Below are 55224 nucleotides of genomic sequence, written 5' to 3' on the forward strand. Positions count from 1 at the left end.
TACTGGCAGGCCCAGGACGTGTACCAGAAGATGGCGCCGTTCAACTACGCCGACAGGATCAAGGATCCGATCCTCTTCATCCATGGCGTGGACGACAACAATTCGGGCACGTTCCCGTTGCAGAGTGAACGCATGTTCGCTGCGGTGAAGGGCTTGGGCGGCACCGCCCGCCTGGTGATGCTGCCGAACGAATCGCATGCCTACCGCGCACGCGAATCGATCATGACCATGCTGGCCGAAAGCGAGCGCTGGCTGGAGCAGACCCTGGGTCCGGTGCAGCAGGGCAAGGCCAAGAAGACGCGCTGACCAGTGCTGGTAGTGCCGGCCGCTGGCCGGCAACCTCATGGACCTGCGCAACGTGAGGTTGCCGGCCAGCGGCCGGCACTACCAGATGAAACCATTTCTGCATCGCAGCATGGCACGCAATCTGGTTTAGGCTTGGGGTCTGGATCCGTTGACCGAGGCCTGTGCGTCGCCGATGAACGAGTACCGCAGCAGTATCGAGTTTGCTTCCCCCGATCTTCCCCTGCGTGACGATGTGCGCCGTCTCGGTGCACTGGTCGGCGACCTGCTGGTCGAGCAGGTGTCGGCCGCCTTCCTCGATGACGTCGAGGACGTGCGTACGCGTGCCATCGCCCGCCGCGAGAACCAGGCACCGCTGTCCGAACTGGCCGAAGGCCTGGCCGGGCGTGCGCCGCAGCAGGCCGAGACCATGGTGCGTGCGTTCAGCACCTACTTCCAGGTGGTCAACATCGCCGAGCGCGTGCATCGCATCCGCCGTCGTCGCGACTACCAGCGCGCCGTTTCCGCCGCACCGCAACCCGACGGTCTGCAGGACGCCCTGCAGCACCTGAAGGCACAGGGCGTCGGCCTGGACGAACTGGCGCAATGGCTGCCACACATCGATATCGAGCCGGTGTTCACCGCGCACCCGACCGAAGCGGTGCGCCGCGCGCTGCTGGAGAAAGAGCAGCTGATGGTGGCGAGCCTGGTCGACAACCTCGACGGTCAACGCACCCCCGGCGAAGCCGCCGCCGATGCCGCGCGCTTCCGCATGGCATTGACCGCCTCGTGGCAGACCACCGATTCCTCGCCGGTGCGCCCGACCGTGGACGACGAACGCGAACACGTTGGCTTCTATCTGGTGCAGGTGCTGTACCGGGTGATCCCGGTGCTGTACGAATCGCTGCAGCAGGCGCTGCGCGATACCTATGGCGAGGAACTGCCGCTGCCACGCCTGCTGCGTTTCGGCACGTGGGTAGGCGGCGACATGGACGGCAATCCCAATGTGGATGCGCACACCATCCGCAATACGCTGGATGCACAGCGCGTTGCCGTACTGGGCCGTTACCAGAAGGAACTGCTGCAGCTGGCCAGCCTGCTCAGCCAATCCACCGAACGGGTGGGAGTGAGCGATGCACTGCAGGCGCGTGTCGCGCATTACCAGCAGTTGCTGCCGCAGGTGCAGTCGCGGCCACGCCATGCCGACATGCCGTACCGGTTGCTCAACGACCGCATGCGCGCACGCCTGCAGGCCACGCTGGATGATGCCGATGGCGCCTATGCCGGTCCGGACGAGCTGATCGACGACCTGCAGCTGATCCTCGACAGCCTGCGCGCGAACCGGGGCGAACATGCCGGCGGCTTCGCGGTGCAGCGCCTGTTGTGGCGGGTGAAGACCTTCGGCTTCCATCTGGCGCGGCTGGATGTGCGCCAGGAATCGAGCGTGCATGCGCGCGCGCTGGCGGCAGTGCTGGGTGGCGATGCGGCATGGGACGCATTGGATGCAGCGGGTCGCGCACGCCTGCTGGCACCGCATGCCAGTGGCGAGACACCCTTGCCCGTTGGCAATGATGAAGGCAACCAGCGCTTGGATGCGGTGTTCGTTGCATTGGCCGATGCACGTGCGCGGCATGGTGGCGACGCGCTGGGCAGCTACATCATCTCGATGGCGCACGACCGTGGCGATGTGCTGGCGGTGCTGGCCCTGGCGCGTCGTGGCGGCCTGGTCGATGACGCCGGCTACGTGCCGCTGGATATCGCGCCGCTGTTCGAAACCGTGGACGACCTCAAGCGCGGCACCGCGACGCTGCGCGATCTGCTGGCCGATCCGGTGTACCGCGCGCACCTGCGTGCACGCGAGGACGTGCAGATGGTGATGCTCGGCTATTCGGACAGCAGCAAGGATGGTGGCATTGCCGCATCACGCTGGGGCCTGCAGCGCGCACAGGTGGAACTGCTGGAGGTGGCCGCCGAAGCGGGCCTGCGCCTGACCTTCTTCCATGGCCGCGGTGGCTCGATCAGCCGCGGTGGTGGCAAGACCACGCACGCGGTCGATGCCTCGCCACGCGGCAGCATCGATGGCCGCCTGCGGGTGACCGAACAGGGCGAGGTGATCCACCGCAAGTACGGCATCCGCGCGCTGGCGCTGCGTTCGCTGGAGCAGGCCACCGGTGCGGTGCTGCGCGCCAGCCTGCGCCCGCGAGCCGCCGAGCCGCGCGAGGACGATTGGCGGCCGGTGATGGACGTGGTCGCCGGTTCCAGCAGCGAGGTCTATCGGGCGTTCGTCGGCCAGCCACGCTTCATGGACTATTTCCGTACTGCCACGCCGATCGATGTGATCGAACGGATGACGCTGGGGTCGCGGCCGTCGCGCCGGCTCGGCCAGGATGCGGCCTTGACCAACCTGCGTGCGATTCCGTGGGTGTTTGCCTGGAGCCAGGCGCGCGCGGTGATTCCGGGCTGGTATGGGGTCGGCAGCGGCCTGCAGGCGGCGGTGGACGCCGGCCATGAAGCCACGCTGCGCGAAATGGCGCGGGACTGGCCGTTCTTCCGCACCTTCCTGGATGACATCGCGATGGTGCTGTCCAAGGGCGATATCACCATCGCCGAACAGTTCTCGCGCCTGTCCGGCGAGCTGCACGATGCGTTCTTCCCGCAGGTCGAGCGCGAACTGGAGCTGACCCGGCACTGGCTGCTGGCGCTGATGGAGCAGCAGACCCTGCTGGACCACGACGCGCGGCTGGCGCTGTCGATCCGCCTGCGCAATCCCTATGTGGACCCGATCAGCGTGCTGCAGGTGGACCTGCTGCAGCGCTGGCGCGAAAGCGGACGCGAGGACGACGACCTGCTGCGTGCGCTGGTGGCCTGCGTGAATGGTGTTTCGCAGGGCGTGCAGAACACGGGGTGATGCGAGAGGAGTAGTGCCGGCCGCTGGCCGGCAACTGCATGGGCTTGCCTGCTGCGAGGTTGCCGGCCAGCGGCCGGCACTCCCATGCATGCCCGATGCACGGCTGCCCCGGCACCTTCCGGTATCCTCCCGCCCCATGAAGCATTCTTGGCGTATCACCAAATACTGGCAGCGGACGCCCGAAGGCTACCTGGGGTCACCGACCGAAGAGTGGACTGACTTCAGCGATGTCGGCAAGCGCGTGAGCATCGAGGATTACCTCGTTGTCGAGGATGCCTATCTGGATGCGATCAGGCGTTTCTGCATCGGCATAGGTGTCGAGTCACTACGCATCCAGTCGCTTGAACGGCGTGATTCACGCGGCTACCACGAGGGCCAGTCGCTGGATTTGTACGGGATCGAGCGGGTGGTGCGTGACGTTCTGCGCAACGTCATCTGGTGCAAGTTGGTGAGCGATAGCGCCGAAGTGCACTTCGGATACGACTACTACATGTACGTGGTGTCGTCCGTGGATGCAGAGGCTGCACTGGCGGAGGCCGATCCATTGTTGAACATCGAGCCGTTCCTTTCGCCCTATCTACCTGAGATGGACGAGTAGCGGCGAGGAGGTTGCCGGCCAGCGGCCGGCACTACCGGTCTGCCAGGTGCCGAGCCCGGTCGGCCCGCGATCACTCTTCCGGCGACGGAGGATTGGACGCCAGCAGTTCCAGATGCCGTTGTTCCATTTCCTGCCGCAGCTGGCGGCGGATCAGCGCCGCGGCCTGGCGGCGCTTTTCGTCCGAACTGGCCGGCTGCAGCGATGGAACGGGCGTCGGCCGGCCTTCCTCGTCCACCGCCACCATGGTGAAAAAGCAGCTGTTGGCGTGGCGCACGCTGCGCTTGAGGATGTCCTCGGCCACGACCTTGACGCCGATTTCCATCGACGAGGTACCGGTGTAGTTCACCGAGGCCAGGAAGGTGACCAGTTCGCCGACCGCGATCGGCTGGCGGAACACCACCTGGTCCACCGACAGGGTGACCACGTAGCGGCCGGCATAGCGGCTGGCGCAGGCATAGGCGACCTGGTCGAGCAGGCGCAGGATCGCGCCACCGTGGACCTTGCCGGAGAAATTGGCCATTTCCGGCGACATCAGCACGGTCATGGACAGCTGGTGGGATTTGAGTTCGGTCGACATGGGGCGATTGTATCGGCAACCGCCGGCACTACCATCTGCCGGCCAGCGGCCGGCACCCTCATGATGTGCGCAAACCGATGCATGGTTGCCGGCCAGCGGCCGGCACTACCGAAAGCAGAAGGGCCGCTTGCGCGGCCCTTCGTGTTTCTTATTTCAGCTTCGCATCGGCGCGCAGGGCGGCGGCGCGATCGGTCTTCTCCCAGGAGAAGGCCGTGGCGTTGACGGTCTCGCCTTCGCCGTTGATGTAGCTGAACTCCTTCGGCTTGCGGCCGAAGTGACCATAGGCCGCGGTCTGCTGGTACATCGGGTGGATCAGGTCCAGCATCTTGATGATGCCGTACGGGCGCAGGTCGAAGTGCTTGCGGATCAGCTTCTCGATCTTGTCGTCGCTGATCTTGCCGGTGCCGAAGGTGGTGACCGAGATCGAGGTCGGCTCAGCCACGCCGATGGCGTAGGAGACCTGCACTTCGCAACGGTCGGCCAGGCCGGCGGCCACGACGTTCTTGGCGACGTAGCGGGCAGCGTAGGCGGCCGAACGGTCGACCTTGGACGGATCCTTGCCGGAGAACGCGCCACCACCGTGACGGGCCCAGCCGCCGTAGGTGTCGACGATGATCTTGCGGCCGGTCAGGCCGCAGTCGCCCACCGGGCCGCCGATCTCGAACTTGCCGGTCGGGTTGATGTGGAACTTGGTGCCCTTGTGCAGCCACTTGGCCGGCAGCACCGGCTTGATGATTTCTTCGCGGACGGCCTCGATGAGGTCCTTCTGCTTGATGCCCGGGGCGTGCTGGGTCGACAGGACCACGGCGTCGATGGCCGAAACCACGCCGTTTTCATAGCGCAGGGTGACCTGGCTCTTGGCGTCCGGACGCAGCCACGACAGCGGCGAGTTGCGCTTCTTGCGGATCTTGGCCTGCTGCTCGACCAGGCGGTGCGACAGGTGGATCGCCGCCGGCATGTAGCTGTCGGTTTCGTTGGTGGCATAGCCGAACATCAGGCCCTGGTCGCCAGCGCCCATTTCTTCCGGCTTCTTGCGGTCAACGCCCTGGGCGATGTGCGGGGACTGCTTGCCGATCAGGTTCAGCACGCCGCAGGTGGCGCCGTCGAAGCCGACTTCGGAGCTGTCATAGCCGATGTCCACGATGACCTTGCGGGTCAGCGCTTCCAGGTCGATCCAGGCGCTGGTGGTGATCTCGCCGGCAACGATGGCAACGCCGGTCTTGACCATGGTCTCGCAGGCCACACGGGCGCGCTGGTCCTGGGTCAGGATCGCGTCCAGCACCGCATCGGAGATCTGGTCGGCAACCTTGTCCGGATGGCCTTCAGAGACCGACTCGGAGGTGAAGAGGTAGCTGGACATCAGGCTTAATATCCTTTGATTCGGATGGAAAGATGGGCGCGAATGATACACGGGGTGCGCCGCCTGTGCATTGTGAACCCGTATGGGTTGCCGGTGGTTAAGGTGTTGTGCCCGGCAGGGCAAGGCCTGGCGGGCATTGCGGGGGCATCGTGCACAGGCAGTGTTCCACTGGCGTGACCATTGCCGCCCCCCCGGGACCGGATGTGGCAGCGCCTGCGCCGTCATCATTCTGCCGCCAAACCGCCATCTGGCTGCCGCCTGCCGGGCGCAGGCTCTCGGCCAACCCGGCCGCCGGGCAGAAGGGGACACGCCATGCAGGAACTCGAACAGCGTCTGCAACAACGCTATCCCGACTGGTTCCATGGCCGTCGCGGCCAACTGGCCCGGCCCCTGCTGCGCAGCGTCGGGCGCTGGTCACGGCTGGACCGGATCGAGGCGTTCCTGCGCCGCAACGCCGACGTACGCGGTTTCGACTTCGTCGCCGCCGGGCTGGAGTTCATCGAGGGCCGCTACCACGTGGACCCCGCCGCGCTGGCGCGGATCCCGGCCACCGGCCGCCTGCTGATCGTGGCCAACCACCCCTCCGGCGCGCTGGATGCGCTGGCACTGCTGGATGCGGTCGGCCGCATCCGCCGTGACGTGCGGATCGTGGCCAACGATCTGCTGGGCGCGATCGGTCCGCTGCAGGACCTGCTGCTGCCGGTACGCATCCTCGGTGGCAAGGTCCAGCGCACCAGCCTGCTGGCGGTGGAGCAGGCACTGGCGGCCGAACAGTGCGTGATCGTGTTCCCGGCCGGCGAGGTCTCGCGGTTGTCGCTGCTTGGCATCCGCGATGGTCGCTGGCAGCGGGGGTTTGTCCGCTTTGCCCGTGCCGCCGCCGCTCCGGTACTACCGGTGCGGGTGGAAGCGCGCAATTCGGCGCTGTTCTACGGCGCCTCGACTCTGTTCAAGCCGGCCGGTACGGCACTGCTGGCGCGCGAGATGTTCGCCCGCCGCGGCCGGCCGCTGCGGCTGCGCATCGGCGAACCGATGCAGCTGGGGCAGGGGGATCCCGGCGCGCAGCTGCTGGCGGTGCGCCGCGCGGTATATGCGCTGGGGCGCGGCACAGCGATTGCTGAAGGCTGCCCGGCAGGGCCCGAGCCGCTTGCCGCGCCGGTGCCGCCTGCACAGGTCGCCGCTGCAATTGCCGCCGCCACCGTGCTGGGGCAGACCGCCGATGGCAAACAGATCCTGCTGGCCAGCTGCACGGCCGATTCGCCGCTGCTGCACGAGCTGGGGCGGCTGCGCGAACTGACTTTCCGCCAGGTGGGCGAGGGCACGGGGCGCAGTCGCGACCTGGATGACTTCGACCTGCACTACCAGCACATCGTGATCTGGGACGGCACCGCGCAGCGCATTGCCGGTGCCTACCGGATCATGCGGGGCGCGCAGGCGCTGGCGCGCCGGGGCCTGGCCGGGCTCTACAGCGCTTCGCTGTTCCGCTATTCCGACGACGCCATTCCCCGCATTGCCGAAGGCCTGGAATTGGGACGCAGCTTCGTGGTGCCCGATTACTGGGGCAGCCGCAGCCTGGATTACCTGTGGCAGGGCATCGGCGCTTACCTGCAATGCCAGCCCGGCATCCGCTACCTGTTCGGTGCGGTGTCCATCAGCGCCGCGCTGCCACGCGATGCGCGCGAGCAGCTGGTGGCCTATTACCAGCGTTACTACGGCGCAGCCGATGGCCGGGTGCAGTCGAACCGGCCGTTCCAGTACTTCGCCGCGCCACCTTGCTTTGGTGAGATGGATGCGGCGGCTGCCTTCGACGTGCTCAAAGCCAATCTCGCCGCGCTCGGTACCGGTGTGCCCACCTTGTACCGGCAGTACACAGACCTGTGCGAACCCGGCGGTGCACGGTTCCTGGCGTTTGGCGTCGATCCGGATTTCAGCGACTCGATCGACGGCCTGATCGAAGTCGACCTGCATGCGATCCGGCCACACAAGCGCAAACGCTATCTGCGCGATGCGGGGATGCCGGCATGAGCACGCTGGCGAACCTGGCACCGCATCGTCGCGCCGTGTTCGTCTCGGATGTGCATCTCGGGTCGCGGCATTGCCACGCCACCGAGCTGGCGCGTTTCCTCGGCACCCTGCGTTGCGAGCGCCTGTATCTGGTCGGCGACATCATCGACCTGTGGTGGATGGCACACCGACGCGCCAACTGGCGGCAGTCGCACAGCGAGGTCATCTTGGCCCTGCACGCGCTGCGACGCGCCGGTACCGAGATCATCTACATCCCCGGCAACCACGATGCCTCGCTACGCCAGGTGTGCGGCCTGATGCTGCCGGCGATGCAGGTGCGCCGCCGTGCGATCCACACCACCGCCGATGGCCGCCGGCTGCTGGTGGCGCATGGCGACGACTATGACGGTGTCACCCACTTCGGTGGCCTGCAGGAGCGGTTTGGTGACTGGCTGTACTACCGCATCCTCACCGGCAACCATCTGTTGAATGCGGTGCGGCGCCGACTCGGGATGCGCTACTGGTCGCTGTCCGAATTCCTGAAACGGCAGAGTGGTGCCGCTGAACGCTACATCGAGCGCTTCGTGCAGGCCGGCCTGGACGACGTCCGCCGACGAGGCCTGGATGGCATCATCTGTGGGCACATCCACCGCGCCGCACTGATCGAACGCGACGGTCTGGTCTACGCCAATGACGGCGACTGGGTGGAGAGCCTGACCGCTTTGGCCGAGGACCACGACGGCGCCTTGCGGCTGCTGGACCACAACGGGCGGACGTTGGTGGAGCTGCCGGGAGCGCGGTTGTCGCAGGCGGCGTGATTCACAGCTGCAGGGACAGGCCCACGCGCGGCTGCGGCCGCACTGGCAGCTGACTGACGCGCCGCCGGGCAGGAAACCGCCGCTGCACGGAGATCGCCAAGCCGCTAGCATCGGCCGATGGACTCATTGACCCAGATCGTTCTTGGCGGCGCCGTCGCTGCCGCCATCGCCCCGCCTGGACACCGCCGTGCCGCCCTGCTGGCCGGTGCCGCGCTCGGTACCCTGCCGGACCTGGATGCCCTCTGGCTGGGCTTTGCCGCCGCTGACCCGGTGGCGAACATGACCGACCATCGCAGCTTCAGCCATTCGCTGCTGGTGCTGCCGTGGGTGGCCGCGCTGATCTGGTGGCTGTTCAAACGCTTCGGCAACGGCCGGGTGGCGCAATCACCGCTGCGCTGGTTCTGGGCGATCCAGCTGGCGCTGGTCACCCATCCGGTGCTGGATGCGTTCACCGTCTACGGCACGCAGCTGTGGTGGCCGTTGCAGCCACATCCCGCGATGGGCTCGAGTGTCTTCATCATCGATCCCGGCTACACGGTGTGGCTGCTGCTGGGCTGCGTGCTGGCCTGGTTCGGTCGCGCGCGACCGTGGGCGGGCAAGGTGCTCGGCGTTGCGCTGCTGCTCAGCAGTGCGTACCTGGGCTGGGGGTTGATCGCCAAGGCACAGGTCGACCGTGCCGCCCAGCAGAGCCTGGCCGCGATGGGCCTGGGTGACGCGCCGCGGTTCTCGGTGCCGATGCCGTTCAATACCCTGCTGTGGCGGGTCGTGGCGATGACCCCCAATGGCTACGTGGTGGGTGACCGCTCGCTGGTAGCCGACCACGCACCGATGCGTTTTGAGGGGCATCCGTCCAACGTGCAGGCACTGCGCGAAGCAGCGGGAATTCCGGCAGTACAGCGCCTGCAGTGGTTCAACCGTGGCTTCATGCGCGCACAGGTGGTGCAGGGCAGGCTGGTGCTGAGCGACCTGCGCATGGGCCTGGAGCCGGACTACACCTTCAATTTCGCGGTGGCCGAGCAGGTTGACGGCCAGTGGCGCGCGATCGTGCCCGAGCAGCTGCGGGTGGACTACAGCAGCCCGGCCGCGCGTGCCGATGCCGGCCGCCGGTTGTCGGCGATGTGGCAGCGCATCTGGCACGAACCGGCGGCGGCGGACGGCGCCGCCGCGCACCCGTAGATCCACGCCACTGCCCATCAGCACAGTAGATCCACGCCATGCGTGGATGGCGCAGCCCATCAGCGCAGTAGATCCACGCCATGCGTGGATGGCGTGTACCGCGGCCGCTCAATACACCGTTGCGCGGCCCTGCACGAACGAATAGAAGAACACCGCGTTCGGATCGTTCTGTACCAGCCGGAACTCGCGGCGCATGCCCTCCACGGTCTCTTCGTCCACCGTGCCTGCCTGCAGCAGCTGGTCGGCCGCCGACAGCAGCAGCTGTTCCCAGAACGCGATCATCGTCTTGCGGCGTGCCGGTTCGCGATTGTCCAGGTGGATGGTCTTGATCTCGGTGTGCACGTCGCGGAAGCCACCGGCCAGCAACAGGTTGCCCAGCTTGGCGCCGACGAACGGATCACCGCCATGGTCATACTGGAAATCGTTGAAGGCCATCCAGTAGCGCCAGATGTGCGGCGAATACGGATCAAGCAGGAACGAGGCATTCATCACTTCAGTGATGTACACCGGCGAGCCCGGGGCCAACACGCGGCGTACTTCACTCAGCACGCGCGCCGGCGACGGCACGTGTTCCAGCACCCAGCACAGGAACGCCGCATCGAAGCTGCGCGCCTCGAAAGGCAGTTCGCCGGCATCGGCCTGCTGCAGGGTGTAACGGTCGTTGCACCACGGTGTGCGCGCCAGGTTTTCACGCGCGGTTTCCAGCTGGGCCTCGCTCAGGTCCACGCCGGTCACGTGCAGCTCGGGGAAGCGACGCAGCAGGATCTCGGTCTGTGCACCCACGCCGCTGCCGACTTCCAGCAGGCGCTTTGCGCCGCTGTAATCGATCTGGCCGAAGATGCTCGATTCCAGCAGGCGCGCCTGGGTCATCAGGCGCTGCTGCTCGGTGCCGGAGAACCCGTGCAGGTAGGTCGGGGAAGAAATAGGCGGGGTCATGGGGGCGGGCTCAGGCAGCAGAAGACATCGCCGGTTCCCCGGCGATCAGGCGATCGAAATAGTCGGTGGTCAGCGCGATCTGGCTGGCCGGATCTTCGGCGCGGTTGACCACCGCGCGGAACGCGGCATTCTCCGGCCGGTCCTTGGCGTACCAGCCCAGGTGCTTGCGCGCGATGCGCACGCCCTGCGGTTCGCCATAGAAATCGTGCAGCGCGTGCAGATGGCCGAGCAGGATGTCGCGGACTTCGGCCAGTGACGGCGGCGGCAGTTCTTCGCCGGTGGCCAGGTAATGCGCCACTTCGCGGAAGATCCACGGCCGGCCCTGTGCGGAGCGGCCGATCATCACCGCATCCACGCCGGTCTGCTGCAGGACGAAGGCGGCCTTCTGCGGCGAATCGATGTCGCCGTTGGCGATCACCGGGATGCGCAACGCAGCCTTGATCTCGCCGATCGTGGCGTACTCGGCCTGGCCGGTGTAATGCTGGTCGCGGGTACGGCCGTGCACGGCCAGTGCGGCGATGCCACTATCTTCGGCAACGCGGGCGATGACTGGGCCATTGCGATGATCGCAGTCCCAGCCGGTGCGGATCTTCAGCGTCACCGGCACGTCCACGGCGTTGACCACCGCCTCGAGGATGCGCGCGACCAGCAGCTCGTCGCGCATCAGCGCCGAGCCCGCCCAGGCGTTGCACACCTTCTTGGCGGGGCAGCCCATGTTGATGTCGATGATCTGCGCGCCATGGTCGACGTTGTAGCGGGCGGCGTCGGCCAGCTGCTGCGGCTCGGTGCCGGCGATCTGCACGCTGATCGGCGCCGGCTCACCGGCATGGTCCATGCGGTGAATCGACTTGCGCGTATTCCAGAAACGCGGGTCGCTGATGGTCATTTCCGAGGCAGCCAGACCTGCGCCCAGCCGTTTGCACAGCAGGCGGAAGGGCTTGTCGGTGACGCCAGCCATGGGCGCGAGCACGACGTTGGGGGCAATGGAGTACGGGCCGATCTGCATGCGCCCATTGTAGGGCGCGGTTGGTGCCCCGGCTGGCTTGCCGGCCTGCCGTTTCAGACCCATCCGGACCGACCTCATGCCGGACGGGCATCAGCAGATGCTTGACGGTTGCTTCCGGCGCCCCCAAGGGCCGGTCATGGTGGGCGGCTCGGCGGGCCGGCAAGGCGCATCCACGCCACGCGTGGATGGGGCCATCGCACCCAGTACCCGGCAGATCCACGCCACGCGTGGATGGGGCCTTGCCCATGAACGTGAAAAGGCCCGGGCATCTGCATGCCCGGGCCCGATCATCATCCCCACGGGGATGTCGCGTTACTTCACTTCGGCATCGGCCGGGGTAAAGCGCGGCATTGCCGCGGCCGCGCCTTCCTTCTCGGTCGAGCGACCGGCGAACTGGTTGGCGAAGCGCACGTGGCGGGCGAACGGAGCGTCCGGCACCTGTGCCATCGAGGCCACCAGCGCACCGTTGAAGGCATCGCCGGCACCGGTGGTGTCGATCGCCTGCACCTGTTCGGCACCCACGCGGTAGTACGGCTGGGTGTCGCCACGCAGGTGCTCGTCGGCATGCGACACGAACACGCCCACCGAACCCAGGGTCACCACCACCGTGCCGTTGCCGACCAGCTTGCGGCACAGCGCGTGCAGGCTGGCACCGTCCAGCGCGGCGACGTCGTTGGCATCCACGCGCTCGCCGACATGACGGCCGAGCAGGGCGGCGAACTCGGTTTCGTTCGGGGTGATCACATCGGCCAGCTTCAGCAGGCCGATGCTCGACGGGGCGTCGGCCGGGGCGGCGTTGAGAACGGTGGTGACACCGGCCTCACGGGCCACGGCCAGGGCCGCTTCGATGGTCTGCACCGGCGATTCCAGCTGCACCAGCACCACTTTGGCGCCGGTCAGCAGGGCCTGCTGTTGCTGTACGAAGTCGGTGCTCAGCGCCGCGTTGGCACCCGGGCCGATGACGATGGTGTTGCGGCCACGGGCATCGACGTAGATGCCGGCGGTGCCGGTCGGCTCGCTGCTGGCTTCGGCGATCAGCGCGAAACCATCCTGCGCGGCCAGGTCACGGGCGGTGGCACCACCGGCGTCGTCGCCCAGCGCACACAGGAAGCTGGTGTCAGCGCCGGCACGGCAGGCGGCAACGGCCTGGTTGAAGCCCTTGCCGCCGGGACCGGTGCTGTAGCGGCCGGCAATGGTCGCACCCGGTGCCGGCAGCGACTCGCACCGCCACACGTGATCGACATTGAAGGAACCGACGACAACGACACTGCTGCTCATAGGGAATCTGTTCTCGAAACTAGGGTTCAGCTGAAATGCGTCAGCACGCCGGCGATGGTAGCCGTCATGAAGGTGGCGATGGTACCGCCCAGCACCGCGCGCAGGCCGAACTTGGCCAGATCGTGGCGACGTTCCGGTGCCAACCCGCCGATGCCGCCAATCTGGATCGCGATCGAACTGAAATTGGCGAAGCCACACAGCGCGTAGGTGGCGATCAGGCGACCTTCTTCCGACAGGCTCATGCCCGGCACCTGGCCGTTCACGATCTTCGACAGTTCGGTGTAGGCGACGAACTCGTTGATCACGACCTTCTGGCCGATCAGCGAACCGACAGTGGTGGCGTCGGCCCACGGGGTGCCGATCACCCAGGCGATCGGGGCCAGCACGTAGCCGAAGATGGTCGACAGGTCGGTCGGCTTGCCGATCGCAGCAGCCAGGCCGGTCACTTCACCGATCCAGGTCAGCGGCGCATTGAGCAGGGCGATCAGGGCGATGAAGGCCAGCAGCATCGCACCGATGTTCAGTGCCAGCTTCAGGCCGTCACCGGCGCCGGCAGCGGCCGCGTCAATGATGTTGCTGGAGGTCTTCTCCACTTCCATCTTGACCGTGCCGCGGGTCAGCGGGGTGCCGGTTTCCGGAATCAGCAGCTTGGCCACGACCAGGGTGGCCGGGGCCGCCATGATGCTGGCCGCCAGCAGGTGCTTGGCGTAGAACGCCTGCTGCACCGGATCGCCACCGCCCAGCATGCCCACGTACGCGGCCAGCACGCCGCCGGCGATATGGGCCATGCCGCCGATCATCATCGTCAGCAGCTCGGACTGGGTCATCTTGGCGATGTACGGACGCACCGTCAGCGGCGCCTCGGTCTGGCCGATGAACACGCTGGCGCAGACGCTGGTGGTTTCCGCACCGGACACGCGCATCACCTTGGTGATCGACCAGGCCATCACCCGCACGATCGCCTGCATGACATTGAGGTGGTACATGACCCCCATCAGCGCCGAGAAGAAGATGATCGTCGGCAGCACCTGGAAGGCGAAGATGAAACCGTAGTTCTTGACGTCCATCAACGAGCCGAAGATGAACTTCGAACCTTCGTTGACGAAGCTCAGCACCTTCACGAAGCCCTGGCCCAGCGCATCGAACACGTCGCGCCCGCCCGGTACCAGGATCACCAGGGCTGCAAAGGCGATCTGCAGGGTGATGCCGGTGGCGACCAGCTTCCAGTCCACCGCGCGCTTGTTGTTGGAAAACAGCCAGGTGATGCCGATCAGCACCGCCAAACCGAACAGGCCGAAGCCGATCCTGCCCAAACCTTCGACCATCTGAGTGACTCCCCTGGGGCGTCGCGAAAAACGGGAAGCCTAGTGCAGGGCAGGGGCCGGAGCAAGGAAAAGCCGTCTGCGCGCGGCCATCGGCTCCGATCAGGCCAGCAACAGCAAGGGGTTGCGCCTGCCGGGACAGGTAGAATGGTGGCTTGATCCCGGCCCGTATGCGGGCCCGCAGCAGGAGAATCGCATGCTCTACCGTCGCCTTGGCTCCACCGGCCTGCCGATTTCCGCCCTGTCCTTCGGCGCCTGGGTGACCTTCGGCGACCAGGTGCCACGCGATGAGGCGCGCAACCTGGTGGCGGCGGCCTGGGACCATGGCATCAACTTCTTCGACAACGCCGAGGGCTATGCCAACGGCCGCGCAGAGCAGGTGATGGGCGATGTGCTTGTCGACCTGCGCCTGCCGCGCGATGGTTTCTGCGTGTCCAGCAAGGTGTTCTTCGGCAGTGCCAAGGACCCCCGGCCCACCCAGCGCGGCCTGTCGCGCAAGCATGTGACCGACGCCTGCCACGCTGCGCTCAAGCGCCTGCGGGTGGACTACCTGGACCTTTATTACTGTCATCGTCCGGATCCGGACGCGCCGATCGCTGAGACGGTGCATGCCATGGACACCCTGGTCCGGCAGGGCAAGGTGCTGTACTGGGGTACGTCGGAATGGTCGGCCAACCAGATCCAGGAGGCGGTGGACATCGCCGCGCGCCACAACCTGCAGGCGCCGTCGATGGAGCAGCCGCAGTACAACCTGCTGCACCGTCAGCGCGTGGAAGTGGAGTACGCGCCGCTGTATGCCACTGCCGGACTGGGCACCACGATCTTCTCGCCGCTGGCCTCGGGCCTGCTGAGCGGCAAGTACGACGACGGCGTCCCGGCCGATGCGCGCCTGGGCCGCGAAGGCATGGGCTGGCTGCAGGACCTGGTGCTGGGCGACAACGCCGATGAGCGTTTGGCCCGGGTGCGCCGCTTCAGTGCGGTGGCCCGCGAGCTGGGTCACGCCCCGGCCAGCCTGGCCATCGCCTGGTGCCTGCGCAATCCCAACGTCTCCAGCGTGATCCTCGGCGCCAGCCGGGTCAGCCAGCTGTTGCAGAACCTGCAGGCGCTGGACGTGCTGGCGCAGGTGGACGACGCCGGCTGGGCGCAGGTGGAAGCCGTATTCGCCTGAGGAACGGGGACAGGGGGTAGGGCCGAACCCACGCTCGGTCGGCCCTCCCGCGCCCAGTTGCGCCGGTTTCAATAGATGGTGACTATCGAATATTAGATTTCGATCATTAATTCCATCAATGAAGTTGAGAATGGTTGTTGATTGTCAACTGAGAATCATTATCATTTAACTCGTCCCTCGCACGAGTCCAGATGCTCATGAATGCTCAACCTGTACTGCTGCGCCCCGAAACGCTGACCCTCCGCGACCGCCCCGTTCGTGTCGTGCCGCCGGAAGAGGTCATCGACAGCGAAGCCCTGCTCAAGGGCCGTCGTGAAATCCTGATCCAGCACGGTGACCGCTTCTACCGTCTGCGTCATACCAGCAACGACAAGCTGATCCTGACCAAGTAACGCGGTCTGGTCGCCCGCCTCCCTCCCTCCTGTCGGCAGCGCCGGCAGGGTGGGCGACCCGTCCGCCCCTGCTCTCTCCCCCTCGGTCTACCTTTCATGCCTGTTTGGCGTGGCGGTGGCCGGGGGTTCCCCTGCCTGACCGAACGATGCCGATGACCCGCCCGACTGCCCTTTCCATTGCCCTGTGGATGGCCCTGCCGCTGTCCGCCCACGCTGCTGCCGATGCCGCGCCCGACGCGCGCGAGTTCGATCGCGTGCAGGTCACCGCCACCCGTACCGAACGTGCGGTCAGCGATGTCGCCGCCACCGTCGATGTGATCGACCGCGAGCAGATGGACCGGCAGTTGGTGCAGGACATCAAGGATCTTGTCCGCTACGAGCCGGGCCTGTCGGTCAGCCGCAGTGCCACCCGTTTCGGCCTCGGCAGCATCCGTATCCGTGGCCTGGACGGCAACCGCGTGCGCATCCAGACCGATGGCATCGCCATGCCGACCAGCTTCAACATCGGCTCGTTCTCCAACGCCAACCGCAACTTCACCGACCTGGACACGCTCAAGCGCGTGGAGATCGTGCGCGGGCCGGCCAGTTCGCTGTACGGCTCGGACGCACTTGGCGGCGTGGTTGCCTTCGTCACCAAGGATCCGGCTGATTACCTCAAGGATGGCAAGGACAGCTACGTCGGCCTGAAATTCGGCTACGACGGCGAGTGGAAAGGCCTGCTCGGTGGCGTGACCAGCGCCTTCGGTGGCGAACACTGGAGTGGCATGGTCAACATCAACCACCGCCAGGGCCAGGAAACCGACAACAAGGGCGATGTGCGCAGCAACGACAACACGCGCACTGCGGCCAACCCGCAGGACCGCGATGGTCGCAGCGGCCTGGCCAAGCTGGTCTATGCGCCCAGCGAAGACCAGCGTTTCCGCCTGACCGTGGAAGGCAACGAAGACAACACCGATACCGACGTGCTGTCCTCGATCGACCGCACCACCACCACCGGCATGAAGGCGCGCGACAAGCAGAGCCGCACCCGCGTGTCCTTCGCCCACGAGATGGATGCGCTGGACAAGGGCTTTGCCGACAGCCTGCACTGGCAGGTCTACACGCAGGACAGCGAAACCACGCAGCGCACCGATGAGGCGCGCGCCAATGGCAGTCGCCGCCATCGCGAGTTCAGTTTCGATCAGCGCGTGTATGGCCTGCAGGCGGTGTTCAACAAGGCCTTCAGCACCGGCAGCGTCGAACACGCGCTGACCTATGGCTTCGATGGCGCCCGCACCGAGATTCGCCAGAAGCGCGATGGCTACCAGGTCAGCAACCGTGGCGTGGTCAGCACGACGATCCTGCCCGACGCGTTCCCCGTGCGCGATTTCCCCATCAGCAAGACCACCGAGCTGGGCCTGTACGCGCAGGATGAAATGCGCCTGGCCGATGGCAGGCTGTCGCTGGTGCCGGGCGTGCGCGTGGACCGTTACGAACTGAAGCCGGACGTGGACAGCATCTTCGCCGAGGACAACCCCGGCGTGGCCGTGTCGGAACTGAAGAAGACCAGCGTGTCGCCGAAGTTCGGCCTGGTCTATCGCTTCACCGATGAGTGGTCGCTGTTTGCCGGTTACTCGCGTGGTTTCCGCTCGCCGCCGTACAACGACGTCAACCTCGGCTTCACCAATTTCGCTTTCGGCTACACCGCCATTCCCAATCCGGACCTGAAGCCGGAAACCAGCGACGGCGTTGAGCTGGGCCTGCGCTTCCTGTCGCCGGCGGCGTACGTGAGCCTGAGCGGCTATTACAACGACTACAAGGACTTCATCGAGTCGCAGACGCTGGTGGGTACCAATCCGCAGGGCTTGATGGTGTTCCAGTCGCGCAACATCGCCGACGCACGCATCTACGGCGCCGAACTGAAGGCCGGCGTCGACTTCGGCCAGATCAGTCCCGCACTGCAGGGCTGGGCGCTGCGCAGTGCGGTGGCGTGGTCGCGCGGCGACAACAAGACCGAAGACACGCCGCTGGATTCGGTCGATCCGCTGCGCGGCACGGTCGGCCTGATGTACGACACCGATACCTGGGGTGTTGAACTGGCAGGCACCTTCGTCAAGCGCAAGGACCGGCTGGCCAGCACCACCGCCTATCGCCCGGCCGGTTATGGCGTGGCCGACCTGATGGCGCATTGGAACTTCGCCCCGGGCGCCACTTTCAACGTCGGTGTGTTCAACCTGGGTGACAAGCGTTACATCGACTGGTCCAACGTCGGCTCGACCCTGTCGGCCACCAGTACCGTTCTGGACCGCTATACCAGCCCCGGCCGCACCCTGTCGGCCAGCCTTGCCGTGTCCTGGTGATCCCATGAGCCGAGCCCTGTCCGCGCGTCGCCTGCCGTCCTCCCTGTCGCGTTCGTCGCTGCGGGCCTGGCCTGCGCCGGCACAGCTGGCAGCGCTCGGCACCGTGTTGTGCCTGTATCACGCCGATGGCAGCGAGCTGGGCGGTTGGCGTCAGGCGGTATCGGTGCATGCCTGCCAGGGCGTGGACAGCGAGGGCCTGCGCGAAAGCCTGTGCTTCCTCGATGCACGTGGCCGTTGCGTGTGGCGCCTGTACCTGTTGCCGGACAGCGATTTCCTGGCCTGGGACCGGCTGGTGGCGACGCTGCCGCCGGGCCCTTCGCACGATAGCGATGGCAGCGTCGGTGAACGCCTGTGGCGGCGCTTGGCCGGGCACCTGGGCGGACAACGCTGGCGTCTGTGCACGCTGCGCCTGCACGCCGCCGACGAGGGCCGGACCCTGGCCGCCAGCCTGTCCACGCTGTCTTCGCTCGGTGCCGCCACCGCGCGCCGCATCGCACGCATGGAAGGCGCCGAAGGCGAACTGGCGATCGACGACTGCTGCTGCGCCGACGCCGCACGCCGCCCTGCCGCGCGCGCTCCCGGCGACCTGCCGCTGGTCCGCCTGTGACCTGATTGCGATGGATTGCTTGTCGGCCAGGATGGCCTTTCCACGAAACCTGCAACCCCGAAGGAAAACCCGATGAAGTTCCAGACAGCCAGCGTGATGGTGCTGCTCGCCGCTAGTGGCGCCGCCAGCGCGCAGCCCTCCGACATCGCCCGCGACCATGACAGCATCCTCGCCATGCAGGGTGAGTACACGGTGGATTTCGCCTTCGATGAGACCGTGCTGCTGAAGCCGGGCTACGAGCGCGCGCCGGCCATGCGCAGCGGTGGCAACGAAGTGGTGATCGTGGTCGAGGACACGCCGAAGCGCATCGTGCTGCAGCACCTGCTGCTGGACGAGAAGAGCGGCCACGTGACCAAGCACTGGCGGCAGGACTGGGTGTATGAAGCGCCGAACCGCTTCGAGTTCAGCGCCGACCAGACCTGGCAGGTGCGCACGATCGCGGCCGCAACCAACCAGGGCGCCTGGACCCAGTGCGTGTACGAAGTCAGCGATGCACCGCGCTACTGCGGCACTGGCACGTGGACCTACCTCAACAACGTACCGACCTGGACCAGCGACATCAGCTGGCGGCCGCTGCCACGCCGCGAGTACACCAAGCGCAGCGATTACAACGCGCTGGCCGTGGTCAACCGCCACACGCTGACCCCGAACGGCTGGACCCACGAGCAGTTCAACACCAAGGTGCAGCGCAACGCGGATGGCAGCCAGGTGGAAATCGCCCGCGAATTCGGCTTCAACGACTACATCAGGACCACCGAGGTCGACTTCACCCCGGCGCGCGATTACTGGAAGGCCACCGCCGGTTACTGGAGCAAGGTGCGCCAGCGCTGGGACGGTTTCCTGACCCAGGCCCCGGGCGTGCACCTGAAGACCAAGCTCGACGGCATGGCGATGATCATCCCGTTGTTCACCCAGGCCGAGGACGTGCAGGCCGGCAAGAAGGTGAAGGACAAGCAGATCGACGAAGTCTTCGCCAAGTACGTGGAAAAGGCGCCGAAGGAAGGTTGATCGGCGCGCTGCGGTGCCGGCCTTGCCCGGCACCGTATCCGCGCTTTGCACTGCTCTGGTGGGCGCCGAGCTTGCTCGGCACGCTCTCCGGCGGTGACCGCATGTGGCATCCATGCATCGTGCCGCGTTGTTTGGCGCCGGATACGTCTGGCTATGACGCATTTCACTGCGATTTTCCGCGTATTTTTGCGAGAGCCGGGCACGCGATAGGATGGGCAGCCCGTGCTGTCCACGATCTTCCCCGTCGATGAAACTCTCCACTCTCTGCAGCCAGGTGCTGCCCGGCGAAGCCTGCGATGACATCGACGGCTTCTTTCTCGAAATCGATGACTTCGAAGAGGTGCCGATTGTTTCGCGTTTGCGACGGATCGACGAATTGCTAACGCGCCTGGGGCCTCGATGGACATCGGCCTATCTGCTGAGTCTCTGCAACCACTTGCTTTCAACCGTCCGCATTGCTGGCAAGGTGCGCGGTGGGACGGTCCCGGAGATGTTTCTGGCATTGAGCTTTACCGACTTCGAGCTGCATGCGGAGGAGGGCGCTTTGCTTCCCAGCGTCTTCTACTACCCAGGCCCCGAAGGCGTTGCCTTGGGGGATCGCCTTCTGCGCGATTGCGGCACGATCATCTCGGCGGAAATCGCGCTGGTGCGCTCCGTGTTCGAAGATGCAGGCATGCTCGCGGGCTTTCGCTTCTGCGAAAGCCGCACTGATGGTCCCCCGGGCCACGACATCGTCCGTGTCTTTGCGATTCCAGTGCCCGAAGGCAGAGAGTGCCGAGGGTGAGCGCGCCAGATCCCCCGATGTTCGATGACTACCTGACCAACCCGATAACCTACGACCGTCTCGAACAGCGTTTCCTAGACCACTTCGACGCCGGCATCTCCGCCGCTCGGCTGCGCCCCGAGGACTTCCGGAGCCCGCACTACAACGTGTTCTTCGTCGATGGTACGAAAGACCGTGAAGCCAATCCTGTTTTTTCCGCTAAGCACCTGCCCAGCGGCAACATCGTCCGTATCGTCATTTTCGAAAGCCACCCGGAATACACCGAAGTTCACAATCGGGTAGGAGATAACGACGACAAGGACGAGCTCTGCCTGTTCATGGCGCTTCCGGACATGCAGCGCGCGATGGACATGACCGTGGCCTGGGCGAAGCAGCAGGCGTCGTGAACTGTATCCACGCATGGCGTGGATCTACCGGGACCATCGGCGCTGCATCCACGCATGGCGTGGATCTACTGGGACTATCGGCGCTGCATCCACGCATGGCGTGGATCTACTGGGGCTCGTTAGTAGATCCACGCCATGCGTGGATGCCTTTGCTTTCACAACGGCGTCAGGCCTCGCGCAGCGCCAATGCCGGTGGCGTGTGCAGGATCCGCCGGGTGCCCAACCAGCCGGCCAGCAGGCTCAGCGCGATGCCGAGCAGGCCACCCAGCAGCAGGCCCGGCCACGGCGGCAGCAGTGGCAGTTCGAACACCTTCTGCGACACCGCCACGCCGATCACTGCTGCCGCACCAACCGCCAGCAGCGCAGCCAACGCGCCCAGCGCACCGAACTCGACCAGTACCGCGCCACGCAGCTGGCGCCGCGTTGCACCCAGCGTGCGCAGCACCGCGCTGTCATAGCGCCGCTCGCCAGCCGTCGCCTGCAGTGCCGCCAGCAGCACCAGCACGCCGGCCAGCAGGCTGAACACCATCACCAGCTGCACCGCCTGCGCCACCCGTTCCATCACATCGCGCACCTGCGAGATCACTGCATCCACGTCCAGCAGCGACAGGTTCGGCTGCGCGCGCACCAGGGCCCCGAGACCCGCTGCCTGTCCCGCCGGCAGGTGGAACGCCGACAGCAGGTTGTGCGGCGTATCGCCCACCGCGTTCGGGTTCAGCAGCACGAAGAAGTTCGGCCGGAAGGTGTTCCAGTCCGCCTTGCGCACGCTGGTGACGCTGAACTCGCGCTGCTGCTCGCCCACCGCAATGGTGATGCGGTCACCGGGGTACACGCCGTAGCGCTTGGCCCAGCCGATCTCCACGGATGCCTCGGCAGCGGTGCTGTCCGGCTTCCAGAACGTGCCGTTGACCAGCGTATTTGCCGGCGGGAACGTGCTGCGCCAACTGAAGTTCAGCGGCCGGTTCTCGTCATCGTCGTCGCGCTGTCCTTCACCCTGCGGCTGATTGTCGTCGGCCGGCGTGCGGTCGACCCGCAGCGGCGGTTTGCCGTTGATTGCAATCAGGCGGCCGGTGGCCATCGGTTCGATGCTGGCATCATCCGCACCCAGGCCCTGCAGGGTGGCCAGCACGCTGTCGCGCTGCTCGGGCTGGATGTTGATCAGGAAATAATTGGGCGTGTCCGCAGGCAGGCGCTCGCGCCACTGCTGCAGCAGGCCGGGGCCGATCACCGCCAGCAACAGCAGGGCGCACAGCGACAGTGACAGCCCCACCAGCTGCATCACCGCCAGCATCCGCCGCCGCGTCAGCGCCGCCAGGCCCAACCGCCAGTTGCCGTGCAGGCGGTGCTGCAGGCCGCGCAGCAGCTGCAGCAGCAGGAACCCGACCACGCCGGCGGCCACCGCCAGCCCGGCCAGGCCACCGAGCACCCACAGTGCCAGTTTCAGATCGCCGGTGACCTGCACCGCCAGTACCAGGCTGGCCGCCAGCGCAGCCACATAGGCCAGCAGCGAGGCCGGCGGCAAGGCAGCGAACGAACGGTTGAGCACGCGCATCGGCGGCACGCCACGCAGGCGCAGCAGCGGCGGCAGTCCGAAGCCGAACAGCAGCAACAGGCCGATCCCCGCGCCGGTCAGCGCGGGCATGGCTTCGGGCAGCGGCAGGCGTTGCGGCACCAGGCTGCCCAGTACCTGCACCAGTCCTTCCTGTGCCGCCATGCCCAGGCCGATGCCGATCGCACACGCCGGCACCGCCAGCATCAGCAACTGCAGCGCCAGACCGGCCAGGATGTCGCGCTGGCGTGCGCCCAGGCAGCGCAGGATCGCCACCTGGTCGATGCGACGCAGCGCGAACCGGTTGGCCGCCAGTGCGGTCGCAACACCGGCCAACAGCACCGCCAGCAGCGCGCTCAGGCCGAGGAAACGACCGGCCAGGTCGAAGGCCTGGCGCACCCCGCGCTGGGTATCGTTCACGCTGAGCAGGCGCATGCCTTTTACCTGCGGCAGCAGCCATTGCCGGAATGATGCGATGTTGGCGGCAGGGCCGGCGAACATCACCCGGTAATTGATGCGGCTGCCGGGGCCGAGCAGGCCGGTGCCTTCCACGTCGGCGCGGTTGACCAGCAGGGTCGGCGACAGCGTCAGGAGGTCGCCACCGGCATCCGGTTCCGATTCGATGATGCCGGCGATGCGCAGCGTGCCCGCACCGAATTCCAGATCGTCGCCGGCCTTCAGGCCCAGTGCCTGCAGCAGGCGTGGGTCGGCATAGGCCTGGCCCTTGGCCGGCATTCCGGCATCGGCGATCAGCGCGCCGCCGGGCGTGGCACGCACGCGCAGCGCGCCGCGCAGGGGGTAGCCCGCTTCCACGGCCTTGATGCTGGCCATCTGGCTGGCATCGCCCTGGAACAGCACGCTGCCGAAGCTGGCCAGCCGCGTATGCGCCAGGCCGCGTCGCTGCGCCTCCTCAGCGAACGCGGCGGGCGGGTCATCGCGGCCGGCAACACCGAGGTCGCCGCCGAGCATTTCCGCCGCGCTGCCGGTCAATGCCAGGTTGACCCGGTTCACCAGCGTGCCCACCGCCGTCATCACCGCCACGCCCAGTACCAGGGCGGCGAACACGGTCAGCAGGTCACCTGCCAGGGCCTCGCGGCGCAGCGCGCGCCACGCATGCCGCAGCAGGTTCATGCGTCCACTCCATGTTCCACCGGCTGCAGGCGGCCGTTGTCGATGCGATGGATGTACTGGCAGCGCTGCGCCAAGCGCAGGTCGTGGGTGACCAGCACCAGCGTGGTACCGCTGCCGGCATTGAGTTCGAACAGCAGGTCGCTGATGTGCTGGCCGGTGGCCTGGTCCAGTGAACCGGTGGGTTCGTCGGCGAACAGGATGCGCGGGCGGCTGACAAAGGCGCGGGCAAGGGCGACACGCTGCTGCTCGCCGCCGGACAACTGCCGCGGATAGTGGCGGGCCCGATGCGAGAGCCCGACCGCCGCCAGCACCTCGTCCACCCGCGTGCGGTCCTCGCGCCCGGCCAGTTCCAGCGGCAGCGCGATGTTCTCGGCCGCCGTCAGCGCCGGCAGCAGATGGAAGCTCTGGAAGACGAAGCCGACGTCGCGCGCGCGCAGCTGTGCACGCGCTTCTTCGTCCAGTGCCGTCAGATCCTGGCCCGCCAGCGCGATGCGGCCACGGCTGGGCAGGTCCAGCCCGGCCAGCAGGCCGAGCAGGGTGGTCTTGCCGGAACCGGAGGCGCCGACGATGGCCACGCTGGTGCCTTCATGGACGGTCAGGGTGATGTTGTCCAGTATGTGGACTTCACCCTCCGGGCCATGCACGGATTTGCCGACCTGGTCGACGGCGATGGCGACGGGCGCGCTGCGGGGGGACAGGCTGTCGATGAGGAGACTCCAATGCACAAGACGGAATGGAGCCGGCAAGCCGGCGCAATGATGATGCTGTTGCTAGGGTTGCTGCTGTTGCCGGCACTGGCGTGTGCCAAAGGTCCGGGCGGCGGTACCGTGCTGGTGCTCGGTGACAGCCTCAGTGCCGCCCACAATATCCCGGCCGATGCCGGCTGGGTCAGCCTGCTGCAGCAGCGGGTCAGGCAGCAGTCGAAAACCCCGCCCCGCATCGTCAATGCCAGCATGAGCGGGGAAACCACCGCTGGCGCGCTGACCCGCCTGCCGGGCCTGCTTGGCCGCGAGAAGCCCACGGTGGTGGTGATCGCCCTCGGTGGCAACGATGCGCTGCGCGGGTTGACCCCGGCACAGGTGCAGGGCAACCTGGAAAAGATGGTGCAGGCCAGCCAGAAGGCCGGTGCCAAGGTGCTGCTGCTGGGCATAGACGTGCCGCCCAACTATGGACCGGGCTACCGCCAGCGCCTGGCTGCGGCGTACCGGGCACTGGCCACGCAGTACAAGGTGCCGTTGCTGCCGTTCCTGCTGGAGGGCGTGGCTCTGCAGCCCGGTTTGATGCAGGCCGACGGCCTGCATCCCACCGCGCAGGCGCAGCCGAAGGTGCTGGACAACGTCTGGCCGCTGCTGAAACCGCTGCTGTGAGCACGCCATCTTCTTTTCATTGACGCAACTTCACATCGCGTGCACCGTCGATCGGGCATGTTTCACAAAGCTGAAGAAAGAGGGATTCTCATGCGTCAGACGAAGGAGACTTCCGGCTTGGTGCTGGTGGTCGAAGACAACCGCAATATCTCCGAGATGATCGGTGAATACCTGGAAGGCCGTGGCTTCGAGGTCGACTATGCGCAGGATGGCCTGGACGGCTACCGTCTGGCTGCCGAGAACAGCTACGACGTCGTCGTGCTGGACCTCATGCTGCCGCGGCTGGATGGCATCGAAGTGTGCCGCCGGCTGCGCAACGATGCGCGCAAGTCGACCCCGGTGCTGATGCTGACCGCGCGCGACACGCTGGATGACAAGCTCACCGGCCTTGGCTTTGGTGCCGACGATTACCTGACCAAGCCGTTCGCGATCCAGGAACTGGAAGCCCGCCTGCGCGCGCTGATCCGCCGCGAACGTCGCCAGGTGGGTTCGGAAGTGCTCAAGGTCGCCGACCTGGTGCTCGATCCGGTCAGCATGCGTGCCACCCGTGCCGGCACCGAGCTGCAGCTGTCGCCGATCGGCCTGCGCCTGCTGACCATCCTGATGCGTGAATCGCCGCGTGTGGTCACCCGCCAGGAAATCGAGCGCGAGATCTGGGGCAACGGCCTGCCTGATTCGGACACGTTGCGCAGCCATCTGTACAACCTGCGCAAGATCATCGACAAGCCGTTCGATCGGCCGCTGCTGCACACCGTGCAGAGCGCGGGCTATCGCATCGCCGATATCGCCCAGCCGATGGCCTGATCGACGTCGTGCCGGTGTTGCAGCAGAACCGGCACGGCCGTGGTCGGCAGGGAAGGGGTGAACGTTCCGGATACCGGGTCGTCATCGTCCATGCACGATCACGGCACAGCGCGCTGCCTATAATCGCAGCGCTCTGACCGGGACACCGCAATGCCGCACGGCCTGCCGCGCAAGATCCGTATCGCTTTCATCCTGCAAGCCGTGCTGGCCAGCCTGGGTATCCTGCTGGGTGCCTGGCTGGTTTCGCTGGTGATCAAGCACAGCCTGGTGGGCGCTGCCCTGCGCGAAGAAGCGGCGTACTACTGGACACTGCACGAGGCCTCGCCCGTGCAGCCGCCGCCCAATACCCAGAACATCCGTGGCTACCTGCTGGAACGTGGGCAGTCCAGCCTGTCACTACCCGCCAACCTGCGCACGTTGGAACCGGGTTTCCACGAACTGCCCGACGACGATCAGCTGGTGCTGGTCGACGCCCGCGAAGAGGGGCGCCTGTACCTGGTGTTCCTGCGCTCGCGCGCGGAGATGCTGGCGTTCTGGTTCGGCATCGTGCCGGTGCTGCTGACCCTGCTGGCGGTATATGGCGCCTCCTGGATCACCTACCGCGCCTCCAAACGCCTGGTATCGCCGGTGAACTGGCTGGCGCGCCGTGTCTCGCGCTGGGATCCAGGCCATCCGGAAGCGGCCGATCTGGAGCCGAACAAGCTGCCGGCGGACATGCAGGGCGAGACCCGGCAACTGGCGGCGGCGCTGCATTCGCTGGCCAACCGGGTCACCGCGCACGTGGCGCGCGAGCGCAACTTCACCCGTGATGCCAGCCATGAACTGCGCACGCCGCTGACGGTGATCCGCGTGGCCAGCGACATGGCGCTGGGCGATGAAAGCCTGGAGCCGCGCCTGCGCCGCAGCCTGCAGCGCATCCAGCGTGCCGGACGGGACATGGAAGCGGTGATCGATGCCTTCCTGATCCTGGCTCGTGAGGCCGACGTCGAGCCGCAGGTGGAGCTGTTCGACGTCAACGACATCGTTCGTTACGAAGTGGACAACGCCAACGAGCTGCTGGTGGGACGGCCGCTGGCGGTGCACCTGCACAGCGACGCGGCCGTGCAGCTGCACGCACCGCCGCGGGTGCTGCAGGTGGTGGTCAGCAACCTGGTGCGCAACGCCTGCAGCTACACCGATGAAGGCCGCATCGACGTGCACGTGCACAACGACCGGGTGGTGGTGAGCGATACCGGCATCGGCATGTCCGCCGATGCGCTGTCGCGTGCGTTCGAGCCGTTCTATCGTGCCGATCCCAGCCGACCGCAGGGTACTGGCCTGGGGCTGTCGATCGTGCGTCGCCTGTGTGACCGCTTCGGCTGGAAGGTCAGCCTGGCCAGCGAGCTGGGCAAGGGCACCGAGGCGACGGTGATTTTCCGGTAACGCGCAGCCGGTGGTGGCACGCGCTTGGTAGATGCCGACCTTGGTCGGCGCTTTCAGCGGGTCACGCGCGGGCGCGCGGATGCCAACCAAGGTTGGCACCTACCGCAGCAGGTGCGCTGACTCAATCGCACTTCACCTTCGGCGCCAGCGCCTTGGTCCAGATCGCATAGCCGGCCGGGGTCATGTGCAGCATGTCCTCGCGGAACAACGACGCATCGGGCTGGCCGTCGGCCCCGAGCATCGGGGTGTAGATGTCGGTGTAGCCGGTGTTGGGCAGCTTCGCCAACGCGGCCTTGATCTTCGCGTTGGCGTCGTTGATCGCCGGCAGCAGGTGCGCCCGCGATGGGCTGGGCTTGATCGAGACGTATTCCACCTTCGTCTTCGGCAGGTCGCGATGCACGCGCTGCACGAAGGCCACCACGTCATCGCGTACCTGGGTCGCGCTGCGGCCGCTGTTGAGGTCGTTGTCGCCGGCGTAGAAGAACACCTTGCACGGCGCGTACGGCACGATGGCCTGGCCGGCGTACCAGGTGCTGTCGCGTACTTCCGAACCCCCGAAGCCACGGTTGAACACCGGTTGCCCCGGGAAATCCCGGGCCAGGCTGTCCCACATGCGGAAGGACGAGCTGCCGATGAACTCGATGCCACCGCGCGGCGGCGGAGTGGTCCGGTCGGCGCTGACGAAGGCAGCGATGTCGGCCTCCCAGGCCACGTTGGAGACCTGCGCAGGGATCTGCGGCGGCGCCGGCGGGCTCAGGGCCTGGGCCAGCGGCGCGGCCAGCAGGCCGAGCAGGATCAGGCAGGTGCGGGGACGGGTCATCAGGCACTCCGGCAGGGCAGGGGTATCCATCATAGAAGCTGGCCTGGCCCCGCGCTTGGCCGTGCTGGGCCGTTCGCGCGGCCACGCGGTAGGGCGTGCGGGGTGCCGCTGCCGCCCTTGTGGCAAAATGGGGGCTGTCTGCCTATCCCTGTGCCCCCATGATTTCCTGCCGTGCGTCTGAGCGGTCGCTGCGCCGCGCCCCTGTTGCTGGATGCTTCACCCGTGGCTGATCAGTTCGGCCACATGCCCCGCGGCCCGCGCCGCATCTTCCAGGCCGCCCGCTGGTCCTGGCAGGGCCTGCGTGCTGCCTGGCTGCACGAGTCCTCGTTCCGGCTGGAGGTCTACCTGCTGGTGCTGCTGACGCCGCTGGCGATCTGGCTGGGCCAGACACCGGTGGAGCGCGCGCTGATGATCGGCTCGATGCTGCTGGTGCTGGCGATGGAGCTGGCCAACTCGGCCATCGAGGCGGTGATCGAACGCTATGGCGCGGAAATCCATGAACTGGCCGGCCGCGCCAAGGACATGGGCTCGGCGGCGGTGTTCGTGCTGATGATGAACGTGCTGCTGTGCTGGGCCCTGGTGCTGGTGCCGCGGTTGTTCCCGGCCAGCGTCGGCTGATCCTTCTTCCTCCCCCCTTGTTGAAGACTTCCCATGTCCCTTGAGCTTCTCGCCGATCCGAATGTCTGGTTGACCCTGTTCACCTTGAGCGCGCTGGAAATCGTGCTCGGCATCGACAACCTGGTGTTCATCTCCATCGCCGTCAGCAAGCTGCCCGAAGAGCGCCGCCCGTTCGCGCGCCGCCTCGGCATCGCCGTGGCGTGCATCACCCGTATCGGCCTGCTGGTGTCGCTGGCGTACCTGGCGCACATGCAGGCGAACCTGTTCACCGTGGCCGGCATGGGCATCTCCATCCGCGACCTGGTGCTGATCGTCGGTGGCCTGTTCCTGATCATCAAGGGCTGGATGGAGATCAAGGAGATGATCACCGGCGGTGAGGACGAAGACCCGACCACCACCAAGACCTCGGCCGTGTTCGGCTACGTGATCGCGCAGATCGCGATCATCGACATCGTGTTCTCGCTGGACTCGGTGATCACCGCTGTCGGCATCGCCGACCACGTGCCGGTGATGGTGGCTGCGATCCTGTTGTCGGTGGCGGTGATGCTGCTGGCGGCCAACCCGCTGGGCCGCTTCATCGATGCCAACCCGACCGTGAAGATGCTGGCCCTGGCCTTCATCCTGCTGATCGGCGCGGTGTTGATCCTGGACGGCCTGGACGTGCACGTTCCCAAGCCCTACATCTACGCCGCGATGGGCTTCTCGGTGCTCGTGGAGTGGCTGAACCTGCTGATGCGCCGCCGCGCACGCGAACACCACGTGCCGGGCGCCGGCGACTGGTAAGCAAGCGAGACAGAACCCCCGGCCAGCGCCGGGGGTTCTGCTTTCCAGGCGCCGCCGCGCTCGCCGGGCATGGCCCGGCGCTACCCAAGCGTGGGACCGTCCCGGTAGCGCCGGGCGATGCCCGGCGTGGCTTCTTCCCGCAATGCCGGCTTGCACCCTCCACTTGTGAATCGGGATCAACACTGTTTTCCCGCGTAGTGGCTTACTCCCGGCCGGCAAAGCGCGCAGGCTACGCGCTCATTTTCCACAGGGCCTGCCCCCACGCAGGCAATCCCCATGAATTCCAGAGCCGCATTGCTGGCCCTCGCCGTCGGCGCCTTCGCCATTGGCACCACCGAGTTCACGCCGATGGGCCTGCTGCCGGTCATCGCCAACGGAGTGGAGGTCAGCATCCCCACCGCCGGCATGCTGATCACCGCCTATGCGGTGGGCGTGATGCTGGGCGCACCGGTGATGACCCTGCTGATGGGACGCTTCGGCAAGCGCACCGCGCTGATGTTGCTGATGTCGATCTTCGTCATCGGCAACCTGCTGTCGGCGCTGGCCCCGAACTACGGCCTGCTGCTGCTGTCACGGCTGGTGACCAGCCTCAATCACGGTGCGTTCTTCGGCATCGGCGCGGTGGTCGCCGCCAGCCTGGTGCCGAAGGAGAAGCAGGCCGCGGCGGTGGCGACGATGTTCATGGGCCTGACCATCGCCAACATCGGTGGCGTGCCGCTGGCGACCTGGGTCGGCCAGCAGCTGGGGTGGCGCCTGGCCTTTGCCGGCACCGCCGTACTCGGTGTGGTTGCGATCACCGCGTTGGCCATGGCACTGCCGCCGTCGGCCGCGGGCGCGCGCCCGGATGTCCGGCGTGAACTGAAATCGATCATGCAGCCGCAGGTACTGCTGGCGATGGCCACCACGGTGCTGGGTGCAGGTGCGATGTTCACCCTCTACACCTACGTGGCGCCGGTGCTGACTGAACTGACCGGTGCGTCGAATGCCTTCATCGCGTTGTCGCTGGCATTGATCGGCATCGGCTTTACCTTCGGTAACGGTATTGGCGGCCGCATGGCCGACTGGTCGCTGGACGGCGCCACCCGGATCCTGCTGGCGGTACTTGCGGTGCTGATGTTCGTGCTGCCGCTGGCTTTCATGAGCCACGCGACTGCGGCGCTGGGTGTACTGCTGTTCGGTGCGGCGACCTTCGCGATCGTGCCGCCGTTGCAGATCCGGGTGATGCAGGCGGCCAGCGAGGCGCCAGGCCTGGCGTCGTCGATCAACGTCGGTGCGTTCAACCTCGGCAATGCACTGGGCGCGGCGCTGGGTGGTGCGGTGATCAGCCTGGGGCTTGGGTACGCGGCGATTCCGGTGGCCGGTGGGCTGCTGGCAGCGTCGGCGCTGCTGCTGGCGTGGCTGGGGCGGGCACGCGCGCCGGTGGCTGAGGCTTGCTGAGAGATGTGTTCCGGCAGGGCTGCGCCCTGCACCCGCAGAGGCGGTAGTGCCGGCCGCTGGCCGGCAACCTCAACAGCAACGGCGGGCATTCCGTGGGATGGCGGGGTGGGTCCGGTGGCAGGGGACGGCGCAAGTACGTCCCTGTAGCCTCGGTCGCGCCATCCATGGCGCTCACGCCCCTGCCACCGGACCCACCCCGCCTTCGACAGTCTCCCGCGACCTGTCGGGACGGCATTCTGTGCTGCTGTTGGTAGGTGTCGACCTTGGTCGACAGATCCACGCCATGCGTGGATGGCAGGCATCAGGAATGTCTGAAGAATCGGTTTTCGCTTTTGATTTTTCTTTTTCTTTTGATCTTCCCGCGGTGCGCAGTAAACCGTCCGTGGCCGGGAGGGTGGGTTGGCTGGGGGCGTGAGCCGCATGGATGCGGCGACCGAGCTTACATGGACGTACTTGCAGCGTCCCCCAGCCAACCCACCCTCCCGGCCCACCCGAGCTGGCTGGACCACACCGCGGAGGGGGCGGCGCCCGATGGCCGGCACTCTCCACACGTCCGTTAACACCGACCATGGCATGCTCGGCGCTCAGTCCACCCGGAGCCTTGGCCATGCGCCTGTTGACCCGCCTCATTCCCTTGCTGCTGCTGGCCTCCCTGCTGTCCGGCTGCGGCTACAACGCCATCCAGCAGAAGGACGAAGCGGTCAAGGCCAGCTGGTCCGAAGTGCTCAACCAGTACAAGCGTCGCGCCGACCTGGTGCCCAACCTGGTGCAGACCGTGAAGGGTTTCGCCAGCCAGGAAGAACGCGTGCTGACCGAAGTCACCAACGCCCGCTCGCGCGTTGGCCAGATCAACGTCAATGCCGACGATGAGGCCTCGCTCAAGCAGTTCCAGCAGGCCCAGGGTGAGCTCGGCAGCGCGTTGTCGCGCCTGCTGGTGGTTACCGAGAACTACCCGGTGCTGAAGTCCGACCAGAACTTCCGCGACCTGCAGGCGCAGCTGGAAGGCACCGAGAACCGCATCACCGTCGCCCGTGGCCGTTACATCCAGCAGGTGCAGGACTACAACACCTACATCCGCTCGTTCCCGCAGCTGATCACCGCCAAGATCTTCGGCTACCAGCCCAAGCCGAACTTCACCGTGGAAAACGAAGCGCAGATCTCCAACGCGCCGGCGGTTGATTTCGGCAACGCGCCGCAGCAGCAGCCGGCCCCGGCTCCGGGCCACTGACCGATGCGCTTGGCCGCCACACTGCTGGCCCTGCTGCTGTGGCTGCCGTTGGCCGTGCAGGCGCAGACGCTGGCGCCGATTCCGGCGCTGGATTCGCCGGTGGTCGACACCACCGGCACCCTGGATGCCGCGCAGAAGCAGGCGCTGGTGCAGCAGGCGCTGGACCTGCAGCAGCGCAAGGGCAGCCAGATGCAGGTGCTGGTGGTGCCGACCACGCAGCCGGAAGACATCGCCCAGTACACCACCCGGGTGTTCGACCAGTGGCAGATCGGTCGCAAGGGGGTGGATGACGGCGTGCTGCTGGTGGTGGCCAAGGACGATCGGCGGGTGCGCATCGAACCGGGCTATGGCCTGGAAGGCGCGATTCCCGACGCGATCGCCAACCGGGTGATCCAGGAATACCTGGTGCCACGCTTCCGCGCCAATGACTATGCCGGCGGCATCACCGAGGCCACGGCGGTGCTGGTGAGGATCATCGACGGCGAAGCCCTGCCGGCGCCGGTCAGCAGCCAGCAGGGACGCGCCCCGGACGGGGGCGGTGATACCTGGATCCTGGCATTGTTCATCGGCGTGTTCGCCGGCAGCATCCTGCGGGGCGTGTTCTCGCGGGTACCGCGTCCGCTGCGCGGCCTGCTGGGTGGTGCTGGAGCGGCGGTAGCCGCCTTCCTGTTCACTTCCACCTTGCTGGCCAGTGGCCTGGCCGGCGTGGTTGGCCTGGTGGTGGCGATGTTGTCCGGCCATCCGGGCCGCTTCGCCGGCGGTGGCGGTTGGGGCGGCGGTAGCTGGGGTGGCGGCGGCTTCGGCGGCGGGGGTGGGTTTGGCGGTGGCGGCGGCTGGGGCGGCGGTGGCGGCCGTTCCGGCGGCGGCGGCGCGTCGGGAGGCTGGTGATGATCCGACGTCTGTGCAGGCATCTGTTTTCGCCATCGGTACGGCGGGCGTTCCCGCCGGCCACGCTGCAGGCGATCACCGAGGCGATCGCCGCGGGCGAGCAGCGCCATGGCGGCCAGGTGATGTTTGCCGTGGAGGCCGATCTGCCACTGCATGCGCTGTGGCACAAGGTCACCCCGCGGCAGGCGGCCGAGCATGCCTTCGCGCGCCTGCGCACCTGGGATACGGCGCACAACAACGGCGTGCTGATCTACCTGCTGCTGGCCGACCACGCCATCGAGATCGTCGCCGACCGTGGCCTGCAGGGGCGGGTCGCGCCCGAGCAGTGGCAGCGGGTCTGCACGCATCTGCGCGAAGGCCTGCGCGGCTCGCAGCCGGTGGCGGCGCTGCGCGATGCCATCGACGAGGTTTCCTCCCTGGTGGAAGGGCACTTTCCTGCCTCGGCGCGGTCCGATCAGGACGGCCTGCCGGACACGCCGCAGATCCTGGGCTGAAGCCCGGCAATCGGGCGACGGCGGCCACGACGAGGCCGCTCCCGGGCGGCGCTAGAATATCGGCATCCCTGCAAGGCGCCCTTCATGATCTATTTCCACGACATCGACCCCATCGCCCTCTCGTTGGGACCGATCAAGGTGCACTGGTACGGCATCATGTACCTGCTCGGCTTCACCGCCGCCTGGCTGCTGGGGCGCAAGCGGATCGCCGACGGGCGCCTGCCGGGCGTCGACGCCAACGGCTTCTCCGACCTGCTGTTCTACGCCATGCTCGGCGTGGTGCTGGGCGGGCGCATCGGCTACATGCTGTTCTACGCGCTGGGCGATTTCCTGCACAACCCGCTGCTGCTGTTCAAGGTGTGGGATGGCGGCATGAGCTTCCACGGCGGCCTGCTCGGTGTGATCGCGGCCTGCTGGTGGTGGTCGCGCAAGCATGCGCTGCACTTCTTCGACACCATGGATTTCATGGCGCCGCTGGTGCCGCTGGGCCTGGGCTTTGGCCGCATCGGCAACTTCATCGGCGCCGAGCTGTGGGGCAAGTACACCGACGGCAGCTGGGGCGTGGTGTTCCCGTCCGGCCTGCCGGCACCGTTGAACCAGCTCGACCACGCCACCCTGCAGTCGCAGTTCGCCAGCGGTGCGCTCAACCAGTTCGCCCGCCATCCCTCGCAGCTGTATGAAGCGCTGCTGGAAGGGCTGGTGATGTTCGTGGTGTTGTGGACAGTGTCGGCCAAGCCGCGCCATCGCTATCTCATCGGCGGCCTGTTCGCGCTGCTGTACGGCATCTTCCGCTTCGCCGTCGAGTTCGTGCGCATGCCCGACAACGGCGTCTATGTGGCCTTCGGCTGGCTGACCAAGGGCCAGATCCTGTGCGTGCCGCTGATCGCCTTCGGCCTGGTGCTGCTGGTGATGTCGCGCCGCGCGCCGGTGCTGCAGCCGCAGCCGCTGGTGACGGCGGAGGGCAAGGCATGAAGGCCTACCTGGACCTGCTCTCGCACGTGCTCGAACACGGCGCGGAGAAGAGCGACCGCACCGGTACGGGCACCCGCAGCGTGTTCGGCTGGCAGATGCGCTTCAACCTCAACGACGGCTTCCCGCTGGTCACCACCAAGAAGCTGCACCTGCGCTCGATCATCCACGAGCTGCTGTGGTTCCTGAAGGGCGATACCAACATTGGTTACCTGAAGGACAACCAGGTACGCATCTGGGACGAATGGGCCGACGAGAACGGTGACCTCGGCCCGGTGTACGGCAAGCAGTGGCGCAGCTGGGCCACGGCCGACGGCGGCGAGATCGACCAGATGCAGTGGCTGGTGGACGAGATCAAGCGTAATCCGGATTCGCGGCGGCTGGTGGTCAGTGCCTGGAACGTGGGCGAGCTCTCGCAGATGGCGTTGATGCCGTGCCACAACCTGTTCCAGTTCTACGTGGTGGACGGCAAGCTCAGCTGCCAGCTGTACCAGCGCAGTGGCGACATCTTCCTCGGTGTACCGTTCAACATCGCCAGCTACGCATTGCTGACCCACATGGTGGCGCAGGCCACCGGCCTGGGCGTCGGCGATTTCGTGCACACGCTGGGCGACGCGCACCTGTATTCGAACCACTTCGAACAGGCCCGCGAGCAGCTGTCGCGAGAGACGCGCGCGTTGCCGACGCTGTGGTTGAACCCGGAGGTGACCGATCTGTTCGGCTTCCAGTTCGATGACATCCGCATTGATGGCTACGATCCGCATCCGGCGATCAAGGCGCCGGTGGCGGTGTGAGCGCGCGCCCGCGCGTTGCGGCGCTGCTGGCGTTGGCAGGATGCGTATCAGTAGGTGAGACTTGAGTGGTGCAGATTGTTTCTCGGGTTCAGGAAGCGGAAGAACGATGAGTAAACATTCACGGAAAGCAAGGGAAAAGCTGGCGGAGGGGTTGATGTCGATGTCCGGCTCCTTGGCCGTTGCATTGACAGTCGGCGTGTTGATTACTCCTCTCCTTGCAGTCGCCAATGCGGCGGTTGCGGGAAAGGATGTCGACCTTTGGGTAATGATTACTGGCCTTAAGCCCAGTACTGCGGGAATTCTGTTCCTGCTCTATTGTTCGGCGGTTGCAACAGTCCTTGGTGGACGTAGCGCGGCAATGAAGATCTTCAACGAGTTGTATCCGGAAAAATGAAACTCTCGATGATCGTTGCACTGGATCGCAATCGTGGCATCGGCCAGGGCAATGCCATGCCTTGGCACCTGCCGGACGACTTCAAGCACTTCAAGGCATTGACCTTGGGCAAGCCGATCCTGATGGGGCGCAAGACCGCCGAATCGATTGGCCGGGTGCTGCCGGGCCGAACCAACCTGGTGCTGACCCGCAGCGGCCAGGTGCCGTTCGAAGGGATGCGCGCGGTGGCCTCGCTGGACGAGGCGAAAGCGATTGCAGAGGGCGAGGGCGCCAGCGAGCTGTGCATCATTGGTGGCGGCGAGATCTTCCGCCAGCTGCTGGACCAGGCCAGCGATCTGTACCTGACCTGGGTGGATGCCGAAGTACCAGCCGACACCCACTTCCCCGAGCTGGACCCGGGTGACTGGCAGGAGGTGAGCAGCGAGCCGCATCCCGCTGACGAACGCCATGCCTACGCCTTCCGCTTCGTGCACTACGTCCGCCGCTGAGCGCGACGTCCTGTAGAGCCCGGCCTTGCTCGGCTCTACAGGATCGTTTTACGGCATCCGGTAGTGGCCGATGATGGTGTGCTGGAACAGCAGGTTCTCTTCCCGCGTACCGCGCGCGATGTTGTGCAGCACCAGCGGCGTGCCGTCGGCCAGGCGCCGGTCGGAAACGATGCCCACGTGCAGCAGGCCGTTGCCGTTGAGCTTCCAGGCCACGATGTCGCCGGCAGCGAAGTCGCTGGCGCGCGAACCGATCGGCTGCTGCCAACCCTGGCGGTCAAACCAGCGCATCAGGTTGGGCACGCGCCGATGGTCGATGTTCCGATCCGGTCGGGACAGGCCCCAAAGGGCCGGATAGGCGCTGAAATCAGCACGCATGTCTTCGTTCACGCGGACCTGCAGGTCCAGCCCCTGTGTACGCAGGGCGCGGACCACCACGTCGGTGCATACGCCGCGATCAGCGGGCACGTCGCCACCGGGGTAGGCCAGTACCTGATAGGCAGGGTCGTAGCGGGTGGTGACGCCGATCTGTGCGCGTGCGGCAGCGACCAGCGGCGGCGAAGGTGCAGGAGCTGATGCAGGGGCGGCGGTAGCGTCGGCGCCGGCAGTCGCTGGCGACGATGAGGGCTGGCAGCCGCTGGCCAGGGCCAGCGTCAGCAGCAGCACCGTCCATGGTGCGCGGTTGCCGGGCGTCATGCCGAAGGAGGCGTTCCGTTGTTGTTGCCACCACCGCCACCGCCACCGCCACTACGGCGGCGGCGCCGGCGCGGACCACGGTTGCCGGGGGCGCCAGCCGTTGCAGCGTTGCCGTTGCCCTGGCTGTTGTCCTTGCCTGCCGTGCGCTCGTGTGCCGGTCGCGCGGGCGGCCGCGCGTTGGCGACCGGTGCCGGTACGTCGCGTCCCGGTACCTGCACCACGCGCAGCTCATCGGTGTCGAGCTGGATCGCGGTGAGCTTGCCACCCCACACAGCACCGGTGTCGATCGCGTGGATGCCTTGGGTGATGGTCAGGCCGAGCGCGGACCAATGGCCGCAGACCACCTTCAGGTCGCGTTCGACCCGGCCCGGCACTTCGAACCAGGGATACAGCCCCTGTTCCTGGGTGCCCGGCGTGCCCTTGTCCTCGATGCCGATGCGGCCGCGCGAGGTGCAGTAGCGCATGCGCGTGAGCACGTTGATGATCGCCCGTGAGCGCTCGTAGCCGGTCAGGTTCGGCGCCCAGCTGGGCTTGTCGCCGTACATGTTGCGGAACAGCTTGCGATAGCCGGCGCCGTGCAGCTGCACTTCCACTTCGGCCGCATGCTTCTCGGCCATCTGCGTGGTCCACTTCGGCGCAAGGCCGGCATGCACCATCATCCAGCCAAGCTCACGGTCCACGTGCACCAGCTTCTGCAGGCGCAGCCAGTCCAGCAGCACGTCGCGGTCTTCGGCCTGGACGATGCGCAGCAGGTCCGGGTTGACCTTGCGCTGTTCTTCTTCGGTGCGCGCACCGACGGCCAGCAGTGAAAGGTCGTGGTTGCCGAGCACCACCACGCTGTGGTCGCGCAGCGAATGCACCAGCCGCAGGGTTTCCAGTGACTGTCCACCGCGGTTGACCAGGTCGCCGCAGAACCACAGGGTGTCCTGCGCGGGATCGAACCGGATCTTCTCCAGCAGGCGCTGGGTTACGTCATAGCAGCCTTGCAGGTCGCCGATCGCCCATACACTCATCGTTCGGCCTCCGTGTCAGTGCAGGGTGCGCGGGATGGCCAGCACGAAGGGTGCGACCGGCGCGGCGAATTCGGTGCCGTCGTCGGCCACCATGTCGTAATGGCCCTGCATCGTGCCGTGCTCGGTGCCGAGCATGACACCCGAGGTGTAATGGAAGTCTTCACCCGGACGCAGTCGCGGCTGTTCGCCGATCACGCCATCGCCATCGACATGCTCGACGCGGCCATTGGCATCGGTGATGCGCCAGTGGCGTGCGACCAGGCGCGCGGCAACGCGGCCCTGGTTGTGGATGCGGATCGTATAGGCGAACGCATAACGACCGTCTTCCGGCGCGGATTGGTCGTCGAGGAAGCGCGGGGCGACTTCGACGGAGATGGCATAAACGTCAGCGTCTTCCATACCGGCAGTGTAATCAGGTGGCATTGGCCAAAGCGATGAATTCAGCCACGTCCAGCTGTTCGGCGCGGGCATCGGGGCGCACGCCGGCGGCCACGAACTGCTCGGCGCTGACCACGTTGTTCAGGGCATTGCGCAGGGTCTTGCGGCGTTGGCCGAAGGCGGCCTTGACCACCTCGGCGAAGCGCTTGTGGTCCTTGATGTCGATGCTGGCCGGGTCGCGCGGTACCAGGCGCACCACGGCCGAATCGACCTTCGGCGGCGGCCTGAACGCACCCGGCGGCACCACGAACAGCGAGGTCACCTCGCAGTAGGCCTGCAGCATCACGCTGAGGCGGCCGAACACCTTGCTGCCGGGACCGGCAGCCATGCGGTCGACCACTTCCTTCTGCAGCATGAAGTGCATGTCCGAGACCACCGCAGCATGCTCCAGTGCATGGAACAGGATGGGCGAGGAGATGTTGTAGGGCAGGTTGCCGACCAGGCGGATCGGCTGTCCGTCGGCCAGCTCGGTGAAATCGACCCGCAGCACGTCGCGGTTGACGATGGTCAGTTCACCCAGGGGCTCGGCGGCGGCGGTCAACGGCGCGATCAGGTCGCGGTCGAACTCGATCACCGTCATCTTCGGGTGCACGCGCAGCAGCGGCAGGGTGATCGCACCCTGGCCCGGGCCGATCTCGACCAGGCGGTCGCCGTCCTTGGGATTGACCGCCATCACGATCTTGTCGATGTAGTAGCGGTCGGCAAGGAAGTGCTGGCCGAGCTGCTTCTTGGCCGGGGCGGAAAACACCGGGCCGGAGGGGGAATGCGGGGAAGTCATGTGCTCAGTGTACGTTGCCGCGCCAGTCGCGCACACAGCGTTGTGGCGGCCTGCAGGCTGGAAGGATCGGCAATGCCGCGGCCGGCAAGATCCAGCGCGGTGCCGTGGTCCACCGCCACGCGCGGATAGGGCAGGCCCAGGGTCAGGTTCACCGCCTGCTCGAAGCCGGAGTACTTCAGCACCGGCAGGCCCTGGTCGTGGTACATGGCCAGCACGGTGTCGAAGCCGGCCAGCTTGGCCGGCAGGAACGCGGTATCGGCCGGCAGCGGACCGATCAGGTCCATGCCCTCGCCGCGCAGGCGCTGCAGCAGCGGGATGACCAGATCCAGTTCCTCGCGACCGAGGTGACCGTCTTCGCCGGCATGCGGGTTCAGGCCAAGCACGGCGATGCGCGGCGCGGCCAGGCCGAACTCGCGGCGCAGCGCGGCATGCACGGTGCGCAGGGTGTGTTCCAGGCCGGGCGCGGTGATCGCATCGGCAACCTCACGCAGCGGCAGGTGGGTCGTAGCCAGGGCAACGCGGACGATGTCGTTGGCCAGCATCATCACCACCTTCACCCCGGCCTGGTCGGCCAGCAGTTCGGTGGTGCCGCTGTAGGCGATGCCGCCCTGGTTGATCACCGCCTTGTGCACCGGGCCGGTCACTACGCCGTGCAGTTCACCGGACAGGCAGGCCTGGCCCGCACCGAGCAGGGCACCGATCACCGCACCTGCGTTGGCAGGGTCGGTATGGCCGAAACGGCTGGGGGCGCTGTTGGCGACGGCGCGCAGGCGCAGATCGCCGGGGACGCGTGCGTGTGCGTCCTCGGGCAGCAGTTGCAGGGGCAGATCCAGCGCGGCTGCGGCCGCGCGCAGGGTGTCCGGATCGGCGAATGCCAGCAGCCGGCAATCATCGCGCGGCTGCTGGACCAGCCGGACACACAGTTCCGGGCCGATCCCGGCGGGCTCGCCCGGTACCAGAGCGAGCTCGGGGAGCATGGCTCAGGACTGCGGAGGCGTGGCAGTATTTTCCGCCCGGTCACCGCTGCGGAAGCTGACGTAGGCTTCGCCACGCAGCTCCTGCAGGAAGCGGTTGTACTCGTCTTCCAGCTTGCGGCGACCGATGGTCTCGCGGACCTGGGCGCGCTGGTTGTCACTGCCGACGTCGGTCTGGCGGGTGCCCACGCGCTGCACGATGTGCCAGCCCGCATCGGTGCGGAACGGCTGGCTTACGCCGCCGTCCTGGATGCCTGCCACCTGCTGGCCAAAGGCCGGGCCGAACGCGTCGGCCGGGAACCAGCCCAGATCGCCGCCCTGGCCCTTGCTGTTGGTGTCCTCGGACGATTCCTTGGCCACCTGCTGGAAGTCGGCACCGCCGGCAATACGCGCACGCAGGGTGTCGATCTTGGCCTTGGCCGCCGTGTCGGACTGGGCATCGTCCACGCGCACCAGGATATGGCGGCCGTGGTACTCGGTGACCGTGTGGGTGCCTGCCGCCGCGCTGGCGTCACGCACTTCCACCAGCTTCAGCAGCTGGAAGCCGCTCGGGCCACGGATCGGGCCGACCACTTCGCCGGGCTTCATCTGCTGCATCGTCTGTGCGAACGCGGCCGGGATTTCATCCAGGGTGCGCCAGCCGAGGTCGCCGCCTTCCAGCGCATTGGGGCTGTCGGAATAGCGCACGGCCGCCGCATTGAAGTCCAGTTCGCCCTTGTCCAGCAGGGCTTTCACGCCATCAGCCTTCTTCTGGCCGGTGGCGATCTGCTCGGCGCTGGCACCGTCGGGCAGGGCGACCAGGATGTGTGCGAGGTGGAACTGGTTGCCGGCATCGGCCTGCTGCTTCAGGGCAGCATCGACCTCGCCTTCGCTGACGCTGATGCGGCTCTGCGCGAAGCTCTGGCGCAGGCGCTGCACGGTGATCTCGTCACGCACCGAGGCGCGGAAATCGTTGAAATCGATACCGTCACTGGCCAGGCGCTGGCGCAGGGCATCCAGGGTCGAGCCGTTCTGCTGGGCGATGGCATTCATCGCCTGGGTCAGTTCCTGGTCGCTCACACGGATGCCGCTGCCCTGGGCACGGGCCACCTGCAGCTTGACCAGCACCAAGCGCTCGAGCACCTGGCGGCTGAGCACGTCATCGGGCGGCAGCTGGGCCTCGCGGCCGGCGTACTGCGCCTTGATGTTGGCGATCGCACGCTGGAGCTCGCTCTGCAGGATCACGTCCTCATCGACGACAGCAGCGATGCGATCCAACGGCTGGGCCTCCTGCGCAAGAACCTGCAGGGGGGCGGACACGCTGGACACCGCCAGAAGCGATGCGAGGAGAACGGGGAAGCTCTTGGTCATGGGATCTGATTCGGATCGTAGTCATCGCGGGTCGCTCCGGTGTTGCTGGGCGGCACGAGATAGAGGTCGTCGCGGTTGTAGCCGAGGATAGCACGGCGCAAAGTGCGGTCCGTGTCCTGGCCGAGGGAGCTCAAGCCCTTGAGCACGAACTCGAGCTGGATGGAGTTGTTCATTTCGCCTTCGCGGTTGCGTACGTAGCGGCGGGCCACGGCGCGCACGGCCAGGCAGCAGCTGTCCCACTGTACGCCACCGATGATCTCCAGCGGTTCCTTGTCCTGCAGCGAGTAGTAATAGCGACCGACCAGGCTCCAGCGCTCATTCAGCGGGTACAGGAACGACAGGTCGGCCTGTTCCAGCAGGGTGCGGTCATGCTTGTTGGCCGTGGCCGGGGCGCCGGAATTGATGCGGTAGCGGTAGGTCAGGTTGACCACGCCGTCGTTGGACATCAGGTAGCGGGCACGCACGCTGGCCAGATCCTCGCGCTTGTACTTGGGATCCCACTGATAGGTGGCGCCCAGCGTCCAGCGGTCGTTGATCATGTAGTTGCCGTCGGCGATCCAGGCCGACTTGCCCTTTTCCACCGGTGCGCCACCGGGGACCACGCTCACCCGCGACTCGTCGAAGTACTGGATCTGGCCGATGGAGGCCGAGAAGCGTTCCTTGCCGGTGGTCTGGTCGATGAAGCGGGTGCTCAGGGCCACGGTCAGCTGGTTGGCGTCGTTCTGGCGATCGGCGCCGGTATAGCGCGAATCGCGGAACAGCTGGCCCCAGCTGAAGGTGAAGTCGCGGGTGTCGAAGATCGGCAGCTCGTCCTGGTCGCGGTAGGGCGTGCGCAGGTAGAACAGACGCGGTTCCAGGGTCTGCAGGAACGACTTGCCACCGATCTTCGTCTCACGGTCGAAGAACAGGCCGGCATCGAGGCTGGCGATCGGCAGGCTGCGGCTGGGCGAGGTGTTGCCGCGCAGCTGTTCGGGGGTAGCGGTGTTCGGGTCGATGCCCTGCGAGCGCAGGATCTGGCCGCGGATGCCGTTCACGCCATCAACCAGTCCACGGTCCAGCTGGTAACCGGTATAGCGGTAGGCCAGCGTGGGCGTGACATACCAGGCCGCGCCGCTGATCGGGAACGACACGTACGGTTTCAGGTCCAGTCGCGAGCCGCCGCTGACACCGATGCCCTCGGTCTGCCGGCTGCCGTTTCGGGTGTACTGCAGGTCCGGTCCCGCATCGGCGCCGTACTTGAAGTTGATGTCGTCGTGGGTGAAGCGCACGGCCTCGGCGTAGACACCGGTCTCCAGCCACGGCAGCAGCGGCTTGTCCCAGTTGAAGTACAGGCGCGGCTGGCGGTTGTAGGCCAGCGCACTCTCGTTGAGGGTGTAGTCGGTCAGCTGCCAGCGGTCGGCCATGATGCCGGCCGTCCAGTTCTTGCCGGTGCCGTACAGGCCGACGGTGCTCTGCAGGTTTGACGCAGTGACCCCCACCAGGCGGTTGGCGAAGTCTTCCACGTAGCGCTCGTCGCTGACCCAGGCCAGGTTGGCGCGGGCCTGCCAGTGGTCGTCGAGGTTGTGGTAGCCGCCGAACATCACCCGGCCGCGGTCGCGGTCGCGTAGTTTGTCGTTGGGCATGAACGCGGTCAGCAGTTCGCCGCGGCCGCCGTTGTAGAGGTAGCGGAACTCGTTGTCGAGCATCAGACCGCGCCGGCTCATGTAGCGCGGGGTCAACGTGTCGTCGTAGTTCGGCGCCAGATTGAAGTAGATCGGCTGCGCGTAATCGAAACCGTTGCGGCCGGACATGCCCAGCTGCGGGAACAGCAGGCCGGTCTTGCGCCGGTCATCGATCGGGAACTTGAAGTAGGGCGCCCACAGGATCGGCACCTTGCCGATCCGCAGCACCGCGTTGCGGGCAGTACCGAAGCCTTCGTCGTTGTCGACTTCGATTTCCGGCGCCGTCAGCCGCCATACCGGCTGCGACGGGTCGCAGGTGGTGTAGGTGGAGCGGTGCATCTGCCCGACCGCGCCCTGCAGGTCGACCGATTCGGCTTCACCGTTGCCGCGGCGGGACACCAGCTGGTACTGGATGTCGGTGATCTTGTGGGTGTCGCTTTCCTGGTTGCCCTCGGCGCGCTTGGCGACCATCCGGATCGAGGCATCCTGGTAGCGGACGTTGCCGTCGGCGACATAGTTGCCGCTTTCGGTATCGAAGCTGAGCTTGTCGGTGCCCACGAACTGGTCGCCCCGGCGCAGCGCCACGTTGCCCTGGTACTGCGGCACGGTGGTGGTGCCCAGCAGCTGGTCGCCCTCGATGTCGGTGGGCTGCTGTTCGCGCGCAGCACTGGCGGCAGCCTTGTCCTGGCCGGGCACCGGCGTCGGCGCGTCGGTGAACGCAGGGATCACGTCCGTGGCCGGGCAAAGGCCCCAGTTGAGCGGCTTGTCATCAGCCCATGCCGGAAGGCAGACGGCGATGCTCAGGGGCAGGGGAAGCAGGCGGAGGGCTCGGCGCACGCGGTTCGGATTCGGGCGAAAACGGACGGTAGCTTGCCCCATCCCTTGCATAGGGGCAATGAAGGCCTCCCCTGATTGCCGGTTCGGGTTCATCCAGCCCCGTTGCCAGAGGGGGCTGCGATCAGCGCCTGCAGGTGGGCCACGCTGCACTCGGCCAAGGCCTGCAGGTCGTATCCACCCTCCAGCATCGACACCACCCGGCCGGCGGCATGACGGCGTGCCAGCGCGTGCAGTTCGGTGGTGATCCAGGCGAAATCGTCGGTCTCCAGCATCAGATCGGCCTGCGGATCGCGCAGGTGCGCGTCGAAGCCTGCCGAGATCAGCAGCAGCTGAGGGCGGAAGTCGTCGATCGCCGGCAGCATTTCGTCGGCCCAGACATTGCGGAAGCGGAAGCCACCACTGCCCGGCGGCAGCAGGATGTTCATCAGGTTGCCGGCACCGCGGTCACGGCGCAGGCCGGACTCGGGGAACAGGCCGGCCTGGTGGGTGCTGTAGTAGGACACCCGGGCGTCGTGTTGGAAGATGTCCTGGGTGCCGTTGCCATGGTGGACATCGAAGTCGACCACCGCGATCCGCTCCAGACCGTGGCGGTCGCGGGCGTAGGCGGCGGCGATGGCAATGTTGTTGAGCAGGCAGAAGCCCATCGCGGTGCTGCTGGTGGCATGGTGGCCGGGTGGGCGCACCGCGCAGAAGGCCAGCGGATCCTCACCCAGCATCACTGCATCGACGGCTGCGACACCGGCGCCGGCGGCATGCACCGCGGCACTGGCCGAGCCCGGCGAGGTCCAGGTGTCCATGTCCAGCTGGCGCAGCGGTGCGGTCTGCGGTTGCAGCACCAGATCCAGCAGCGCGCTGTCGTGGACCCGGGTCAGTTCACCGAACTTGGCCGGCGGCGCTTCGCGCCACTCCAGTTGGCCGGGGAAGGCCTCGTGCAGCGCGTCGAGCACCACCTGCAGGCGTTGCGGGCATTCAGGATGGCCAGGGCCGGGATCGTGCAGCAGGCAGGCGGGATGGGTGAAGACCAGCATGGCGGCTCAGCGCTGGCGATGCTGTGGTTGCCACAGCGCTTCGCCGTGGCCATCGGCCCGTGCCAGCACCCGGGCCAGCACGAACAGGAGGTCTGACAGCCGGTTGAGGTACTGCAGCGCTTCGCTGCGTACCGGTTCCACCCGGGCCAGGGCCACCGTGTCGCGCTCGGCGCGGCGGACGACGGTGCGCGCGAGGTGGCAGCGCGCAGCGGCCTCGCCACCGGCCGGCAGGATGAACTCCTTCAGCATCGGCAGGTCGGCGTTGTAGTGGTCCAGCTGCTGTTCCAGGGCCGATACGTCGGCGGCGTGGATCGCGGCATGGCCGGGAACGCACAGTTCGGCGCCCAGATCGAACAGCTGGTGCTGCAGGTGCACGACCAGCGCGCGGACGTCCTCCGGCAGCGGCACAGCCAGCAACAGGCCGAGCGTGGCATTGGCTTCGTCGACGGTGCCATAGGACGCAACACGCAGATCATCCTTGCCGACCCGGCTGCCGTCACCCAGACCGGTGCTGCCGTCGTCGCCGGTGCGGGTGTAGATGCGCGAGAGGCGATGACCCATGACGCGGCTCAGTGATGGATGTCGCGGCGGGCCTGCAGGAGCTTCAGCACCTGCTCCACGGCCAGCTGCAGTGCGGCGGCCAGGGCCACGTAGATCGCGGTGGTGCGCAGGTACGGACCGAACCACTGCGCGTAGTTCTGGGCCCAGCCGGCCACGGTCGGCTCGGCGACGTTCTGGCTGGTCCAGTAGAAACCACCCTGCGCCAGCAGATGGCACAGCGCCACCGACGCCACCAGCAGCAACGCACCCTTGCCGAGCACCGCCCACTGCGCGCTGCGGTAGTTGCGGCCCAGCAGCATGCCACCGGACCACATGGCGAAGTACGCCGGCAACAGCAGCCAGTAGCCTGGCGACACGCAGTAGTGCTGCCAGAAATCGAGACCGCTGCTGCGGATCACGATCCAGTCGACCAGCACCGCGAACACCATCAGCAGCGGGAACGCCCAGCGGGTCCAGCGGGCGAGGTAGAAGCCGCCGATGAAGAATACCGCCCAGGAGGCATCCGGGATTGCCGCGAAGTGATTGACGCGGGTCGCCGCCAGCAACAGCACGAGCACTGACAGGACGAAGGCGCGGGGGGCGGAGTCGGACATGGCGGCGGGCCGGAGCGGATTCAGGTTTCATTCTAGCCCGGCGCGGCGCTTGGCGCAGGCCGGGCGGCGTGGGGCATGCCGGCGCGGCGAGCGCGTATCATGCGCCCATGAGTGAACGACATGACGTGCTGATCGTCGGTGGCGGTCTGGTGGGTGCCAGCCTGGCCATCGCCCTGGACCGCCTGGGCCGCGACGTGGGCCTGCTCGAAGCCAGCCCGGCCGGGGAACTGCCGGCGGTGTTCGACCAGCGCAACCTTAGTTTTGCCGCAGCCACGATCAACGCGCTGACCGCGCTGGGGGTCATGCAGAAGCTGACGATGGCGCCCGGTCCGATCCGCCGCATCCATGTCAGCCGCGCCGGCGATTTCGGCCGGGTGCAGCTCGATGCCGCAGAGTACGACCGGCCCTGGTTCGGCCAGGTGGTGGTGGCGCGTGATTTCGGCCAGGCGCTGGAAAGCCGGCTGCAGGAGTTGTCACGGCTGCGCCGCTACCGGCCGATGCGTTTCCTTGGCCTGGGCGAGGTGATTGACGGCTACCGCCAGGTGCGGGTGGCCGATGACAGCGGCGAGCAGGTGCTGCTGGCGCGGCTGGTGGTCGGTGCCGACGGCACCAGCAGCGGCGTGCGCGATGCGTTGGGCATCGACGTTGATCGCCACGACTTCCAGCAGACGCTGTTCGTGGCCCGCGTGCGCAGCCAGCGCGCGCCCGATGGCACCGCCTGGGAGCGTTTCACCGATACCGGGCCGACGGCGTTGCTGCCGCGTGGCGACCGCCATTTCGGCACCGTGCACGGTGTTGCCCGTGACCAGGCCGAGGCGGTGATGGCGCTGGACGACGCTGCCTGGCTGCAGCGCCTGCAACAGGCCATCGGCTGGCGTGCCGGCCGCCTGCTCGACTCCGGTCCGCGCAGCGCCTATCCGCTGATCCAGGTACTGGCGCGCGCGCTGGTGGGGGAGCGCACGGTGCTGCTGGGCAACGCCGCGCAGACCATCCACCCGCTGGGTGCGCAGGGCTTCAACCTCGGCCTGCGTGATGCATTGACGTTGGCCGAGCTGCTGGAAGTGGAGGGCGATGCCGGCAGCGATGCACTGTTGCGATCCTACGTGGACCGCCGCGAAGAAGATCGACGACAGACGGTGGCGTTCTCCGGCGGCCTTGCCCGGCTGACCAGCAATCCGGCGCCGCTGCTGCGCCCGCTGCGCAGCCTGGGCCTGGTGGCCGCACAGCGCGCCTCGGTGCAGTCGATGCTGGTTGGTGGTGCGATGGGCTTCCGTGGCGATGTGCCGCGCCTGTGCCGTGGAGAAGCCGCATGAACCGGCGCGCACGCCTGGACGTGGCCATCGTTGGCGGCGGTGTGGTCGGCGCCGCCTGTGCGCTGGCCCTGGCCGATGCCGGCCTTGCCGTGGCGCTGGTGGAAGGGCGTGAACCGGCACCATGGCAGGCCGCACAGCCGGATCTGCGGGTGTTCGCCTTTGCCGCCGACAACGTGCAGTTGCTTGAGCGTCTCGGCGTATGGCCGACGATCGCGCAGGCACGCGCCTGGCCGTACCGGCGCATGCAGGTGTGGGACGCGGCCGGTGGCGACGACCTGCTGTTCGACGCTGATCGCTTCGGCCGTCGCGAGCTGGGTTTCATCGTCGAAAACGGCTTGCTGCAGGATCGCCTGTGGGCGGCGCTGCCGGCAGCCGGCGTGGAACTGCATTGCCCGGCCCGCGTGGAAGCGCTTGAGCAGGACGAACACGGCGTGCGCCTGCGCCTGGATGATGGCCGACGCATCGAAGCCGCACTGGCCGTCGCTGCCGACGGTGCGGAATCGACCCTGCGCGGACTGGCCGGGATCGAGGTCGAGCGCCACGACTACCAGCAGCGCGGTGTGGTCGCCTATGTGGACAGCGAGCTGCCCAATCAGGCGACGGCCTGGCAGCGCTTCCTGCCGAGCGGTCCGCTGGCGTTGTTGCCGGTGGCCGAGCGCCGCAGTTCCATCGTCTGGACGTTGCCCGACGACGAAGCGGCACGCGTACTGGCGCTGGACGAAGACGCATTCAATCGTGAACTGACCCGTGCCTTCGCCGCGCGCCTGGGCGAACTGCGGCTGGCCTCGCCGCGCGCGGCCTTCCCGCTGCGCCGGCAGCTGGCCCGCCACTACGTGGCCGGTCGTGTGCTGGCGCTGGGCGATGCCGCCCACGTGGTGCATCCGCTGGCCGGGCAGGGCGTCAACCTCGGCCTGCGCGATGTCGCCGCCCTGCAGCACTGGCTGGCGCCATCGGCCGAACGGCGTGGACAACCCCGGTTGTCGCCGCAGCGCGTGCAGCGCTGGGCGCGTGAGCGTCGCAGCGACAACCAGATCGCCGCCTACAGCTTCGACGCGATCAACCGGCTGTTCTCCAACGACGAGATGCACCTGACCCTGGCGCGTGGCCGCGCGCTGGGTTGCGTGGGCAAGTGGCCGCCGCTGGTGCAGGCCTTCTGGAAGCGCGCCGCAGGGGTGTGACGGCGATGCCCTGGTAGATGCCAACCTTGGTTGGCGCGTCGATCGGGCACCCTCGGCCCGGCTGGAGTGAGAGCCTTCCGACCTTGTACCAACCAAGGTTGGCACCTACCAAAAGCGGGTCATGCCGGTCTGCAGCGAATCGCTTCTGTAGACGCCAACCTTGGTTGGCGCGCGAGCCCCGGATCATCCGCCGGTAGCGCCGTCGTTTCAGTAGATCCACGCCATGCGTGGATACCATTACCTACCGCAGCGACCTCAATCGATCAGCCAGCCGGCCAGATCGGCGCGGTCCAGCTTGCCGCGGCGCTTGCTGTCCAATGCGTTGAACTCATCGGAAAGCGCCGGATTGGCCAGTGCTTCGTCACGGCTGATGAAACCATCAGCGTTCACGTCCAGCTCGGCGAAATGGATGCGGTACTGACCGACCACGCTGGCCGGCGCCACCGAGCGCACGGTTACCGGGGTTTCGCCCAGCGGTACCACGATGTCGACGCTGCCGGTCACACGGCCGGCCGACAGTGACTGCTGGCGGACCACGCCACTGTCATCGCGCAGCGGAGCGCTCTGTGCCGGTTGCGGGCGCGCCGGCTGTGCCAGTGCCGGCGATGCCAGCACCGCGGTACACAGCAGCAGGGAAATGCGCGGGATGTTCATCAGCGCAGCGGCGACGCCAGCACCGTGATTTCCTCACGGTCGTGGTACAGCTGCTTGGCACGTACCACCAGCGGCTTGCCGGCCTGCTCCTGGAACAGGTCCAGGCACAGGCGCGTCTCGTCCCAGCGCTTCTTCATCGGCAGCTTCAGGTTGAAGATCGCGTGCCTGCACCAGCCCTCGCGGAACCAGGTGGCCATGCGTTCGGCGACGCGACGCGGCTGCTCGACCATATCGCAGACCATCCAGTCCAGCGGCTGCTCCGGATGCCAATGGAAACCATCGGCGCGCAGGTGTTCGACCAGGCCGGTGTCCAGCACGTGCTGGCGCAGCGGGCCGTTGTCGATGCTCAGCACATGCACGTGCTGGCGCGTCAGTACCCACGTCCAGCCGCCCGGTGCCGCGCCCAGATCAGCCGCGCGCATGCCCGGGCGAACCAGCGCTTCGCGCTCTTCCGGGGCAAGCAGGGTCAGCAGTGCCTCGTCCAGCTTCAATGCCGAGCGCGAGGGTGCGTCGGGCAACAGCTTCAAGCGCGGAATGCCCAACGCCCAGGGTGCGCTGTCGTCCGGGTTGGCCACGCAGATGAAGGCGTGGGTGCCATCGACAAACACCACGTGCAGGCGCGGCAGGCGTGCGTTCGGTTTGTCGCTGAGTTTGCCGGCCTTGCGCAGCGCCGGGCGCAGGGCGTTGCCGAACGCACGCGCCAAGCCGGACAGTGGTTTGCCGGCGTCCGAATCGGGATGTTCCACCCACAGATCACCGAAGCGCGGCGCATCGGCCAGCACGTCCAGCATCGGCGTGATGCGGTCGGCCGGGTCCAACTGCGGCAGCTCGGCCAGTACCACCAGCTTCTGGCGGGCGAAGATCAGCTCGCGCCACGGCAGTCGCGGTGCGAGCGCCGCCGCTTCATCGCACATGAAGAGCACGTAGCCATCATTGCGCTGGGTGCGGGCGTAACCGGCAAAGCCGGCTGCGCCTGCGCGGAACTGCAGTTCGCCGGCCAGCTCGGGCTCGAAGCCCTGCCGGCACAGGCACAGCAGGCCGATGCCGGCCTCAGTAACGGGCGCCATCGCTTTCCCCATAGGCACGCAGCACGCTGCGCGCCGCATCGCGGTTCAGGCCCTGCACCACGTCGATGCCGCGCTTGTTGAGTTCGCCCACCCAGTCGGCCGGCAGCGGGCCTTCATCGAACGGGGTCAGTTCTTCCACGTCGGCCGAACTGGCGCCGATCAACAGGCGGTCGATGCCGGCCCACACGGTGGCGCCGTAGCACTGGCAGCACGGCTGCGAGCTGGTGGCCAGGGTGACCGGCGACAGCACTGCGTTCAGGCGCGGGGTCTGCAGGCGCTGCTGGGCCAGCATGTAGGCCATGTTCTCGGCGTGCGCCAGCGAGGTCGAGTGCGGCATCACCCGGTTCACGCCGGCGGCGATCACCTTGTCATCCGGCCCGAACACCACGGCGCCGAACGGGCCGCCACTGGCGTGGTCGACGTTCAGCCGCGACAGCTCGATCGCCAGCGCGACCTTGGCCTCGTCGCCCGGATATCGACGATCCAGGTCGATCTGGTCGTGGATCCAGGCGGGAAGGGTCAGGTGGACTTGCGCGTACAGCATCGCGGGGGTGCCTCGTTGGGAGTGAAAGGAACAGGTGCAACAGATGTCGGCGCGCAGTGTAGCGGCAGTGGCATGTACCGGGCGTGCGCGCTGGATTCAGGCCGCTGAGGGTGAGCCGGTGCGGATCACCACGTACTGCTTGCGGAATTCCAGCCCCGCCTGCGGCCAGCGCGCGGCATAGGCGCGCAGCAGCGGCAGGGCAGGGGCGAAGTCATGGCCGTTGACCCGGCAGTCGGCTTCGCACTGGCCCTGCTCGTCGCGCGACGCGAACAGGCGGATGGCCAGGAAGTGATTGGCCTTCAGCAGGTCGTCGAAGGCGTCGATGCTCTTGGTGAACAGGCAGCAGGGGCAGGAGCCGTGGTCGTCTTCGCTGCACGCAGCAGCGTCGTCCAGTTCGCGGGCGCGGTAATGGGCCAGCGGTCCCAGCACCACGGTGCGCTCGTGTTCCCGGCCGTCTTCGTTGGTCGGGTAGGTCAGCCCCATCATCGGCAGGTCCGGTGCGTCTTCAGCGCCGATGGCGGCCTGCAGGGTCGCCAGATCCACCCGCACCCAGGTGTCGAAGCCGGACAGCAGGGATTCCTGCTCGGTTGCGCCATTGGCGTGCTGGTATTCGAACAGGCCATCGGCGAACAAGCCCGCGTGACGGGTCTCGATGACGGTGGAGGTCTGCCAGCCGCCGTTGTCGCGTTCGTTGCTGGCGACGCCGTGCGGGGTCAGGTGCAGGCCACTGTCGAGCAGCAGTCCGTCGCCCTCGATGGTGCAGGCGATGTCACGGCCCAGCAGGACCTGTTGCAGCAGCGGCAGAAGTGCACTCGGGGCAGCGGACATGGCAGGGCCTGATGGGTAGGAAAGGATGGACGATGATGGCGGCATCCGCTGCGCGACGGCAGTGCGCGCCACGTGCGCAGCACGGCCAGGCCGCGTCCGCTGGTCAGCGATGCGGCTTCACGGGATGGGGCATTCGCCGGGATGACGCGGGCGCCTGTGCGGCGCCCGCGCAGGTGCTCAGGCCGACCAGGTGTCGCGCAGGGTCACGCTGCGGTTGAACACCGGCTTGGCTGCGGTGTGGTCGCGGCGGTCGGCAACGAAGTAGCCGGTGCGCTCGAACTGGAACGACTGTTCCGGCGCAGCGGTGGCAGCCGCCGGCTCGACATAGCCGATGACGGTGCGACGTGATTCCGGATTGAGGTAATCGCGGTAGGTCTTGCCTTCCGATTCATCGTCCGGGTTCGGCACCGAGAACAGGCGGTCATACAGGCGGATCTCGGCCGGCACGCCGTGCACCGCGCTGACCCAGTGGATGGTGCCCTTGACCTTGCGGTTGGCGCCTTCCATGCCCGGACGCGATTCCGGGTCCAGCCAGCCGCGCAGTTCGGTGATGGTGCCGTCGGCATCCTTGATCACTTCATCGCAGCGGATGATGCCGGCGCCGCGCAGGCGCACTTCGCCACCGGGAACCAGACGCTTCCATCCCTTCGGCGGCACTTCGGCGAAGTCCTCGCGATCGATCCACACTTCACGTGCGAACGGCACTTCGCGGGTACCGAAGCTTTCGTCCTTCGGGTGGTTGCTGAAGGTCAGCTGCTCTTCGTGGCCTTCAGCCAGGTTGGTCAGTACCAGCTTGACCGGGTCGACCACGGCCATGCGGCGCGGTGCAGCGCTGTCCAGGTCTTCGCGCAGCGCGCCTTCGAGCACGCTGAAATCGATCAGCGAATTCTGCTTGCTGATGCCCACGCGCTCGGCGAACAGGCGCATCGCCGCCGGGGTGTAGCCACGGCGACGCAGGCCCTGCAGGGTCGGCATGCGCGGGTCTTCCCAGCCGTCCACCAGCTGTTCGGTGACCAGCGCCATCAGCTTGCGCTTGCTCATCACCGTGTAGTTGATGTTCAAGCGCGAGAACTCGATCTGGCGCGGCTTGGCCGCTTCGCGCGGCAGGCCGGCGTCGACCAGCGGCTGGGTCAGCGCGTCATCGTGGGCGAAGTCGACGTTGTCCACGCACCAGTCGTACAGCGGGCGGTGGTCTTCGAACTCCAGCGTGCACAGCGAGTGGGTGATGCCTTCGATCGAATCGCCCAGTGCATGGGCGAAGTCGTACATCGGGTAGATCGGCCAGGCGTTGCCGGTGTTCTGGTGTTCGACGTGCTTGATGCGGTACAGGGCTGGATCGCGCAGGTTGATGTTGCCGCTGGCCATGTCGATCTTGGCGCGCACGGTGCGCGCGCCATCGGGGAATTCACCGGCGCGCATGCGGCGGAACAGGTCCAGGTTCTCCTCGACGCTGCGGTCGCGCCACGGCGAGGGCCGGCCCGGTTCGGTCAGGGTGCCGCGGTAGGCGCGCACTTCCTCGGCCGACAGGTCACAGACGTAGGCCTTACCGTCGGCGATCAGCTTCTCGGCGGCCAGGTAGTAGGCGTCGAAGTAATCCGACGCATGGCGCAGCTCGTTCCACTCAAAGCCCAGCCAGCGCACGTCGTCCTGGATCGCGGCCACGTACTCCGGGTCTTCCTTGGCCGGGTTGGTGTCGTCGAAACGCAGGTTGCAGACGCCGCCGAACTCGCCGGCGACGCCGAAGTTCAGGCAGATCGACTTGGCATGGCCGATGTGCAGGTAGCCGTTCGGCTCGGGCGGGAAGCGGGTCTTGATCGCCTGGTGCTTACCGCTGGCCAGGTCCTCGCGCACGATCTGGCGGATGAAATCGCGCTTCTCGTGGCTGTCGGCGGGGGTCTCGGGGCTGGCGGGGGTGTGCTCTGACATGAGTCGGCGAAAGAAAGGCAGAAAGATTGCCAGTCTAACGCTTACCGGGAAGGGCTGCCCGGTGGGCAGGCAGGGATGGCTGGGGTTGCCGGCCTGCGACCGGTACTACCAGACGAAGGGATCGCGGTTGCCGGCCAGCGGCCGGCACTACAGACGACACGGGTAGTGCCGGCCGCTGGCCGGCAACCCCCGGATGCCGCCCTCGGCACCATTCAGCCCCCGGGCGTATGCTGGAATCCTGTCCCACGGAGCTGCCGCATGCACATCGTGTACAAGGCCGACAATCTGTTCGACGCCCACCTGGTCAAGCACGCGCTGGAAGACGCCGGCATCCCGGCGTTCGTGTTCGGCGAGTCGCTGCTGGGCGGCATGGGCGAGCTGCCGCTGTTCGGCGTGCTGCGGGTCGGTATCCCCGACGCCGCGCGGCCACAGGCCGAAGACATCGTGGCGGCGCTGGACTTGGGCCACGCCACAGATGCCCCCATTTCAGATGCCGACGACATTGCCGGGCTTCCGGCGTAGGAGTGCATCATGTTGGGAATCGGACAGGGCATCCTCGGCATCGGGGCCTTCAAGCAGCGACTGCCGCGCCCGGAAGAGGCTTTGCCGGGCCGCGACCAGCCGCTGCCGCTGCACAGCAACCAGCACTTCGTGAACAGCCATCCGCTGAAGGACCGTTTCGCTGGCCTGCAGCAGATCCGCTTCGCGCTGGGCTGCTTCTGGGGCGCCGAGCGCAAATTCTGGAACGAGCCGGGCGTGTACAGCACCTCGGTGGGCTATGCCGGTGGAATCACCCCGAACCCCACCTATGAAGAGGTCTGCTCGGGCCTGACCGGCCACACCGAGGTGGTGCAGGTGGTGTTTGACCCGGCGGTTGTCAGCCTGGAGCGGCTGCTGCAGCTGTTCTGGGAAAGCCACGACCCGACCCAGGGCATGCGCCAGGGCAACGACACCGGCACCCAGTACCGTTCGGCGATCCACGCCACCGACGAGGCCCAGTACGCCGCGGCGCTGGCCAGTGGCGAGGCCTACCAGGCGCAGCTGGCTGCAGCGGGGTATGGCCCGATCACCACCGAGATCGTGTATCCGGCACCGACGTACTACTACGCCGAGGACTATCACCAGCAGTACCTGGCCAAGAACCCGAACGGCTACTGCGGCATTGGCGGTACCGGCGTGAGCTGCCCGATCGGGTTGGATGTGGAGGTGCCGCGCTGACGCGCGGTGGTCCGCCTGCGGCGGGCAACGTCAACGGCTGAAATCCAAAGCCAGAGCCAAAGCGGCTCTGGCTTTCTGTGGGTTGGGCGGGGCGGTGTGGGTTGGCAGGACACGCCGTGAACCCCCCTCCGGGGTCCGGCCCAGCCGCTGGCGGCTGTGCGTTCGGGCGCTTGCGAAGCAGTGCTTCGCAAGCAAAGCGCCCTCACCCATGGGGGCTCGATGGCGCCATCCATGGCGCCAACGGTCCTGCCAACCCACACCGCCCCGCCCCCGACAGTTTCCCGGTGACGGTGGGCAAGAGCATGGGTTACTGACGACCTGATGGAAAACAAAAAGGACGCGGCGAACGCCGCGTCCTTTTTGTTTGTTTGCTTGTGAGCAAGCGCAGCGCGCGACCCGCTTCTGCTCTTCTTTTCTTTCTTCCGTGGCGGGCGGCCA

At 67.0% G+C, this 55224-nt stretch carries 54 protein-coding genes (1 of these 54 only partly in view); 30 read left to right on the forward strand and 24 right to left on the reverse strand.

Annotated features, from left to right (window positions below; all coding sequences use genetic code 11):
• The 3 genes from AC07UW_RS00445 to AC07UW_RS00455 all read left to right on the forward strand — a co-directional run.
• Positions 1–306: the final stretch of a S9 family peptidase gene (locus AC07UW_RS00445; protein ID WP_495211217.1), read on the forward strand. The gene continues 2211 nt to the left of window position 1, outside the view; only the last 306 of its 2517 coding nucleotides appear in the window; its start codon lies off the left edge, out of view; the stop codon is at positions 304–306.
• 172 nt (positions 307–478) lie between these two features.
• Positions 479–3190, forward strand: a complete 2712-nt coding sequence (gene ppc / locus AC07UW_RS00450; protein WP_495211218.1) for a phosphoenolpyruvate carboxylase — start codon at positions 479–481, stop codon at positions 3188–3190.
• Between the two features lie 136 nt (positions 3191–3326).
• The gene (locus AC07UW_RS00455) at positions 3327–3788 is read left to right on the forward strand and encodes a hypothetical protein (RefSeq protein WP_080149995.1); all 462 of its coding nucleotides are present in this window, start codon (positions 3327–3329) and stop codon (positions 3786–3788) included.
• 70 nt (positions 3789–3858) lie between these two features.
• Here AC07UW_RS00455 and AC07UW_RS00460 read toward each other — a convergent pair whose 3' ends face one another.
• Both AC07UW_RS00460 and metK read right to left on the reverse strand, forming a co-directional pair.
• Positions 3859–4365, reverse strand: coding sequence for an acyl-CoA thioesterase (locus AC07UW_RS00460; protein WP_089238821.1), 507 nt, complete (start codon positions 4363–4365; stop codon positions 3859–3861).
• Positions 4366–4513: 148 nt separating this feature from the next.
• Complete coding sequence (metK, locus tag AC07UW_RS00465) at positions 4514–5725, reverse strand: methionine adenosyltransferase (RefSeq protein WP_089238823.1); 1212 nt, start codon at positions 5723–5725, stop codon at positions 4514–4516.
• Between the two features lie 312 nt (positions 5726–6037).
• Here metK and olsF point away from each other — a divergent pair, with 312 nt between their 5' ends.
• The 3 genes from olsF (at position 6038) to AC07UW_RS00480 (ending at position 9720) form a co-directional block, all read left to right on the forward strand.
• Positions 6038–7747: a bifunctional ornithine lipid synthase OlsF gene (gene olsF / locus AC07UW_RS00470; RefSeq protein ID WP_223494253.1), complete on the forward strand. Its 1710-nt coding sequence runs from the start codon at positions 6038–6040 to the stop codon at positions 7745–7747.
• The gene (locus tag AC07UW_RS00475; protein WP_059066035.1) at positions 7744–8544 is read left to right on the forward strand and encodes a UDP-2,3-diacylglucosamine diphosphatase; all 801 of its coding nucleotides are present in this window, start codon (positions 7744–7746) and stop codon (positions 8542–8544) included. Before olsF ends, AC07UW_RS00475 begins: the two co-directional genes overlap by 4 nt.
• Before the next feature lie 117 nt (positions 8545–8661).
• A complete protein-coding gene (locus AC07UW_RS00480; RefSeq protein WP_495211219.1) occupies positions 8662–9720 on the forward strand; it encodes a metal-dependent hydrolase in 1059 nt (352 codons plus the stop codon).
• Between the two features lie 108 nt (positions 9721–9828).
• Here the strand turns inward: AC07UW_RS00480 and AC07UW_RS00485 are convergent, their stop codons facing one another.
• The 4 genes from AC07UW_RS00485 to AC07UW_RS00500 form a co-directional block, all read right to left on the reverse strand.
• Positions 9829–10656: a class I SAM-dependent methyltransferase gene (locus AC07UW_RS00485; RefSeq protein ID WP_033830378.1), complete on the reverse strand. Its 828-nt coding sequence runs from the start codon at positions 10654–10656 to the stop codon at positions 9829–9831.
• Between the two features lie 10 nt (positions 10657–10666).
• Complete coding sequence (dusB, locus tag AC07UW_RS00490; protein WP_312108319.1) at positions 10667–11662, reverse strand: tRNA dihydrouridine synthase DusB; 996 nt, start codon at positions 11660–11662, stop codon at positions 10667–10669.
• 312 nt (positions 11663–11974) lie between these two features.
• A complete protein-coding gene (locus tag AC07UW_RS00495; RefSeq protein ID WP_025877854.1) occupies positions 11975–12940 on the reverse strand; it encodes a ribokinase in 966 nt (321 codons plus the stop codon).
• A gap of 26 nt (positions 12941–12966) precedes the next feature.
• Complete coding sequence (locus AC07UW_RS00500) at positions 12967–14265, reverse strand: NupC/NupG family nucleoside CNT transporter (RefSeq protein ID WP_205406074.1); 1299 nt, start codon at positions 14263–14265, stop codon at positions 12967–12969.
• A 193-nt stretch (positions 14266–14458) separates the two neighbouring features.
• On the opposite strand from AC07UW_RS00500, the gene AC07UW_RS00505 reads away from it, so the two are divergent.
• From AC07UW_RS00505 to AC07UW_RS00535, 7 genes are all read left to right on the forward strand, one after another.
• Positions 14459–15430, forward strand: coding sequence for a potassium channel beta subunit family protein (locus AC07UW_RS00505; protein ID WP_033830379.1), 972 nt, complete (start codon positions 14459–14461; stop codon positions 15428–15430).
• Between the two features lie 197 nt (positions 15431–15627).
• Complete coding sequence (gene hemP / locus AC07UW_RS00510) at positions 15628–15822, forward strand: hemin uptake protein HemP (protein ID WP_005412278.1); 195 nt, start codon at positions 15628–15630, stop codon at positions 15820–15822.
• A 152-nt stretch (positions 15823–15974) separates the two neighbouring features.
• Positions 15975–18161: a TonB-dependent hemoglobin/transferrin/lactoferrin family receptor gene (locus AC07UW_RS00515; protein WP_495211220.1), complete on the forward strand. Its 2187-nt coding sequence runs from the start codon at positions 15975–15977 to the stop codon at positions 18159–18161.
• Positions 18162–18165: 4 nt separating this feature from the next.
• Positions 18166–18768 (forward strand): Hemin transport protein, encoded by a 603-nt coding sequence (locus AC07UW_RS00520; protein WP_312108311.1) that lies wholly within the window; start codon positions 18166–18168, stop codon positions 18766–18768.
• Between the two features lie 72 nt (positions 18769–18840).
• Positions 18841–19776 (forward strand): DUF6607 family protein, encoded by a 936-nt coding sequence (locus AC07UW_RS00525; protein WP_223494257.1) that lies wholly within the window; start codon positions 18841–18843, stop codon positions 19774–19776.
• A gap of 247 nt (positions 19777–20023) precedes the next feature.
• The gene (locus AC07UW_RS00530; protein WP_223494258.1) at positions 20024–20560 is read left to right on the forward strand and encodes a hypothetical protein; all 537 of its coding nucleotides are present in this window, start codon (positions 20024–20026) and stop codon (positions 20558–20560) included.
• A gap of 17 nt (positions 20561–20577) precedes the next feature.
• The gene (locus tag AC07UW_RS00535; RefSeq protein WP_495211221.1) at positions 20578–20946 is read left to right on the forward strand and encodes a hypothetical protein; all 369 of its coding nucleotides are present in this window, start codon (positions 20578–20580) and stop codon (positions 20944–20946) included.
• A gap of 166 nt (positions 20947–21112) precedes the next feature.
• Here AC07UW_RS00535 and AC07UW_RS00540 read toward each other — a convergent pair whose 3' ends face one another.
• Both AC07UW_RS00540 and AC07UW_RS00545 read right to left on the reverse strand, forming a co-directional pair.
• Positions 21113–23626: an ABC transporter permease gene (locus AC07UW_RS00540; RefSeq protein WP_495211222.1), complete on the reverse strand. Its 2514-nt coding sequence runs from the start codon at positions 23624–23626 to the stop codon at positions 21113–21115.
• A complete protein-coding gene (locus AC07UW_RS00545; protein WP_059066070.1) occupies positions 23623–24270 on the reverse strand; it encodes an ABC transporter ATP-binding protein in 648 nt (215 codons plus the stop codon). The genes AC07UW_RS00540 and AC07UW_RS00545 overlap by 4 nt, the downstream gene beginning before the upstream one ends.
• Positions 24271–24345: 75 nt before the next feature.
• Between AC07UW_RS00545 and AC07UW_RS00550 the strand changes: the two genes are divergently transcribed.
• The 3 genes from AC07UW_RS00550 to AC07UW_RS00560 all read left to right on the forward strand — a co-directional run bounded on the left by AC07UW_RS00550 (position 24346) and on the right by AC07UW_RS00560 (position 27219).
• Positions 24346–24993: an arylesterase gene (locus tag AC07UW_RS00550; protein ID WP_059066041.1), complete on the forward strand. Its 648-nt coding sequence runs from the start codon at positions 24346–24348 to the stop codon at positions 24991–24993.
• A gap of 90 nt (positions 24994–25083) precedes the next feature.
• Positions 25084–25797: a response regulator transcription factor gene (locus tag AC07UW_RS00555; protein WP_002811889.1), complete on the forward strand. Its 714-nt coding sequence runs from the start codon at positions 25084–25086 to the stop codon at positions 25795–25797.
• 150 nt (positions 25798–25947) lie between these two features.
• Complete coding sequence (locus tag AC07UW_RS00560) at positions 25948–27219, forward strand: sensor histidine kinase (RefSeq protein ID WP_032974932.1); 1272 nt, start codon at positions 25948–25950, stop codon at positions 27217–27219.
• A 121-nt stretch (positions 27220–27340) separates the two neighbouring features.
• Here AC07UW_RS00560 and AC07UW_RS00565 read toward each other — a convergent pair whose 3' ends face one another.
• Positions 27341–28039 (reverse strand): SGNH/GDSL hydrolase family protein, encoded by a 699-nt coding sequence (locus AC07UW_RS00565; RefSeq protein WP_313251999.1) that lies wholly within the window; start codon positions 28037–28039, stop codon positions 27341–27343.
• A 222-nt stretch (positions 28040–28261) separates the two neighbouring features.
• On the opposite strand from AC07UW_RS00565, the gene AC07UW_RS00570 reads away from it, so the two are divergent.
• From AC07UW_RS00570 to AC07UW_RS00615, 10 genes are all read left to right on the forward strand, one after another.
• Complete coding sequence (locus AC07UW_RS00570) at positions 28262–28657, forward strand: diacylglycerol kinase (protein WP_025877898.1); 396 nt, start codon at positions 28262–28264, stop codon at positions 28655–28657.
• A gap of 33 nt (positions 28658–28690) precedes the next feature.
• Positions 28691–29440 carry a TerC family protein gene (locus tag AC07UW_RS00575; protein ID WP_223494262.1) on the forward strand — a complete coding sequence of 250 codons (750 nt, stop codon included), beginning with the start codon at positions 28691–28693 and terminating at the stop codon, positions 29438–29440.
• A gap of 276 nt (positions 29441–29716) precedes the next feature.
• Positions 29717–30877 (forward strand): MFS transporter, encoded by a 1161-nt coding sequence (locus tag AC07UW_RS00580; protein WP_495211223.1) that lies wholly within the window; start codon positions 29717–29719, stop codon positions 30875–30877.
• A gap of 607 nt (positions 30878–31484) precedes the next feature.
• Complete coding sequence (locus AC07UW_RS00585; protein WP_025877902.1) at positions 31485–32105, forward strand: LemA family protein; 621 nt, start codon at positions 31485–31487, stop codon at positions 32103–32105.
• Positions 32106–32108: 3 nt separating this feature from the next.
• On the forward strand, positions 32109–32993 hold the full coding sequence (locus AC07UW_RS00590) for a TPM domain-containing protein (RefSeq protein WP_099841933.1): 885 nt from the start codon (positions 32109–32111) through the stop codon (positions 32991–32993).
• On the forward strand, positions 32993–33487 hold the full coding sequence (locus AC07UW_RS00595; protein ID WP_336024859.1) for a TPM domain-containing protein: 495 nt from the start codon (positions 32993–32995) through the stop codon (positions 33485–33487). Before AC07UW_RS00590 ends, AC07UW_RS00595 begins: the two co-directional genes overlap by 1 nt.
• A gap of 84 nt (positions 33488–33571) precedes the next feature.
• The gene (lgt, locus tag AC07UW_RS00600; protein WP_336024861.1) at positions 33572–34459 is read left to right on the forward strand and encodes a prolipoprotein diacylglyceryl transferase; all 888 of its coding nucleotides are present in this window, start codon (positions 33572–33574) and stop codon (positions 34457–34459) included.
• A complete protein-coding gene (locus AC07UW_RS00605) occupies positions 34456–35250 on the forward strand; it encodes a thymidylate synthase (protein ID WP_363729904.1) in 795 nt (264 codons plus the stop codon). Before lgt ends, AC07UW_RS00605 begins: the two co-directional genes overlap by 4 nt.
• Before the next feature lie 106 nt (positions 35251–35356).
• Positions 35357–35644 (forward strand): hypothetical protein, encoded by a 288-nt coding sequence (locus AC07UW_RS00610; protein ID WP_132825915.1) that lies wholly within the window; start codon positions 35357–35359, stop codon positions 35642–35644.
• Complete coding sequence (locus tag AC07UW_RS00615) at positions 35641–36132, forward strand: dihydrofolate reductase (protein ID WP_230113099.1); 492 nt, start codon at positions 35641–35643, stop codon at positions 36130–36132. The genes AC07UW_RS00610 and AC07UW_RS00615 overlap by 4 nt, the downstream gene beginning before the upstream one ends.
• Positions 36133–36180: 48 nt before the next feature.
• Here the strand turns inward: AC07UW_RS00615 and AC07UW_RS00620 are convergent, their stop codons facing one another.
• The 10 genes from AC07UW_RS00620 to AC07UW_RS00665 all read right to left on the reverse strand — a co-directional run bounded on the left by AC07UW_RS00620 (position 36181) and on the right by AC07UW_RS00665 (position 46058).
• Positions 36181–36825: a DUF1287 domain-containing protein gene (locus AC07UW_RS00620; RefSeq protein ID WP_223494265.1), complete on the reverse strand. Its 645-nt coding sequence runs from the start codon at positions 36823–36825 to the stop codon at positions 36181–36183.
• Positions 36822–37838: a symmetrical bis(5'-nucleosyl)-tetraphosphatase gene (locus tag AC07UW_RS00625; RefSeq protein ID WP_336024863.1), complete on the reverse strand. Its 1017-nt coding sequence runs from the start codon at positions 37836–37838 to the stop codon at positions 36822–36824. The genes AC07UW_RS00620 and AC07UW_RS00625 overlap by 4 nt, the downstream gene beginning before the upstream one ends.
• A 15-nt stretch (positions 37839–37853) precedes the next feature.
• Entirely contained in the window at positions 37854–38237 is a 384-nt protein-coding gene (gene apaG / locus AC07UW_RS00630) for a Co2+/Mg2+ efflux facilitator ApaG/CorD (protein WP_025877914.1), read from the reverse strand.
• 13 nt (positions 38238–38250) lie between these two features.
• A complete protein-coding gene (rsmA, locus tag AC07UW_RS00635; protein ID WP_025877916.1) occupies positions 38251–39054 on the reverse strand; it encodes a 16S rRNA (adenine(1518)-N(6)/adenine(1519)-N(6))-dimethyltransferase RsmA in 804 nt (267 codons plus the stop codon).
• Positions 39051–40031 (reverse strand): 4-hydroxythreonine-4-phosphate dehydrogenase PdxA, encoded by a 981-nt coding sequence (pdxA, locus tag AC07UW_RS00640; RefSeq protein WP_336024868.1) that lies wholly within the window; start codon positions 40029–40031, stop codon positions 39051–39053. The genes rsmA and pdxA overlap by 4 nt, the downstream gene beginning before the upstream one ends.
• 3 nt (positions 40032–40034) lie before the next feature.
• Positions 40035–41378: a peptidylprolyl isomerase gene (locus AC07UW_RS00645; protein ID WP_495211224.1), complete on the reverse strand. Its 1344-nt coding sequence runs from the start codon at positions 41376–41378 to the stop codon at positions 40035–40037.
• Positions 41375–43876, reverse strand: coding sequence for an LPS-assembly protein LptD (gene lptD / locus AC07UW_RS00650; RefSeq protein WP_495211225.1), 2502 nt, complete (start codon positions 43874–43876; stop codon positions 41375–41377). Before lptD ends, AC07UW_RS00645 begins: the two co-directional genes overlap by 4 nt.
• 89 nt (positions 43877–43965) lie before the next feature.
• Positions 43966–44904 (reverse strand): histone deacetylase family protein, encoded by a 939-nt coding sequence (locus AC07UW_RS00655; protein WP_495211226.1) that lies wholly within the window; start codon positions 44902–44904, stop codon positions 43966–43968.
• 6 nt (positions 44905–44910) lie between these two features.
• On the reverse strand, positions 44911–45465 hold the full coding sequence (locus AC07UW_RS00660) for a cob(I)yrinic acid a,c-diamide adenosyltransferase (protein ID WP_089238883.1): 555 nt from the start codon (positions 45463–45465) through the stop codon (positions 44911–44913).
• Positions 45466–45473: 8 nt separating this feature from the next.
• Positions 45474–46058, reverse strand: coding sequence for a hypothetical protein (locus AC07UW_RS00665; protein ID WP_363729920.1), 585 nt, complete (start codon positions 46056–46058; stop codon positions 45474–45476).
• Positions 46059–46165: 107 nt separating this feature from the next.
• Here AC07UW_RS00665 and ubiH point away from each other — a divergent pair, with 107 nt between their 5' ends.
• Both ubiH and AC07UW_RS00675 read left to right on the forward strand, forming a co-directional pair.
• Complete coding sequence (ubiH, locus tag AC07UW_RS00670) at positions 46166–47371, forward strand: 2-octaprenyl-6-methoxyphenyl hydroxylase (protein ID WP_495211227.1); 1206 nt, start codon at positions 46166–46168, stop codon at positions 47369–47371.
• The gene (locus tag AC07UW_RS00675) at positions 47368–48549 is read left to right on the forward strand and encodes a UbiH/UbiF family hydroxylase (protein WP_495211228.1); all 1182 of its coding nucleotides are present in this window, start codon (positions 47368–47370) and stop codon (positions 48547–48549) included. The genes ubiH and AC07UW_RS00675 overlap by 4 nt, the downstream gene beginning before the upstream one ends.
• Before the next feature lie 255 nt (positions 48550–48804).
• Here AC07UW_RS00675 and AC07UW_RS00680 read toward each other — a convergent pair whose 3' ends face one another.
• The 5 genes from AC07UW_RS00680 to AC07UW_RS00700 all read right to left on the reverse strand — a co-directional run bounded on the left by AC07UW_RS00680 (position 48805) and on the right by AC07UW_RS00700 (position 53568).
• Positions 48805–49203, reverse strand: a complete 399-nt coding sequence (locus AC07UW_RS00680) for an EF-hand domain-containing protein (RefSeq protein WP_312786514.1) — start codon at positions 49201–49203, stop codon at positions 48805–48807.
• Positions 49203–50270, reverse strand: coding sequence for a 23S rRNA (cytidine(2498)-2'-O)-methyltransferase RlmM (gene rlmM / locus AC07UW_RS00685; protein ID WP_025877934.1), 1068 nt, complete (start codon positions 50268–50270; stop codon positions 49203–49205). The genes AC07UW_RS00680 and rlmM overlap by 1 nt, the downstream gene beginning before the upstream one ends.
• A complete protein-coding gene (locus AC07UW_RS00690) occupies positions 50254–50814 on the reverse strand; it encodes a nucleoside deaminase (protein ID WP_049465263.1) in 561 nt (186 codons plus the stop codon). Before AC07UW_RS00690 ends, rlmM begins: the two co-directional genes overlap by 17 nt.
• Before the next feature lie 96 nt (positions 50815–50910).
• Entirely contained in the window at positions 50911–51642 is a 732-nt protein-coding gene (locus AC07UW_RS00695) for a DUF6348 family protein (RefSeq protein WP_394198685.1), read from the reverse strand.
• Positions 51643–51819: 177 nt separating this feature from the next.
• A complete protein-coding gene (locus AC07UW_RS00700; protein ID WP_363729935.1) occupies positions 51820–53568 on the reverse strand; it encodes a glutamine--tRNA ligase/YqeY domain fusion protein in 1749 nt (582 codons plus the stop codon).
• Between the two features lie 258 nt (positions 53569–53826).
• On the opposite strand from AC07UW_RS00700, the gene AC07UW_RS00705 reads away from it, so the two are divergent.
• Together AC07UW_RS00705 and msrA are read left to right on the forward strand one after the other, a co-directional pair.
• Complete coding sequence (locus AC07UW_RS00705; protein ID WP_117309590.1) at positions 53827–54090, forward strand: putative signal transducing protein; 264 nt, start codon at positions 53827–53829, stop codon at positions 54088–54090.
• A 30-nt stretch (positions 54091–54120) separates the two neighbouring features.
• Positions 54121–54786: a peptide-methionine (S)-S-oxide reductase MsrA gene (gene msrA, locus AC07UW_RS00710; RefSeq protein ID WP_059066071.1), complete on the forward strand. Its 666-nt coding sequence runs from the start codon at positions 54121–54123 to the stop codon at positions 54784–54786.
• Positions 54787–55224 lie beyond the last annotated feature (438 nt).

Source organism: Stenotrophomonas sp. GW821-FHT02D01 (assembly GCF_059421765.1).

What these genes read in the sequence shown, in the direction of transcription:
- ppc (WP_495211218.1), top strand. Translation starts at nt 479, where the DNA reads ATGAACGAGTACCGCAGCAGTATCGAGTTTGCTTCCCCCGATCTTCCC.
- AC07UW_RS00455 (WP_080149995.1), top strand. Translation starts at nt 3,327, where the DNA reads ATGAAGCATTCTTGGCGTATCACCAAATACTGGCAGCGGACGCCCGAA.
- AC07UW_RS00460 (WP_089238821.1), bottom strand. Translation starts at nt 4,365, where the DNA reads ATGTCGACCGAACTCAAATCCCACCAGCTGTCCATGACCGTGCTGATG.
- metK (WP_089238823.1), bottom strand. Translation starts at nt 5,725, where the DNA reads ATGTCCAGCTACCTCTTCACCTCCGAGTCGGTCTCTGAAGGCCATCCG.
- olsF (WP_223494253.1), top strand. Translation starts at nt 6,038, where the DNA reads ATGCAGGAACTCGAACAGCGTCTGCAACAACGCTATCCCGACTGGTTC.
- AC07UW_RS00475 (WP_059066035.1), top strand. Translation starts at nt 7,744, where the DNA reads ATGAGCACGCTGGCGAACCTGGCACCGCATCGTCGCGCCGTGTTCGTC.
- AC07UW_RS00480 (WP_495211219.1), top strand. Translation starts at nt 8,662, where the DNA reads ATGGACTCATTGACCCAGATCGTTCTTGGCGGCGCCGTCGCTGCCGCC.
- AC07UW_RS00485 (WP_033830378.1), bottom strand. Translation starts at nt 10,656, where the DNA reads ATGACCCCGCCTATTTCTTCCCCGACCTACCTGCACGGGTTCTCCGGC.
- dusB (WP_312108319.1), bottom strand. Translation starts at nt 11,662, where the DNA reads ATGCAGATCGGCCCGTACTCCATTGCCCCCAACGTCGTGCTCGCGCCC.
- AC07UW_RS00495 (WP_025877854.1), bottom strand. Translation starts at nt 12,940, where the DNA reads ATGAGCAGCAGTGTCGTTGTCGTCGGTTCCTTCAATGTCGATCACGTG.
- AC07UW_RS00500 (WP_205406074.1), bottom strand. Translation starts at nt 14,265, where the DNA reads ATGGTCGAAGGTTTGGGCAGGATCGGCTTCGGCCTGTTCGGTTTGGCG.
- AC07UW_RS00505 (WP_033830379.1), top strand. Translation starts at nt 14,459, where the DNA reads ATGCTCTACCGTCGCCTTGGCTCCACCGGCCTGCCGATTTCCGCCCTG.
- hemP (WP_005412278.1), top strand. Translation starts at nt 15,628, where the DNA reads ATGAATGCTCAACCTGTACTGCTGCGCCCCGAAACGCTGACCCTCCGC.
- AC07UW_RS00515 (WP_495211220.1), top strand. Translation starts at nt 15,975, where the DNA reads ATGACCCGCCCGACTGCCCTTTCCATTGCCCTGTGGATGGCCCTGCCG.
- AC07UW_RS00520 (WP_312108311.1), top strand. Translation starts at nt 18,166, where the DNA reads ATGAGCCGAGCCCTGTCCGCGCGTCGCCTGCCGTCCTCCCTGTCGCGT.
- AC07UW_RS00525 (WP_223494257.1), top strand. Translation starts at nt 18,841, where the DNA reads ATGAAGTTCCAGACAGCCAGCGTGATGGTGCTGCTCGCCGCTAGTGGC.
- AC07UW_RS00530 (WP_223494258.1), top strand. Translation starts at nt 20,024, where the DNA reads ATGAAACTCTCCACTCTCTGCAGCCAGGTGCTGCCCGGCGAAGCCTGC.
- AC07UW_RS00535 (WP_495211221.1), top strand. Translation starts at nt 20,578, where the DNA reads ATGTTCGATGACTACCTGACCAACCCGATAACCTACGACCGTCTCGAA.
- AC07UW_RS00540 (WP_495211222.1), bottom strand. Translation starts at nt 23,626, where the DNA reads ATGAACCTGCTGCGGCATGCGTGGCGCGCGCTGCGCCGCGAGGCCCTG.
- AC07UW_RS00550 (WP_059066041.1), top strand. Translation starts at nt 24,346, where the DNA reads ATGCACAAGACGGAATGGAGCCGGCAAGCCGGCGCAATGATGATGCTG.
- AC07UW_RS00555 (WP_002811889.1), top strand. Translation starts at nt 25,084, where the DNA reads ATGCGTCAGACGAAGGAGACTTCCGGCTTGGTGCTGGTGGTCGAAGAC.
- AC07UW_RS00560 (WP_032974932.1), top strand. Translation starts at nt 25,948, where the DNA reads ATGCCGCACGGCCTGCCGCGCAAGATCCGTATCGCTTTCATCCTGCAA.
- AC07UW_RS00565 (WP_313251999.1), bottom strand. Translation starts at nt 28,039, where the DNA reads ATGACCCGTCCCCGCACCTGCCTGATCCTGCTCGGCCTGCTGGCCGCG.
- AC07UW_RS00575 (WP_223494262.1), top strand. Translation starts at nt 28,691, where the DNA reads ATGTCCCTTGAGCTTCTCGCCGATCCGAATGTCTGGTTGACCCTGTTC.
- AC07UW_RS00580 (WP_495211223.1), top strand. Translation starts at nt 29,717, where the DNA reads ATGAATTCCAGAGCCGCATTGCTGGCCCTCGCCGTCGGCGCCTTCGCC.
- AC07UW_RS00585 (WP_025877902.1), top strand. Translation starts at nt 31,485, where the DNA reads ATGCGCCTGTTGACCCGCCTCATTCCCTTGCTGCTGCTGGCCTCCCTG.
- AC07UW_RS00590 (WP_099841933.1), top strand. Translation starts at nt 32,109, where the DNA reads ATGCGCTTGGCCGCCACACTGCTGGCCCTGCTGCTGTGGCTGCCGTTG.
- AC07UW_RS00595 (WP_336024859.1), top strand. Translation starts at nt 32,993, where the DNA reads ATGATCCGACGTCTGTGCAGGCATCTGTTTTCGCCATCGGTACGGCGG.
- lgt (WP_336024861.1), top strand. Translation starts at nt 33,572, where the DNA reads ATGATCTATTTCCACGACATCGACCCCATCGCCCTCTCGTTGGGACCG.
- AC07UW_RS00605 (WP_363729904.1), top strand. Translation starts at nt 34,456, where the DNA reads ATGAAGGCCTACCTGGACCTGCTCTCGCACGTGCTCGAACACGGCGCG.
- AC07UW_RS00610 (WP_132825915.1), top strand. Translation starts at nt 35,357, where the DNA reads ATGAGTAAACATTCACGGAAAGCAAGGGAAAAGCTGGCGGAGGGGTTG.
- AC07UW_RS00615 (WP_230113099.1), top strand. Translation starts at nt 35,641, where the DNA reads ATGAAACTCTCGATGATCGTTGCACTGGATCGCAATCGTGGCATCGGC.
- AC07UW_RS00620 (WP_223494265.1), bottom strand. Translation starts at nt 36,825, where the DNA reads ATGACGCCCGGCAACCGCGCACCATGGACGGTGCTGCTGCTGACGCTG.
- AC07UW_RS00625 (WP_336024863.1), bottom strand. Translation starts at nt 37,838, where the DNA reads ATGAGTGTATGGGCGATCGGCGACCTGCAAGGCTGCTATGACGTAACC.
- apaG (WP_025877914.1), bottom strand. Translation starts at nt 38,237, where the DNA reads ATGGAAGACGCTGACGTTTATGCCATCTCCGTCGAAGTCGCCCCGCGC.
- rsmA (WP_025877916.1), bottom strand. Translation starts at nt 39,054, where the DNA reads ATGACTTCCCCGCATTCCCCCTCCGGCCCGGTGTTTTCCGCCCCGGCC.
- pdxA (WP_336024868.1), bottom strand. Translation starts at nt 40,031, where the DNA reads ATGCTCCCCGAGCTCGCTCTGGTACCGGGCGAGCCCGCCGGGATCGGC.
- AC07UW_RS00645 (WP_495211224.1), bottom strand. Translation starts at nt 41,378, where the DNA reads ATGACCAAGAGCTTCCCCGTTCTCCTCGCATCGCTTCTGGCGGTGTCC.
- AC07UW_RS00655 (WP_495211226.1), bottom strand. Translation starts at nt 44,904, where the DNA reads ATGCTGGTCTTCACCCATCCCGCCTGCCTGCTGCACGATCCCGGCCCT.
- AC07UW_RS00660 (WP_089238883.1), bottom strand. Translation starts at nt 45,465, where the DNA reads ATGGGTCATCGCCTCTCGCGCATCTACACCCGCACCGGCGACGACGGC.
- AC07UW_RS00665 (WP_363729920.1), bottom strand. Translation starts at nt 46,058, where the DNA reads ATGTCCGACTCCGCCCCCCGCGCCTTCGTCCTGTCAGTGCTCGTGCTG.
- ubiH (WP_495211227.1), top strand. Translation starts at nt 46,166, where the DNA reads ATGAGTGAACGACATGACGTGCTGATCGTCGGTGGCGGTCTGGTGGGT.
- AC07UW_RS00675 (WP_495211228.1), top strand. Translation starts at nt 47,368, where the DNA reads ATGAACCGGCGCGCACGCCTGGACGTGGCCATCGTTGGCGGCGGTGTG.
- AC07UW_RS00680 (WP_312786514.1), bottom strand. Translation starts at nt 49,203, where the DNA reads ATGAACATCCCGCGCATTTCCCTGCTGCTGTGTACCGCGGTGCTGGCA.
- rlmM (WP_025877934.1), bottom strand. Translation starts at nt 50,270, where the DNA reads ATGGCGCCCGTTACTGAGGCCGGCATCGGCCTGCTGTGCCTGTGCCGG.
- AC07UW_RS00690 (WP_049465263.1), bottom strand. Translation starts at nt 50,814, where the DNA reads ATGCTGTACGCGCAAGTCCACCTGACCCTTCCCGCCTGGATCCACGAC.
- AC07UW_RS00695 (WP_394198685.1), bottom strand. Translation starts at nt 51,642, where the DNA reads ATGTCCGCTGCCCCGAGTGCACTTCTGCCGCTGCTGCAACAGGTCCTG.
- AC07UW_RS00700 (WP_363729935.1), bottom strand. Translation starts at nt 53,568, where the DNA reads ATGTCAGAGCACACCCCCGCCAGCCCCGAGACCCCCGCCGACAGCCAC.
- AC07UW_RS00705 (WP_117309590.1), top strand. Translation starts at nt 53,827, where the DNA reads ATGCACATCGTGTACAAGGCCGACAATCTGTTCGACGCCCACCTGGTC.